This window comes from Microbacterium invictum, assembly GCF_014197265.1.
GTDB lineage: Bacteria > Actinomycetota > Actinomycetes > Actinomycetales > Microbacteriaceae > Microbacterium > Microbacterium invictum.
Map to the genome: position 1 here is coordinate 3,251,605 of NZ_JACIFH010000001.1, position 57,671 is coordinate 3,309,275.

The following is a 57,671-nucleotide window of genomic DNA, read 5'->3' on the forward strand; positions in this document are numbered from 1 at the left end:
GTCACGCCGGCGCCGCCCGCGACATGGGGCAGACTGATACCGGTAACAGGTCACGATCCGGAAAAGTCGGAAAGCGTTTGCCTTGGATGCTTGCATAACGTTTCAACGCGTAGTACCGTAACCGGCAAGCGCTTTCCCGATGATCCCACCTCCGGCTCATGGAATCGCGCCCACACACGCACCACACGGACAATGAACGTTCGCCGAGCATGAGAACGCGGATGTTCGCAGAGAGGACAAGGATGTTCAGCAAGAAGCGGTCACTGGCCGTCGCCGCCGTCGCGGCGGTCGCCGCTCTTACCCTCGCCGGTTGCACCGGTGGCGGTGACGAGCCCGCGGGCACGTACGACCCCGAGGAAGAGGTCACTCTCGACCTCGCGTTCTGGGGCAACGACGTGCGCGCCGATCTGTACAACCAGGTCATCGAGGCCTTCAACGAGGAGTACCCCAACATCACGGTGAACTCGTCGTTCCTGGACTTCCCCGCGTTCTGGGAGAAGCGCCAGACCGAGGCGGCCGGCAAGAACCTGCCCGACGTCATGCAGTTCGACTACTCCTACCTGCGCCAGTACGCCGAGAACGGCCTGCTGCTCGACCTCGATCCGTTCCTGGGCGGCATCATCGAGACCGAGCCGCTCGCCGACAACATCCTGTCGATCGGCGTCGTGGCAGACACCACCTACGCGATCCCGACCTCGACCAACGCCTGGGGCCTGTTCACCAACCCGACGCTACTCGAGCGCGTGGGCGTCGAGGACTTCGCGGGCGGTTCGTGGGACGACTACACGGACTGGATGGAAGAGGTCACCGATGCGGGAGCGGGAGAGATCTGGGGCGGTGGCGACTACACCGGCCGCATCCAGAACTTCGAGCTGCAGCTGCGCTCGGAGGGTTCGTACCTGTTCAGCGATGACGCCGAGCCCGGCTTCGACGAGGCGCGTCTGACCGCGTTCTGGGACGAGGGCCAGCGCATCCGCGACGGCATCTCCATCCCCCAGCAGACCGTGGAGGAGCTGCTGCCTCTCGGCGGGTTCGACTCGGCCCTGACGGCGAGCGAGCTCACGTGGGACAACTTCGGCGCGGGCTACCTCGGCAACCTCGGCGAGGACTACCCCGAGCTGAGCCTGCTCGCTCCGCCGGTCACGGTCGAAGGCACCAAGGACATGTACCTCAAGCCCTCGATGCTGCACGCGATCGCTGCGAACACCGAGCACCCCGAGGCTGCCGCCACGCTGGTGAACTTCCTCATCAACTCGCCGCAGTCCGGTGAGATCTTCGGCACCAACCGTGGCCTGCCCGCCTCGTCGACCGCCCTTGAAGCCGCTGACCTCGACCCGCTGAGCGAGCAGATCCGCGCCCACGAAGAGGCCGTCGCCGACCGTCTCGGCGACGCCCCGCCCGTGCCGATCGTCGGTTACGGCACGCTCGAGGAGAAGTTCCGTCAGCTCGGCGTCGAACTCAACTTCGGCACGATCACCGTTGACGAAGCCGTCTCGCAGTTCTTCACGGAGATGGACGTCGTCCTGAACGGATGACAGATTCCGGGGGCTCGGGCCGCACGGTCCGGGCCCCCGGATCCACACACTCCCCTCATCACATCAGGAGTATTCGTGAGCACTACCGCGACGAGAGTCATCGTCACCGGCGACGACCGGCGACGGCCGCTGCTGCGCCGCCGCCGCCCCGAAGACGTGGACCGGCCCGGGCAGCGCGCCCGTCAGCGCAAGGAGACCTTCGCCGGGTACGGGTTCCTCGTGCCGTGGCTGATCGGGTTCTTCGGTCTGACGATCATCCCCATGTTCTACTCGCTGTACCTGTCGTTCACGCGGTACAACATCTTCCAGCCGCCCAAGTGGATCGGCTTCGACAACTACGTGCGGCTGTTCACGAACGACCCGCAGTTCATCCAGTCCGCGCAGATCACGCTGATCTACGTGCTGGTGGGCACCCCGATCACCCTGCTGGCCGCGCTGCTGGTGGCGATGCTCCTGAACTACCGCGACAAGGGTGCCGGCTTCTTCCGGTCGGCGTTCTATGCCCCGAGCCTCATCGGCGGATCGGTGTCGGTCGCCATCGTCTGGCGCGCGATGTTCGCCACCGACGGCCCCGTCGACAACTCCCTGAACTTCTTCGGCATCGATCTCGGCGGATGGATCGGCAACCCGGCCCTCGTGCTGCCGGCGATGATCGTCCTGTCGGTGTGGCAGTTCGGTGCCACGATGGTGATCTTCCTCGCCGGCCTCAAGCAGATCCCGAAGGAGCTGTACGAGGCGGCCGAGATGGACGGCGCGAACGCCTGGCACCGGTTCCGCGCGGTGACCGTCCCGATGCTGTCGCCGGTCATCTTCTTCAACCTGCTGCTGGGCCTGATCGGCGCGTTCCAGGTGTTCGCGTCCGCGTACATCATCTCCAACGGCTCCGGCGGTCCGGCCGGCATGACCAACTTCATCACCCTGTACCTCTACAAGCGCGGCTTCGCCGACGGGCAGATGGGCTACGCCGCCGCAATCGCCTGGGTGCTGCTGGTGGTCGTCGCCATCATCGCCTTCGTCCTCTTCCGCACTCAACGGTCCTGGGTGCACTACTCGGGAGACAACCGATGAGCACTTCCAACGCCGCCACGACCTCGGGCGCCGCCTCGACGCCGGTCTTCGCCCTCCAGCAGGCCACTGCGGCCGGCCCGCCGGCCCGTCGCCGACCCGTCAAGCGCAAGACCTGGCAGACCATCATCTGGTTCGTCGCCCTGCTCGCGCTGACTGCGATCGTGCTGTACCCGTTGATCTGGCTGCTCTTCTCGACGTTCAAGCCGAACAGCGAGTTCGGGCAGAACCCCGGCCTGGTGCCCGATGCCCCCACGTTCGACAACTACGTCAAGGTGATGGAGGGCATCGCCGGCGTGCCGATGTGGCGGTTCTTCGGGAACTCGCTCGTGCTGGCCGTCCTCGCCGTCATCGGCACCGTGTTCTCCAGCGCGCTGGCCGCTTATGCGTTCGCGCGGGTGCAGTTCAAGGGTCTCGGGATCCTGTTCGCCGCGATGATCGGGACGCTGCTGCTCCCGTTCCACGTCGTGATCATCCCGCAGTACATCATCTTCAACAACCTGGGACTGGTCGACACGTTCTGGCCGCTCGTGCTGCCGAAATTCCTCGCCACCGAGGCGTTCTTCGTGTTCCTGCTCGTCCAGTTCATGCGGCAGATGCCCCGCGACATGGACGAAGCGGCCCGCATCGACGGCGCCGGGCACGTCCGCATCTTCTGGGCGATCATCCTCCCGCTGATCAAGCCGGCGCTGATCACCTGCGCGATCTTCAGCTTCATCTGGTCGTGGAACGACTTCCTCGGGCCCCTGCTCTACCTCACGAGCCCCGAGAACTACCCGCTGCCGATCGCGCTGCGCCTCTACAACGACCAGACCTCCTCGAGCGACTACGGCGCCACCGTCACGGCGAGCTTCATCGCCCTGCTCCCGGTGCTGCTGTTCTTCCTCGTCTTCCAGCGGTTCCTCGTCGACGGGGTGGCGACGCAGGGACTGAAGGGCTGACCATGTCGCTGATGATGGATGCCGCCGCCTCCACCGGCCGCTCGGGTCGCACCCGTCGCGCGGAGCGCGCAGCCCGCCGAGCCGAGCTGTCGGGCAGCGGACCGACGCGCGAGGAGGTCGCGCCCGCACGCTTCCCCGGTGCCCGCGCGAAGTTCGCGCTGTTCGGCGAGGTGCTGCTGACCGGCCTTCTGGTCACCCTCGCCGGCATCCTCGTGATCACCCTGCCCGCGGCGCTGGCCGCCGGCATCCGTCACCTGCGCCGGTTCATCGCTGCGGAGGACTCGCGGGTCGGTCTGTTCTGGACCGATGTGGCGCGCGCCGTGCTGCCGGGCCTCGCGGTCGGCGCCGGCGCGGTCGTGCTCGCGCTGATCCTGCTGCTCGACATCGACGTGGCCCGCTCGGGGTTCCTCCCCGGAGGTGCCGTGATCGAGGTCGTCGGCTGGGCGGGTCTGGGCGCGCTCGCGCTTGCCCTGCTGATCGCGGCGGGCGCGTGGACGCCCGAGGCCGGCTGGCGCGGCGCGCTGCGCGCGGTGCCCGGCCTCGTCCGCGCTGACCTCCCCGGTGCCCTCTATGTCGTGGCGACCGCGGTGTTCGTGGGCGTCGTGACCTGGGCGCTGCCGCCGCTGTTCATCCCGGCGATCGGGTGCGCCGCCCTCGCGGTCGTCGCCATCCCGGAGCGTCGCCGCGGCCGCTGACCGGCGAGGCCGCCCCGCGCCCCACGCACGCCGCCCACCGGCATCCCTCATCCACACCGGCATCCACCTCCAGAACGGACGACAATGACCGACGCTTCCGCACGCATCGATCCGCGCAACGAGATCGCCGACATCGACCGGCGCGTGTTCGGCGGCTTCGTCGAGCACCTCGGCCGCCACATCTACGACGGCATCCACGAGCCGGCGCACGAGACGGCCGATGCCGACGGATTCCGCACCGATGTCATCGAACTGGTCAAGGAACTCGGCGTCTCGACGATCCGCTACCCCGGCGGCAACTTCGTGTCGGGTTACCGCTGGGAAGACGGCATCGGACCGGCCGATCGGCGACCCCGTCGCCTCGACCTGGCCTGGCACTCCACGGAGACCAACGAGGTCGGGCTGCACGAGTTCCAGAACTGGCTCGACAAGGTCGGCAGCGACCTCATGCTCGCGGTCAACCTCGGCACCCGCGGCACGCAGGAGGCACTCGACCTGCTCGAGTACGCGAACACGACGGCCGACACCGACTGGACCCGGCAGCGCGCCGTCAACGGGCGCGACGAGCCGTTCGGCGTGAAGATGTGGTGCTTGGGCAACGAGATGGACGGCTGGTGGCAGCTCGGTCACCGCAACGCCGGCGACTACGGCGCGCTCGCCTCTCGCACCGCGAAGGCCATGCGTATGCTCGACCCGGGCGTCGAGCTCGTCGTCTGCGGGTCGTCCGGGAGCGGCATGCCCACCTTCGGCGCGTGGGAGCGCACGGTGCTGGAGCACACGTTCGACGACGTCGAGTTCATCTCGTGCCACTCCTATTACCAGGAGCAGGGCAGCGACGCGCAGGAGTTCCTCGCCTCGGGCGTCGACATGGCGCGCTTCATCGAGTCGGTCGTGGCGATCGCCGACGCCGTCGCGGCGACGAAGAAGAGCGACAAGCGCATCATGATCTCGTTCGACGAGTGGAACGTCTGGTACCTCCACAACGAGGACGGCACGCAGTCGGGCGAAGAGCTCAAGGACAAGGGGTGGCCTGTCGCGCCGCGCCTGCTCGAAGACCAGTACCATGCGCTCGATGCGGTCGTGTTCGGCGATCTGCTGATCACCCTGCTGCAACACGCCGACCGGGTGCGATCGGCGTCGCTCGCGCAACTGGTCAACGTCATCGCGCCGATCATGACCGAGCCCGGCGGGCCGGCGTGGAAGCAGACCACGTTCTTCCCGTTCTCGCTCACCTCTCGCCTGGCGGGGGAGCGCGCCGTGCGCGTGCCCGTCGATTGCGGCACGTTCACCAGCTCTCGGTTCGGCGAGGTGGCGGCTGTGAACGCGGTTGCGACCCTCGACGATGACGGGCTCTCGCTGTTCGTCGTGAACCGATCGACAGTGGATGCCGCGGATCTGCGCCTCGACCTGTCTCAGGTCGCCGGGGCGTTCGGCCGCGATCTGACGGTCGTCGAGTCGCACCTGCTGCACGACGACGACCTGTACGCCGCGAACACGCTCGAGGACCCGGAGCGCGTGGGCGTGCGCCCGGCGGGCGCCACCGCGGTCGACGGGACGCTGACGCTCACGCTGCCGGCCGTCTCGTGGGCCGCCGTCCGGCTGGCGTGACGGAGATGTGGGGAAGCGCTTGCGGAAAGCGTCTTCCGGTGTCATGATGAATCAATTGGAAAGCGCTTACCGCTAGTGATGGCGACGAGAGAAGGTAGCACCGTGTCAGAGACGACCACCCTGGCCGCGCCCGCGGCATCCACTCGCCCCGACATCCGCGAGATCGGCATCATCATGAACGGCGTGTCGGGTCGCATGGGCTACCGGCAGCACCTCGTGCGCTCGATCCTCGCGATCCGCGAGCAGGGCGGCATCGAGCTGTCCGACGGCACGAAGGTCACCGTGAAGCCGCTGCTCGTCGGGCGCTCCGAGGGCAAGCTCGCCGAGATCGCGGCCCAGCACGGCATCGAGGACTACACCACCGACCTCGACGCGGCGCTCGCCGACCCGCGCTGGGAGATCTATGCCGACTTCCTGGTCACCAAGGCGCGTGCCTCGGCGCTGCGCAAGGCGATCGCCGCCGGCAAGACCATCTACACCGAGAAGCCGACCGCCGAGTCGGTGGAAGAGGCGCTCGAACTCGCCAACCTCGCCGCCGCCGCCGGTGTGAAGACCGGCGTCGTGCACGACAAGCTCTACCTGCCCGGCCTGCTCAAGCTCCGCCGCCTGATCGATTCCGGCTTCTTCGGTCGCATCCTCTCGGTGCGCGGCGAGTTCGGCTACTGGGTGTTCGAGGGGGACTGGCAGCCTGCCCAGCGCCCCAGCTGGAACTACCGCACCGAAGACGGCGGCGGCATCATCGTCGACATGTTCCCGCACTGGAACTACATCCTCGAGAACCTGTTCGGCGGGGTGAAGTCGGTCTACGCGCAGGCCGCCGTGCACATCGCCGACCGCTGGGACGAGAAGGGCGAGCACTACGACGCCACCGCCGAAGACGCCGCCTACGGCGTGTTCGAACTCGACGGCGGCGTGATCGCGCAGATCAACTCCTCGTGGACCACGCGCGTCGACCGTGACGAACTCGTCGAATTCCACGTCGACGGCACGCACGGCTCGGCAGTGGTGGGCCTGTTCGGCGCGAAGATCCAGCACCGCAACGCCACCCCGAAGCCGGTGTGGAACCCCGACCTGGCCGACGAACACGACTACGACGCCGACTGGGCGGCGGTGCCGACCAACGAGGTGTTCCAGAACGGCTTCCGCCAGCAGTGGGAGGAGTTCCTGGAGTCGTACGTGCTCGAGACCCCGTACGAGTACGATCTGCTCGCCGGCGCGCGCGGTGTGCTGCTCGCCGAAGCCGGCCTCGCCTCGAGCCGCGAGGGCCGCAAGGTCGAACTGCCGACGCTCTCGCTGGGCTGATCCGCATGACCGAGCTGACCCTCCTGGGCGCAGACGGCGCACTCACCCGCACCGCCCTCGTCGACACGTCCGGCTATACCAGACCGGGCGGCCCGCTGCGCAGCCGCGTCGCCTACGCCGCCGCGCACGTCGTGCCGGTCGTGCACGGCGACAACACTCCCGGGCAGCCGGCGCAGATCGACTGGGACGCCACCCTCGCGTTCCGCCGCAACGTGTACTCGTGGGGGCTCGGCGTCGCCGACGCGATGGACACCGCGCAGCGCAATATGGGGCTGGATGCCGCGGCGACGCGCGAGCTGATCGCCCGGTCGGCCGAGGTCGCGCGCCAGGAGTCGGGCTCGGTCGTCGTCGGGGTGAACACGGACCACGTCGACGACGACCGGATCTCGCTCGACGAGATCATCGCCGCGTACACGCAGCAGCTCCACTTCACCGAGGAGCAGGGTGCAGGTCCCGTCCTCATGGCCTCGCGCCACCTCGCCCGGGCCGCCGAGTCCGCGGACGACTATCGCCGCGTGTACCGCGAGGTGCTCGCCGCGGCATCCGTCCCCGTGGTCCTCCACTGGCTCGGCACCGCGTTCGACCCGCAGCTGGAGGGCTACTTCGGCAGCACCGACTGGCGCGCGGCGTCGGACGTGCTGCTCGAGATCATCGGAGAGAACGCCGACAAGGTCGCCGGCGTGAAGATGAGCCTGCTCGACGCCGAGTCTGAAGTGTCGGTGCGCCAGAGACTGCCGCAGGGCGTGCGCATGTTCACCGGCGACGACTTCAACTACGTCGGCCTGATCGGCGGCGCCGATGTGCCGGATGCGCCGCAGCCGCTGCGCGACCCCGCCTCGCCGCGCCAGCACTCCGATGCGCTGCTGGGCGCGTTCGCCGCGCTCGCCCCGGTGGCGTCGGCGGCCATCCAGGCGCTGGATGCCGGTGACCCGGGCCGCTACCTCGAGATCCTCGGCCCGACCGAAGCGCTCAGCCGCCAGGTGTTCGCCGCGCCCACGTTCTACTACAAGACCGGCGTGGCGTTCCTGTCATGGCTCAACGGTCACCAGCCCGCGTTCCAGATGGTGGGCGGCCTGCACTCCGCCCGCAGCCTGCCGCACCTGTCGCGCATCGTCGAGCTCGCGAACGCTTCGAAGGCGTTCGAGCTCCCGGCGCTCGCTGCCGATCGCTGGCACAGCCTGCTGCGCCTGAACGGTCTCGACGCATGAGCGCCTTCCCCCGACTGAATGGAGTCGACGCATGACCACCCCCGACCCTCGCCTGTCGATCAACCAGGCCACCGTCAAGCACGCCGACCTCGCGACCGCGCTGCGGGTGACTGCCACCGCCGGAGTGCAGGCGATCGGCACGTGGCGCGAGCCGGTGCAGGAGGTCGGACTCGCGACTGCCGCGCAGATGCTCACCGAATCGGGCCTGCGTCTGTCGACCCACTGCCGCGGCGGGTTCTTCACGCTGCCCGCCGGGCCGGCGCGCCGGGCTGCACTCGACGACAACCGCGTCGCGATCGAGGAGACGGCGACGCTCGCCGCCGCCGGAGCCGAGGGTTCGACGGCCGTGCTCGTGCTCGTCGCGGGCGGGCTGCCGGAGGGTTCGCGCGACCTCCTGGGTGCGCGGGAGCGGGTGCGGGATGCCATCGGCGAGCTCGCCCCGGATGCCGCGGCCGCCGGGGTGACGCTGTCGATCGAGCCGCTGCACCCGATGTACGCGTCCGACCGCTGCGTCGTCTCGACTCTGAACGAGGCACTCGACATCGCTGCGGACTTCGATCCCGCCGTCGTGGGCGTCACCGTCGACACGTTCCACATTTGGTGGGATCCCGACGTGCTGTCCGCGATCGAGCGTGCCGGGCGCGAGGGGCGCATCGCCACCTACCAGGTCTGCGACTGGAAGACCCCGCTGCCGGCGGACGTGCTGCTGGGCCGTCACTATCCCGGCGACGGGGTCATCGACTTCGAGCCGATGACCCGGGCGGTGCTTGCGACGGGGTACGACCGCGATATCGAGGTCGAGCTGTTCAATGAGGACATCTGGGCCACCGACCCCCTCGAAGCCGTGAAGCGGACCGCCGCGGGCTTCGCCTCCGCCGTGTCCCCCTATCTCACCGTTTAGACTCACGATCGTGACCGACGTTTCCGCTCGCAGCCGCTCCGCAACGCTCCACGACGTGGCGCGGGAAGCCGGAGTGTCGCTGGCGACCGCGTCGCGGGTGCTGAACGGATCGACCCGTCAGGTCGCGCAGTCGTATCGCGACCGGGTCGAGGCCGCGGCCGAGATGCTCGGGTACACCGCCAACCTGTCGGCGCAGGCGACGGCACGAGGCACGTCGGCGGTCATCGCACTGCTGGTGGCCGATATCGCCGACCCGTACTTCGGCATCCTGGCGTCCGGTGTCGCCCGCGGCGCCGGCGAAGCGGGGCTCGTCGTGACCATCGCCATCACCGAGCGTGACCCCGAGCGTGAAGTGCAGGTGGTGCGGGCCCTGCGCGGCCAGCGCCCGCGCGGAGTGATCCTCGCGGCATCCCGAGCCGCACACGAGATCGAACCCGTCCTTGCGAAAGAACTCGACCTCGTCGCCGCCACCGGTGGCCGCGTCGTCGCGCTCGGCACCGGGTCGGACACCGTCCGCGCCATCACGATCGACAACCGCGGCGGCGCCGAGGCGCTCGGTGCCGCGATCGCCGAACGCGGCTACCGCGACGCTGTCGTGCTCGCGGCAGCCGACGGCGTCGTCACCAGCGATGCGCGGCTCGAGGGATTCACAGCGGGTTTCACCGCCGCCGGCGGCAGCACGCCGCGCGTCTACCGCGGCGCCTTCACCCGCGAGTCCGGCGCCGAGCTCATGGCCCAGGCCATCGCCGACGGCGTCGAGCCCGGCACCGTCGTGTTCGGCATCAGCGACGTCGTCGCGATCGGCGCGCTCACCGCGGTGCGCGACGCCGGCCGACAGCCGGGCGCCGACATCGCGCTGTGCGGATTCGACGACATCCCCACCGGCCGCGATGTGACGCCGGCGCTCACGACCGTGCGTGTGCCGCTCGAAGAGGTCGGATACCAGGCCCTCCGCGCCGCCGTGGATGCCGATTGGCAGCCGGACACCACGCCGCTGCCGCTCGAAGTCCTGCTGCGCGACAGCACACCGCCGCGCGCGTAGTCCGTGGGCGACCCTCGTTCTGGGGTCGCGTGTTGTGGCCTCCTGCTGGGTGAGGCGACCACGAGCGACCCTGGTTCTGTGGGCGTGGGGCGTGTGCCGGTCTTGGGGTCGCGTGTGGTGGCCTTCTGCTGGGTGAGGCGGCCACGAGTGACCCTGGTTCTGTGGGCGTGGGGCGTGTGCCGGTCAGTTCGTCCCACATCGCGAGGCCGCCGGGGACGCCGCCGAGGTATCCGCCCGTCCGCGCCTGGCATTCGCGCAGGCCCCGCACGAGGATGTCGATGCGGTCGGCCGCTCCGCGCGATCCGGCCGCCTCGTGGAAGGCGAGGCCGGACAGCACGTGGCCGAGGATGTGGCCGTCGAGTCCGTCGGACTCCCATCCACCGTAGGCGTCGCCGTGGTCGAGACCGGCCTCACGACGGTACGGGGCGAGCAGCAGGTCGCGGTCGGAGGGCCAGGATCGTCTGCAGTCCGCGCTGCTGCGCGTCGCGCAGCGGGCCGGGGCGCAGCCGGACTTCGGCCAGAGGAAAGGGAGTGGGCATGTGATCCGGGTCTCGAGATACTGCAGGAAAACGCTTCCCACTCTAGAATCGGGGAAGGTGTCGTTACGCATCGTACGCACCGCCGAGTCCCATTCGACCAAAGGAGCCCGTGTGCCCCGAGTCGTCTTCGCGCTCGACAGCTTCAAAGGCTCGATCGGCGCCGCCGATGCAGCGGCCGCCGTCGCCGACGGGTGGCAGGCGGTAGGCGCGGCGCTCGACGCCGTGGCCCGGCCGATGGCCGACGGCGGGGAGGGAACCGTCTCTGCCTTCGCTGCGGCCGTGGACGATGTCCGCCGCATGCCCGTCACCGTCCGCGGCCCGAACGGTCGCGACGTCGACGCCGAGTGGCTGCTGCTGCCGGACGGCACCGGCGTCGTCGAACTCGCCTCGACCAGCGGCATCGAGTTGCTCGGCGACCAGCGCCTGCCGTGGGACGCCGACACCTTCGGCTTCGGCCAGGCCGTCGCCGCGGCCCTCGACCACGGCGTGACCCGGCTGGTGCTCGGCATCGGATCGAGCGCCTCCACCGACGGCGGCGTCGGCATGCTGACCGCGCTCGGCGCGCGGGTGCTCGACAGCGCCGGTTCACCCGTAGCGCCCGGTGCGCGCGGACTCGCCGACATCGTGAGCGTGGAGATGGGTGGATGCCGGGGCCTCCCGGCATCCGGAGCACTCGTGCTCACCGACGTCACCAACCCCCTGCTCGGGCCGCAGGGCGCGGCGGCGGTCTTCGGCCCGCAGAAGGGCTTCGACGCCGACGGCGTCACGCGCGCGGACGCGGGGCTTGCGCGCCTCGCCGGAGTGTTCGCAGTCGCCGCGCGGTCGGCGTCGAAGTCGGGAGGCAGTGCCGCGTTCGACGACCCCGGTGGATCCGGTGCAGGCAGTGCCGCGTCGTCGGTCGACGCCGGTGGATCCGGCACGGCCGCTGCGTTCGTCGACCCCGCTGAACCCGGCACCGGGGCGGCGGGTGGCACAGGGTTCGCGCTGCGGGCCTGGGGAGCGCAACTGGTGCCGGGCGCGGGCGAGGTCGCCGAACTCATCGGGCTGCGCGCGGCTATCGAGCACGCCGACCTCGTCGTCACCGGCGAGGGATCCTTCGACGGCCAGTCTGCGGCTGGCAAGGTGCCGACCTTCGTGGCCGAACTGGCCGCCGACGCGGGTGTGGCGGTGGCGCTGGTCGCCGGCCGGATCGCCGAAGATGCCGACGTGTCAGCCTTCGCGGCATCCCTTTCCCTCAGCGAGCTCGCCGGGAGCCCGGCCGCATCGCTGGCCGATCCGGCGCGCTGGCTGCGCGACGCCGGTGGCACCCTCGCCGACCGCTTCGCGCGCGGCGCATGACCACAGTTGGCGCTCGCGCGGGGTATTCCTGCGGATAGCCGGCCTCAGCGCCAAGTGGAGCCAGGCGCTCTGGTCTAGGTTGGCGCTCGCGCGGGGTATTCCTGCAGATAACCGGCCTCGGCGCCAAGTGAGGCCACGCGGCTGGAGCTCAGGCCTCGCCGAGCGCTGCCGACACCACCGCGCGAGCCTCGTCCTGCACCTGGGCGAGATGCTCGGGGCCGCGCAGCGACTCGGCGTACAGCTTGTAGACGTCTTCGGTGCCCGACGGGCGCGCGGCGAACCAGGCGTGCGCGGTCTGCACCTTCACGCCGCCGATCGCCGCTCCGTTGCCGGGCGCGTGCGAGAGCTTCGCGGTGATGGGCTCGCCGGCCAGGGTGTCGGCCGTGACGGCATCGGGTGACAGCTTGCCCAGCACCGCCTTCTGGGCGGGGGATGCCGGAGCATCGACCCGCTGGTACGTGGAAGCGCCGTACTGGGCCTCGAGCTCGGCATAGCGCTCGGATGGGGTCTTGCCGGTGACCGCGAGGATCTCGGCGGCCAGCAGGCACAGCAGGATCCCGTCCTTGTCGGTGGTCCACACCGTGCCGTCGGTGCGCAGGAACGAGGCTCCGGCCGACTCCTCGCCGCCGAACGCGACCGACCCGTCGAGCAGGCCCGGCACGAACCACTTGAAGCCCACCGGCACTTCGAGCAGCGTGCGGCCGAGCGACAGGGCGACTCGGTCGATGATCATCGACGACACGAGCGTCTTGCCGACGGCGGCATCGGCCGGCCAGCCCGGGCGGTGCGCGTAGAGGTAGTCGATCGCGACGGCCAGGTAGTGATTGGGGTTCATCAATCCGGCATCCGGAGTCACGATGCCGTGCCGATCGGCGTCGGCATCGTTGCCGGTGAGGATGTCGTACTCGTCGCGGCGGGCGACCAGCGACGCCATGGCCGAGGGCGATGACGGATCCATGCGGATCTTCTCGTCCCAGTCGAGGGTCATGAACCGCCAGGTCGGGTCGACGTCGGGGTTCACGACCGTGAGGTCGAGGCCGTAGCGCTCGCCGATGAGCGCCCAGTACTCCACCGAGGCGCCGCCGAGCGGGTCGACGCCGATGCGCACCCCGGCGCGACGGATCGCCTCCACGTCGATGATGTTCGGCAGGTCGGCGACATACGCCTCGCGGAAGTCGTAGCTGCCGAGCGTGTGCGCGTCGAGGTCGGCGAACCGCGTGCGCTTCACGCCGTCGAGCCGCGCCGCGATGAGCGCGTTGGCGCGGTCGGCGATCCAGCCGGTCGCGTCCGTGTCGGCCGGGCCGCCGTGTGGCGGGTTGTACTTGAAGCCGCCGTCGCGCGGCGGGTTGTGCGACGGGGTCACCACGATGCCGTCGGCGCGGCCGGGGTCGTCGGCCGTGAGGTTCCGGTTGTACGTGAGGATCGCCAGCGACAGCGCGGGCGTGGGCACCCAGGCGTCGCGCGAGTCGACCCGCACGTCGATGCCGTTCGCGACGAGCACCTCGATGGCCGACCGCTCGGCGGGCCGGGACAGGCCGTGGGTGTCGCGCCCGAGGAACAGCGGCCCGGTGATGCCCTGCGCCGCGCGGTAGTCGACGATCGCCTGGGTCGTGGCCAGGATGTGGTCTTCGTTGAAGCTCGTGGTCAGGGATGACCCGCGGTGCCCGCTGGTGCCGAACGAGACCCGCTGCTCGGCCACCCCGGCATCCGGCTTTCGGTCGTAATACGCGTCGATCAACTCGTCGATGTCGATCAGGTCGGATGCTTCTGCGGGCTGTCCTGCGCGGCTCATGCGTTCAGTCTGCCCTCTTCGGGCCGTGGTGTCATGGCCGGACTAGGCTTGACCCCCGTGAGCATCGATCCCGGGTCGCCCGTCCGTCGCACCTACAGCTACCTCGGCCCCACGGGAACGTTCACCGAAGCGGCGCTCGCGCAGGTGCCCGAGGCCCGCGAGCAGATCTGGCGGCCCGTCCGCAACGTGGGCGAAGCACTCGCCGACGTCGTCGTGGGGCGATCGGATGCCGCGATGATCGCCATCGAGAACTCCGTCGACGGCGGGGTCTCGACCGCGCAGGACGCCCTGGCCACCATGCCGGGGCTGCGGATCGTGGGCGAGTACCTCGTGCCGGTCAACTTCGTGCTGGTCAGCCGGCCGGGCCAGCGGCTCGAAGACGTCGCACTGGTCGCCGCGCACCCGGTCGCCTACGCGCAGTGCCTGAACTGGCTGAGCGAGAACCTGCCCGAGCACGCGCACGTCCCTGCGGCGAGCAACGTCGCGTCGGCCGTCGGGATCGTCGACGGCGTGAGTGAAGCGGATGCCGCGATCGCGCCCCCCGGCATCCTCGAGCACTACGACCTCGAGCTGCTCGCCGAGGACATCGGCGACAACACCAGTGCCGTGACCCGCTTCGTCCTGGTCAGCCGCACGGTCGCCGCCCCCGCGCCGACCGGGGCCGACAAGACCTCGCTCATCGTCGAGCTGCCCGAAGACCACCCGGGCGCGCTGCTCGAACTGCTCGAGCAGTTCGCGACCCGCGGCATCAACCTGTCACTGCTCGCGTCGCGGCCGATCGGCGACGCCCTGGGCCGCTACCGGTTCGTCATCGACGCCGACGGCCATATCCAGGACGAGCGCATGGCCGACGCCCTGCTGGGCCTGCGGCGCTTCTCGCCCAAGGTGATCTTCCTGGGGTCCTACCCGCGCGCGGACCGCGCGATCGTCCGCTACCCGGAGCGGTATTCCGACGACGTCTTCGTCGAGGCGCGCGACTGGCTGCGCGGCCTCATCTCGGGCGAGCCCGAGGAGTAGCCCGTTCGCGAGCCCGAAGCCCAGCTCGTTCGCGAGCCCGGTCGCGAGCCCGTTCGGCAGTCGCTTGGGGCCAGTGTGCGGTCGCCGGACTGTGCCGAACCGACTGCGGAGCGGGTCGACGCGTCAGGCGACGGCGATGTCGAGGGTCTGCAGGCGCCCGGTCGCGGCATCCATCGGCTCGGCGTCGTACGCCCCGGCGACGGGCGAGATCATGACCTCGTCGACGCCGTGCTGCGCGGCGAACGCGGCGATGCGGCCGGGCACGTCGTCGCCGGTGCCGATGAACCAGCGGCTCCGGATGGCGTCGATGACCGGGGCGGCCAGTCCGTCCGCGGCCTCGGCTGCGGCGGCCTGCTCGACGGTCTCGAGCGCGACGAGCGGGCGGTTGCCGCGCAGCCGCGCCATCATCCGGATCTGCGGCAGGGCGCGCGCCTCGGCCTCTTCGGCGGTGGGGGAGGCGACGACGTTCACCGTCAGGAACGTGCGCGGAGCGGCGAGCGTGGCCGACGGCTGGAAGCCCGACCGGTACAGGTCGAGGGCCCGCTCGAGCCCCTCGCCGGAGAAGTGGTTCGCGAACACGTACGGCAGGCCGAGCGCGGCGGCGAGCTGCGCCGAGTAGTCGCTCGATCCGAGCAGCCACACCTCGGGCGAGGACGTGGCCGCCGGGGTCGCATGCACGTCGTACGTGCCGCCGGAGGTGAACCGCACGGTGGCGCCGTCCGCGGACAGCAGCGAGGTGATGTCGCGGATGTGATCGGGGAACCGGTCGACGTCGCTCGTGGTGCCCGACTGGCGCAGCAGCTGGGTGATCACCGGGTCGCTGCCGGGCGCCCGGCCGATGCCGAGGTCGATGCGCCCCGGCGCGAGGGCCTCGAGCGCGGCGAACTGCTCGGCGACCACGAGCGGGGAATGATTGGGCAGCATGACACCGCCCGAGCCCACGCGCAGCCGGGTGGTCCGGGCGGCGGCCGCCGCGGCCAGGACGGGCGGTGTCGTCGAGGCGACGGCCGGCATGTTGTGGTGCTCGGCGAACCAGTAGCGCAGGTAGCCGAGCTCCTCGGCGCGTTGCGCGAGGGTGAGGGATGCCGCGACCGCCTCCGCGCTGGTCTGCCCGGTGCGCACGGGGACGAGGTCGAGAACGGACAGGGCGGGGCGGGTGGGGGTAGTCATCCTCAGGTCCAACCTGCGCCGGCATCCGCGCATTCCACCTCCCCGATCCTCCGCGGGCGATGAAGGTCGATGCAAGATACTTGCGTCATCACGCAACTTCTTGCGTAAGATAACGGCATGTCGAAGAGGCTGGCTGAGGTCGCGCGCAAGGTCGGAGTGAGCGAGGCGACGGTCAGTCGCGTGCTCAATGACAAGCCCGGGGTGTCGGATGCCACGCGGCAGGCGGTCCTCACCGCGCTCGACGTGCTGGGCTACGAGCGCCCCACCAAGCTGCGCGGCGAGCGCGCGCGGCTGGTGGGCCTGGTGCTGCCCGAGCTGACGAACCCGATCTTCCCGGCGCTCGCCGAGATCGTGGGCGGCGGCCTGACCCAGAGCGGGTACACCCCGCTGCTGTGCACCGGCAACGCCGGGGGCATCACCGAGTCGGACTACGTCGACCTGCTGCTGGCTCAGCAGGTGTCGGGCGTCATCTTCCTCGGGGGCAACTACAGCCAGATCGACGCCGCGCACGACCATTACGCCCGGCTGCAGCAGGTCAAGCTGCCCACGGTGCTCGTCAACGCACGCATGGATGGGCTGGAGTTCGCGACCGTCTCGACCGACGATGCCGCAGCCGCCGAGCAGGCCGTCACCCACCTGCACCAGCTCGGACACCGCCGCATCGGCATGCTGCTGGGCCCGGCCGACCATGTGCCGTCGCAGCGCAAACTCGGCGCGGCGCGGCGCACCCTCGATGCGCTGGGCGCGCCCGTCGCGGACGACCTCATCGTGCGGGGTCTGTACTCGCTCGAGTCCGGCCAGTCCGGGGCGGCGCGTCTGCTCGCCGCCGGGGCCACGGCGATCGTGTGCGCGAGTGACCTGCTGGCCCTCGGCGCGATCCGTGCGGTGCGCCGGGCGGGGAAGGCCGTGCCGCGCGACATCAGTGTCGTCGGCTACGACGATTCGGCTCTGATGAGCTGCACCGAGCCCCCGTTGACGACCATGCGGCAGCCGATCGAGTCGATGGGGCGCACGGTGATCGAGCTGCTGCTCACCCAGATCCAGGGCGGTGCGCACTCGCCCGAGGAACTCCTGTTCGAGCCCGAGCTCGTGCTGCGCGGTTCTACCGCCCCCCTGTCCGCCTGACCTTCGGTACCGGCCGCGAGAGCGATTCCGGGGATGGCTGGCGCGGGCCCCACCGCCGCTCTCCGGCCCGCGACCTCCCCGCGGCGCGCTGCGGGCCCGAGCCCGTGGCATCCGACGTGCAAGGACTTGCGTTCGCTTGCGTAGTCAGAAAATTACAAAACTCAATCAACTTCTTGCGAATACGCGTAGGAATCGCTACATTCATCTCACCGACCCGCCGATGAGATCAAGAGGAGCCCCGTGGACACTGACGTCCAGCACCGCCGCGAGGCGGCTGTGAGCCTGCCGACGAACGACCCGAACTGGTGGCGCGATGCCGTCATCTACCAGGTCTACGTGCGCAGCTTCGCGGACGGTGACGGCGACGGCACCGGCGACCTCGCCGGGGTGCGGGCGCACCTGCCGTACCTCAAGGACCTCGGCGTCGACGCGATCTGGTTCAACCCCTGGTATCCGAGCCCGCTCGCCGACGGAGGCTACGACGTGGCCGACTACCGCGACATCCACCCGCAGTTCGGCACGCTGCGCGAAGCCGAGCTTCTCATCGCCGAGGCGCTGGCCCTCGGCATCCGGACCATCATCGACGTCGTCCCCAACCACATCAGTGACCAGCACCCCTGGTTCCAGGAGGCGCTCGCCGCCGCCCCCGGCAGCCCCGCCCGCGAGCGGTTCTGGTTCCGGCCCGGCAAGGGCGAGCACGGCGACCAGATGCCCACCCGCTGGGAGTCGAGCTTCCAAGGCGACACCTGGACGCGCACCACGAACCCCGACGGCACGCCGGGCGAGTGGTACCTGCACCTGTTCACGCCCGAGCAGCCCGACCTCAACTGGAACCACCCCGATGTGCGGCGCGAGCATGAAGACATCCTGCGATTCTGGTTCGACCGCGGCGTCGCCGGCGTCCGCATCGACTCGGCGGCGCTGCCGGTGAAGGATCCCGATCTCCCCGAACTGCCCGCCGGGCCGGCCGCCCCTGGCACCCATCCCCATCTCGACCGCGACGAGCTGCACGACATCTACCGCTCGTGGCGCGCGGTCGCAGACGAGTACGACGGCACCCGCATCCTCGTGGGCGAGGTCTGGCTCGACGACGCCGAGCGCTTCGCGCGCTACCTGCGCCCCGACGAGATGCACACCGCGTTCAACTTCGACTTCATGACGCAGCCGTTCTCGGCCGGCCCGCTGCGGGCATCGATCCAGCGCACCCTCGCCGAGCACGCCCCCGTCGGGGCCCCTGCCACCTGGGTGCTGTCCAACCACGACGTCACCCGGCCGGTCACCCGCTACGGCCGCGCCGACTCGGGCTTCGCGTTCGCGCGCAAGCGGTTCGGCACCCCGACCGACCTCGCCCGCGGCACTCGCCGCGCCCGCGCTGCCGCCCTGCTCGTGGCCGCACTGCCGGGCAGCATGTACATCTACCAGGGCGACGAACTCGGCCTCCCCGAGGCCGATGTGCCGCGCGACCGCATCGAAGACCCCATGCACTTCCGCTCGGGCGGAGTCGACCCGGGACGGGATGGATGCCGCGTACCGCTGCCCTGGTCCGGACAGCACCCGCCCTACGGCTTCGGCGAAGGCGCCGGCACGTGGCTGCCGCAGCCCGACGGCTGGGGGCCCTTCACCGTTGCAGCGCAAGATGCCCGGCCGGACTCGATGCTCCGCCTCTATCGCGACGCCCTCGCGCTGCGCCGTGCGAACACCGACCTGCGCACCGAGCACCTCGAGTGGCTCGAACTCGGCGCCGACGTGCTCGCATTCCGGCGCGGTGAGCACGTGGCATCCCTCACCAACCTCGGCCCCGTGCCGATCCACCTGCCCGCCCACCGCGGGGTGCTGCTGACCAGCGCGCCCCTGACGGATGACACCCTCCCGCCCGACGCCACTGTCTGGCTCGAGGTCTGACCGCACGATCCGCACCCACCACCACAGCACGAAAGGCACAGACAATGTCGTCGAACATCACCCGAAGCGCGCTCGCGAGCGTCGCCTTCGTCAGCAGCGCCGTCCTGCTGGCCGGTTGCGCCGGAGCCGCCGAACCCGAAGCGGCCGAGGACGGACCGGTCACCATCACCGTGTCGATCGACGCCGGACTCGAACAGGAGGCGCGCGACAACTTCGACGCCCGTGTCGCCCTGTTCGAGGACGCGAACGAAGACATCACGATCGAGGCGCAGGAGTACACCTGGACGGCTCCGACTTTCACCACCGACCTCGCCGGCGGCACGCTGCCGGACGTCTTCACCATCCCGTTCACCGATGGCCGCGGCCTGATCGCGAACCAGCAGATCGCCGACATCTCGCAGTATGTCGCCGACCTGCCCTACGCCGATCAGTTCAACCCGAACGTCGCGCAGGCCGGGCAGGCCGACGACGGCACCCAATGGGCGATCCCGATCGCCGCATACGGCCAGGGCCTGCACTACAACCGCACTCTGTTCGAGGCGGCCGGTCTCGATCCCGACAACCCGCCCACCACGTGGGACGAGGTGCGCGAGGCGGCGAAGAAGATCTCGGATGCCACGGGCGAGGCCGGCTACGCCACCATGACCAGTGGCAACACCGGGGGCTGGATCCTGACGACCCTCGTCAACGCGTTCGGCGGGCGTACCGAGAACGCGGAAGCCACGGCATCCACCCTCACGAGCGACCCCGCCGTCGCGGAAGTGCTCCAGTACCTGCACGACCTGCGCTGGGAAGACGACGCGATGGGCGCGAACTTCCTGTACGACTGGGGCACGATCAACCAGGACTTCGCATCCGGCCGGATCGGAATGTACGTCTCGGGCGGGGGCAACTACGGCAACCTCGTCACACAGAATGCGCTGAACCCGGACGACTACGGCCTGACGGTCCTGCCGCTGCAGGGCGCCGACCCGGGTCTGCTCGGCGGCGGCACCCTCGCGGCGGTCAGCCCGAAGGCGAGCGCGGCGGAGCAGGAGGCGGCGGTGAAGTGGATCGACTTCTACTACATGGCCAAGCTCGCCGATGAGGACACCGCCGTCGAGACGGCCGAACTCGCGGCGTCGCTCGACCAGCCGGTCGGCGCACCCGAGCTGCCCGTGTTCGATCAGGAGCAGTTCGCGACCTACCAGAGCTGGATCGCGCCGTTCGTGAACGTCCCCGTCGACCAGATGGCGCCTTACACCGACGCGATCTTCGACCAGCCGCTCATCCCCGAGCCGCGCGTCGCGACGCAGGATGTCTATGCGCTGCTGGACACCGTGGTGCAGGCTGTCCTCACCGACGAGAACGCCGACATCGACGCGCTGCTCGCCGACGTCCAGACCCAGGCCGACGCCCTGTACGCCAAGGCCGGATAGTCCCCGGGTCTCCCGGGGTCGCCCCGGCCCCGGGAGACCGCACCCTCACCTGGAGCATCCGAGATGACGCAGCTGACCCCGACGACGGCGCCACCCCCTCTGCCCGCCACCGCCGAGACGATCGAGCGCACCGTGGCGGCCACCCGCCGTCGCCGCGGCGTCGCCGGCTGGTTCCGCGGCGACGGACCCCACATCCTGGTGTTCCTGCTGCCGCTGCTGTTCAGCTTCATCCTGTTCTCCTGGAAGCCGATCGTGGATGCCGCGGTCATGGCGTTCCAGCACACGAACCTCATCGCGCCGGCGGAGTGGGTCGGGTGGGAGAACTTCGCGACCGTGCTCAGCGACCCACTGCTGGGCAAGGCGGTCGTGAACACCCTGTGGTTCGCCGCGCTCGCCCTGCTGCTCGGCTACCCGATTCCGCTCGTGGTCGCGGTGCTCATGAGCGAGGTGCGCCGGGCGCGCGGGCTGTACAGCGCCCTCGCGTACCTCCCGGTGATCGTGCCTCCGGTCGTCGGGGCACTGCTGTGGAAGTTCTTCTACGACGCCTCGCCCAACGGGGTGTTCAACACCATCGCCGCCTGGTTCGGCGCCGGTCCCTTCCCCTGGCTGCAGGACCAGGCCACCGCGATGCCGTCGATCGTGCTGTTCGCGACCTGGTCGGCCGCCGGCGGCACGATCATCATCTACCTCGCCGCGCTGGTCGGCGTCGCACCCGAGCTGTACGACGCGGCCGAAGTCGACGGCGCGGGAGTGTGGCGCAAGGTCTGGCACGTCACCATCCCGCAGCTGCGCGGGGTGCTGCTGATCACGTTCATCCTGCAGATCATCGGGACTGCGCAGGTGTTCCTCGAACCGTTCCTGCTCACCGCCGGCGGACCGGCGAATTCGACCACCACGGTGCTGATGCTCATCTACAAGTACGCGTTCCAGAACAGCCTCGGCGGCGACTACGGGGCCGCGACCGCGCTGAGCCTCATGCTCGCCGTGGTCCTCGCGATCTTCTCGGCCATCTACTTCCGCCTGACCCGCAGCTGGAGCACCTCATGAGCGGCGTGATCGGCGCGGACGCACCCGCCGAGCCTCAGGCCGCGCCCGCGCAGCGCCGGGAGCGGCCGCAGGCCGAAGACCGCGGCATCCTGTCGGTCGCCGACTGGCGTCGCGGACGGGTGCGGCTCACGACCAGACTCACCCACCTGATCCTGCTGCTGTCGCTCGTGGTCGTGGGGCTCGGCCCGATCCTGTGGCTGGCCAAGTCGGCGGTCACCCCGACACAGGACACGCTGCGCCAGCCGCTCGCGCTGTGGCCCAACGGCATCGACTGGGCGAATCTCGCCGAGGCGTGGACGCGGGTCGAGATCGACAAATACTTCCTCAACACGGTCATCATCGCGCTGGGCGTGTGGCTCGTGCAGGTCGTGGTGGCGACCACCGCCGGGTACGCGCTCTCGGTGCTGCGCCCGCGCTACGGCAAGATCATCGTCGGGCTCGTGCTGGCCACGCTCTTCGTGCCGTCCATCGTGCTGCTCGTGCCGCTGTATCTGACGATCGTGCAGCCGCCGCTGCTGGGCCAGTCGCTCATCAACACGTTCTGGGCCGTATGGCTTCCGGCCGGCGCGAACGCGTTCAACGTGCTGCTGGTCATGCGGTTCTTCGACTCGCTGCCGCGCGAGGTCTTCGAGGCGGCCCGTATGGACGGCGCCGGCCCGTACCGCCTGTTCTGGTCGATCGTGGTGCCCATGTCGCGACCGATCATCGGAGTCGTGTCGGTGTTCGCGGTCATCGCGGCGTGGAAGGACTTCCTCTGGCCGATGCTCGTGCTGAAGGACCCGGCCATGCAGCCGCTGTCGGTGCGGCTGCCGCAGCTGCAGCAGTTCATCGAACTCGACGTGTTCCTCGCCGCCCTCGCGATCGCGACCGTGATCCCGATCGCGCTGTTCCTCGTGTTCCAGCGACTGTTCCTGAACGGCGCGAGCCTGGGCGGTGCCGTCAAGGGGTGATGGATGCCGGGGTGCGCGCGGTCAGTCCGCGGCGAGCGCCCGTGAGCGTCAGTCCGCGGCGAGCGCGGCGCGCACCGCCGCCAGCGCCGGCGACGTGTGGCCCTCGGGGACCGCGACCAGCAGCGACCCTGCGGCGATGCGCACCGCCATGTGGGTGGCCTCTCCGAACTCGTCGCCGTCGAGCTGCACCGGCTGCGGCGCGCTGGCAGCCACGTCGATGCCGGTGCCCTTGGTGTAGCGGATGGAGTTGTCGCGCGTGCGCAGCGCGAGGATCTCGCGGCCCGCGCGGAACCGCCGCAGCACGCTGTTGTCCCACGCGACGCGCCGCCACACCAGCAGCCAGCCGAGCGGGTTCTTGGGCTGGAAGATCGCGATGTCGAGCTCGCCGTCGGCGATCGACGCCTCGGGGATCAGCTCGAGTCCGGCCGGCAGCGACCCGCAATTGGCGATCAGCACGCTCTGCACGTTCGCGCGATGCATGCGGTGACCGGGCACCTGGTACATCACCGGGAACGGTCTGGCCTTCACCAGCGAACGGGCGGCCCCGTCGACGTACGCGACCCAGCCGACCTTCTTCTTGAGGTCACCGCTCGTGTTCGCGATCATCGCCGCGTCGAGCCCCATGCCGCCCATCACCACGAACGCGTGCTCGACGGTCTCGCCGTCGCCGCGCCGCAGCCGCGCGAACCCGACGTCGATGGGCTGCGTCTCACCCTCGAACGTCGCCCGCACCATGGTGTCGGAGTCGTCCAGCGGCAGGCGCAGATTGCGGGCCAGGAGGTTGCCGGTGCCGCTGGGCACGATCGTCAGCGGCACGCCCGACCCGCTCATCGCCTCGGACACCGCCCGCACCGTTCCGTCGCCGCCGGCGACCAGCACGGCGTCGACCCCGGCATCCAGTGCCTCACGCGCGACCTCGTCGCCGAGGTCTTCGACCGTCGTCTCGAAGAACAGCGGCTCAGCCCAGCCGGCGTCCTGCGCGTGGCGGGTGGTCGAGGCGCGCAGCGCGTCGGCGTCGACCTTGATCGGGTTGTAGACCAGCGCAGCGCGTTTCGCGGTGCGGGAGGCTTCGGTCATGAGGTCACGATAGCGTCACGTCCCCGATGTGTGGCGCTGCGGCACGTCGGTAGACTTGCCGGATGATCGATCTCGCCGTTCTCCGCGCCAATCCTGACCTGGTCAAGCGCTCGCAGGAGGCGCGCGGCGAGTCGCCCGAGACGGTGGATGCCGCGGTCGCGGCCGACCGGGACCGCCGGGCGGCGCTGACCCTCTTCGAAGAGCTGCGTGCCACCCAGAATGCGCACGGCAAGAAGGTCGCGCAGGCGCCGAAGGACGAGAAGGCGGCACTGGTCGCGCAGGCGAAGGAGCTGAGCGACCAGGTCAAGCAGGCCCAGCACGCCGTGACCGAGGCCGAGCAGGCCGCAGCCGAGGCGCTCGCCCGCATCGAGAACATCGTGATCGACGGGGTTCCGGCCGGGGGAGAGGACGCGTTCGTCACGCTCCGGACGCACGGCGAACCGGCATCCTTCCCCTTCGATCCCCTCGACCACCTGACCATCGGCGAGAAGCTCGGCGCGATCGACATGGAGCGCGGCGCCAAGGTGTCCGGCGCGCGGTTCACGTTCCTCACCGGCATCGGCGCCCGGCTCGAACTCGCCCTCATGAACCTGGGGCTCGAGCGCGCGGTGGCGGCGGGCTTCATCCCCATGATCCCGCCGACGCTCGTGCGGCCCGAGGTGATGCGCGGCACCGGATTCCTCGGCCAGCACGCCGACGAGGTCTACCATCTCGACGGCGAAGACCTGTACCTCGTCGGCACCAGCGAGGTGCCGCTGGCCGGGTACCACATGGACGAGATCCTCGACCTGACCGCCGGTGCGAAGCGCTACGCGGGCTGGTCGACGTGCTACCGCCGCGAGGCGGGGGCGGCCGGCAAGGACACCCGCGGCATCATCCGCATGCACCAGTTCAACAAGCTGGAGATGTTCGTCTACACGACACCCGAGGATGCCGAGGCCGAGCATCTGCGCCTGGTCGACATGCAGGAGCGCATGCTGCAGGACCTGGGCCTGGCGTACCGCGTCATCGACGTCGCCGCCGGCGACCTCGGCTCGTCGGCGGCGCGCAAGTACGACATCGAGGCGTGGGTGCCCACCCAGGGTGCCTACCGCGAGCTGACCTCGACGTCGAACTGCACCACGTACCAGGCGCGGCGCCTGGACATCCGCCACCGGCCGCTCGTAGACGGCCAGCCCGGCAAGACCCAGTTCGTCGCGACGCTCAACGGCACCCTCGCCACCACCCGCTGGATCGTCGCGCTGCTGGAGACCCACCAGCAGGAGGACGGCTCGGTCGTCATCCCCGAGGCGCTGCGGCCCTACCTCGGAGGGCTCGAGGTCGCGGAGCCGATCGCGTGAGTGAAGCGCACCTGCCGCCGACCGGCTCGGTCAAGATCGTCCGGCCCGATGCCGCCGCCGAGCTCGTCGAGGAGATCGCCGAGGACGCCGAGAATCCCGCCGTCATTTCGACGCGTCTGCTCATCGCGCTCGACGTCGACGGCACAGTGCTGCTCGAAGACGAGACGCTGAGTCCGGGAGTGGTGGATGCCGTGGCGCACGCGCACCGCGCCGGGCACGAGGTCATGCTCGCGACCGGGCGATCCTGGGAGGGCACCCGCGGCATCCTGCGGGTCCTCGAGGTGCAGCCCGAGTACGTCGTGTGCTCCAACGGTGCCGTCATCCTGAAGCGCGTCGACGGTGAGTTCGGCGAAGAGCTGCACTACGACCGGGTGCACGTGGAGACGTTCGACCCGGCCGAGGTGCTGCACCTGCTGCGCGAGCACCTGCCCGACGCGCGGTACCTCGTCGAGCTGCCGGACGGACGGCGCCGGTACACCGAGTTCATGGACGACTGGAATCTTCAGAACGCCCGGCGCGTGCCGTTCGAAGAGCTCGCGTCGCAGCCGGTGTGCCGCGTCGTGGTCGTCTCGCCGGAAGACACCGACCAGGACTTCGTCGAGCTGGTCTCGCGCATCGGGCTGAATGAGGTGTCGTACGCCGTGGGCTGGTCGGCCTGGCTCGACATCGCCCCCCAGGGGGTCGACAAGTCGACGGCACTCGAGAAGGTCCGGGTCTGGCTCGGGGTGGAACCCGAGAACGTGCTGGTCATGGGCGACGGGCGCAACGACGTCGGCATGCTGCGGTGGGCACGCGATCACGGCGGAAGGGCGATCGCGATGGCCCAAGGACCCGAAGAGGTGCGGCGTGAGGCGAGTGAGACCACGGCATCCGTCCAGGCCGGCGGCGTAGCCGACATTCTTCGGCGACTCTAGGCGTCGTTCAGCGCCTCCACAGGCGGCTGCGCGAGAATTGGACGTCGGTCCTCGACTAGACTCGACCCCTGTTCGATGGATGCCGCGTGCATCATCGGGAGGGTTGTCCGAGCGGCCGAAGGATCCGGTCTTGAAAACCGGTGGGCAGCAATGTCCCGTGGGTTCGAATCCCACACCCTCCGCAGTGTGAAAGGACGCCAGTGAGCGAGAGTTCCGAGGCGAAGGCGTCGCGGCGCCGGCAGCCCGTTGCCCGTCACGGCATCCTGACATCCCCCAACCCGTTCGTGCAGGTGCTGCAGGTGCTGGTCGCGATCGTCGCGGTCGTCGTCGTCAGCGCCACGGCCGTCGGCGCGTTCGCCGTATGGGACTCCGCACGCGCTCTCGACGAGCGCGGCGTGTCGATCGGCGACGACGACGAGACGCTGCCGCCGACCCTCGGCGAGATCGAGGGTGGCGTGAACCTGCTGGTCGTCGGCACCGACTCGTGTGAGGGCCAGGATGTCACGCTGTTCCCGCGCTGCAAGCACGATGACGGGGGCGAGCGCAACGACGTCACGATGCTCGTGCACATCAGCGACGACCCGCGCCGGGTGACGGTCGTCTCGTTCCCGCGCGACATGATCGTGCCGATCCCCTCCTGCCCCGACGGCGAGGGTGGCAACTATTCGGCGATGAGCGCGCAGATGATCAACTCGTCGTACATGTACGGCGGGCTGGCGTGCTCCGTGCTGACCGTGGAAGAGCTCACCGGCGTCGACATCCAGTACGCCGCGGCCGTCCGCTGGACCGGCGTGATCAACATGTCCGACGCCATCGGCGGCGTCGACGTGTGCGTGCAGTCCGATATCAGTGACAAGCACACCGGGCTGGACCTGACCGCAGGCCCGCACACACTGGTCGGAAACGAGGCGCTGCAGTTCCTGCGCATCCGCCACGGCATCGGTGACGGGTCGGACCTCGGCCGCATCTCGAATCAGCAGCAGTTCATGAGCTCGATGGTGCGCAAGCTGCAGTCCGGCGGCGTGCTCGGCAACCCGGGAACGCTGCTGAACCTCGCGACCACCGCGGTGCGCCAGGTCAACGAGGGTCAGCTCGTGCTGAGCAGTTCGATGACCAACCCTCAGCGCATGGTGCAGATCGCCATGGCGGTGCGCAACGTCAAGTACGAGGACATCGTGTTCGTGCAGTACCCGACCGCGTACGCCACCGGCGGCTCGCGCGTGGTGCCGGTGTCTGACGCGGCCGATGTGCTGTTCACCGCGCTCGCCGAGAACAAGGCGATCAAGCTCACCGGCGAGGCCAGTGGCGGCTACGGTGTCGAGGTGGTCGGCGAGGCCGACGAGGTCGGTGGCGGCGCGACGGCCACGCCCGATCCCGGCGAGACTCCGGATGCCGCAGCGACGCCGGGCCCGGATGATTCGGTTGAGCTTCCGAGCACCATCCCCGGACAGACCGCGGCTCAGGTCACCTGCACGCGCGCGGAGCGCTGAGTTCTCGGTCTACGTAGCCCGCGGCGCACCAGGTTCGTCACCGTGGCGCTGGAGGTGTCCAGCATGACCATGAGGTCTTTGGGGCTGATGTCTAGTTCGTGCCCCAGCTGATCGACGAGGAGGACGACTTCGAAGACGCTCTCGAGCGAGAGTGGCGCCGGACATACGGGACTCCCGGCGAGGAGCGCCTGGCCGGCTGACGGCAAAGTGCGACGGTTCACATCGGTTATGATTGCTGAGCGTGTCTGTCCGCTGTGGCGGTCGGATGCCTGGAGACGTCGCATAGTCCGGCCTAGTGCACCACCCTGCTAAGGTGGAGTTCCCGTAAGGGAACCGAGGGTTCAAATCCCTCCGTCTCCGCCACGAATAGCCCCGATCAGGGACTATTTCTGTTTCGGCGTGAGAAGGATTTGGGAAGAGTTTGCGCGCGTTTCGTGTGCCCGCGCCTGACATTGTCCGGTTGAGCAGCGTTCGTTTAGCTCCGCGAGCCGCGGAATCACGCGATTCTCGACGTCATCGCTTCGGCATCTAGTGCGGCTTTCGAGGGGACGCGGGGATCGATTCCCTCCGTCTCCGGCGCGCACCTTCGTGACGTGATCGTCGAGCTGAGCTCGGGTGGCGCTGGTGAGTTAGGGTGGCGCTCCGGTGGGTTCTATTCCCACCGGCACCGCCACGTCGAAGCCCCGCGAACCCTTGGAAACAGGGGGATCGCGGGGCATTCTTCTTGCCCCAAAACGACTTTCCCAGCGCCCGCAGGGGCGACCAGGAGCGCCAACGGCCCGCCGAGCGCTGCATCCAACTTCGCGCGCAGCCCCGGGAGACCCACGGTATAGCGCGGCACCCTCGGGGTCCTACTCACTCCCGCGCCCCCATCGGTGCAAGTCCCGTCTGTGAGGGAATCTATCCCATGAGTCAGCGCGACGTCGACCGATGGTGCTGAAGGGCCACGTGAGGTTTGTAGAGCCGGGCGCGTCGCGAAACTCGACACTCGTCACCCGGTGCGGGTGACGCCCTGCCCGCACCTCACCGGGAGCATGGGGCAATGTACGCGCGTCCACGACGGGACAGGGGCGTGATGGGAAATGCGCGGGATGAACTTGGCTGAGCTGGGAACGGTGGACGACTTCGTCATCGAGTCACCCGCGGACGTTCGCCCGGCACCCTCTGCCCTCGACAGGGAGGTCGTCGTGGGCGCGGCCGTCGGGCCAGGACCGCCAGTCGCTCCGGCGACGGTCGTCGGCGCCGTCGTCACGCCCGGCCGACCCCGCATCTGACCCCAGACCACCGCACACCGCACTGAGGAGACCTATGTCAAGCGCGGCAACGCCGAACTTCAACACACCCATCCCCGCGAAGATCATGACGCCCGATCGGGTGTCGACTCGGATCGGCACGCTCGAGTTCTTCGACGGAATGCCCAGTGACGCGACCGCGGCGCTGGTCCAGGATCATCTGATCTTCCTCCGAGCGGTCGAGGTGTTCCTCAGCACGATCCCGGCGGCGTCGCTCGAGGCGGTGCGCGCCGGGCTTGCCGAGTTCGGCGCGACCTTGTCGAGCCAGGTCGTCATCTTCGACGAGCTCATGGATTCGAACTCGCTGTTCCTGACGGGCAACACCGACACCGTGTACGCGCTCGCGGTGCTCAATCTCGAACACGATGGACCGACGGTGGTGGAGATTCCGCCGGGATGCGGGCCAGGCACGGTGGATGACGCCTGGTTCCGGTTCGTGATCGACATGGGTGCCCCGGGGCCGGACCGCGGGCAGGGAGGCAAGTACCTCATCCTTCCGCCCGGATACGACGGCGAGGTCCCCGAGGGATACTTCACCGCGACCTCGACGAGTTACATCAACGTCATGGTGCTGCGCGGGTTCCTGGTGGAGGGGAAGCCGGATGCGGCGTCCCGGATGTTCCGCGATGGCGTGAAGGTCTATCCGCTGAGCGCGTCGCAGGATCCGCCGGCCATGGAGTTCCTCAACGCGTCAGGCAGGGTGTTCAACACCATCCACGCCAACAATGTCGAGTTCTACGATGAATTGCACACCGTGATCGACCGGGAGCCGGTCGAGATGATCGACCCGGAAGTTCGGGGGCTGTTGGCGGCCATCGGCATCCGCAAGGGCTATCCATTCAATCCCGACTCCGCCCTGAAGGCGACGCTCATCGATGCAGCGGCAGTGGCCAACGCCACCGCACGAGCTGCTTTCTTCCAGACCCCTGTCGCCGACAACTACCTTTACGAGGGAAGCCAGTGGAAGCGCGGCTTCTTCGGCGGGGATTACCGGTTCCTGATGCAGGGCGGTGGCGGTGAGCGCAATCTCGATGCCCGCACCGCCTTCTTCTACATGGCCACCGTAAACACGCCCGCCATGGCCATGAAGATGGTCGGCCGCGGATCCCAATACGCCATTGCAGACCGGGACAGCAGCGGCGTCTACCTGGACGGCGCCAAGGACTACCGCTTGCACGTGCCCGCCGACGCGCCGGCCAAAGACTTCTGGTCCGTGGTCGTGTACGACCCGCAGACGCGTTCCGAGCTGCAGACCGGTCAACCGTTCCCTAGCAAGAACAATTCGAAGCCGGGTCTGGCGGTGAACCCGGACGGATCGGTGGACCTCTTCTTTGGCCCGAATCCGCCCGAGGCGGGAGAAGCGAACTGGATCCAGACCGTCCCCGGCAAGGGGTGGTTCACCATCCTGCGCCTCTATGGTCCGCTCGACCCATGGTTCGACCAGACGTGGCGGCCGGGAGAAGTGGTGCATATCGAAGCGTCCTGACCGCCCGCACCCGCTCGGCCTGCCTTGGGCGGGAGCGCACACAATCGATCCAAGGATGGTGACATGGAGCGCACGGCTTCCTGGCGGGCTACGATGGCGGTCTTGCTCGCCATCGGGCTCGGTGCGTCGGTAGCGCCCGCGTCGGCGCACACTTCGGTTGTCCATGCCACCGCACCGGCCGACGCCGCGCCGACGGTAATCGCGGCGGCCGCTGCGGCAGGTTGCAGCTATGCAACGGCGGGACCGCAAGCGCCAGCGATCTGCTGGCTCGACTTCACCGGATTCAACGCTGCGCAGGCGATGACTGCCGCCGGTCAGCACTTTCGTCTCTCGCTTCCTAGGTGTCGAAAGTCTCGGCGATGTCCTCGTATGGGTGAGGCTGGCAGTTGCGAGACCGCGCAGGAGGGAGTAGGCGCGAGACGGCGGGGCGGCTGCGAGTTTGCGTCGTCGATAATCGTCGGTCGCCCCTCCCGCGATCGTGTGTGGCCATACCGATTCGGTCGAGCTTCGGAGCGATGAACAGCGCCATTGCCTTATTGACGCGCCATGGCGATGCGGAGGCGTTCGTCGGGGTCGATCAGGTGGTTGTGGTCGTCCTCGCCGACGTCGATCTGAACCCAGTTGATCTTGCCCGTGAACTTGCTGGTCTGTGGGGTGTAGTCGGGGCTGACCGCGGTGCCCGATTCGTAGCCGACATCCGTGGTCTCGTCGGCGGAGAACACCATCGGCTGCGTCAACCCGACGCGGCCGGTGCCGACCGCTTCACCGTCGTAGTAGATCGTGACGTCGCCGCCTTTGGCCAGACCGCCGCCGTCGTAGACGAACTCCATCCGGACCTGGTGTCTACCAGGCGGGACCGCAATGGTGGCCTCCGCTGCGAACTCGTGGATGCCGAGGACGTTGTAGACGAACTTCGCCCTCCCGCCGGTGAGGTAGATGCTCCAGCCACCGAACCGCCCGCCCTGTGTGATGATTACGCCATCCGCGCCGCTGTCGGGGATCTCGACCTCGGCGGTCACTGAGAACGACTTGTTCTTGATGCTGACCACACTGTTCTCGGACAAGCGGCCCATTCCGGAGAACAGCAGCTGACTGTTCCCGTGGATCAACGTGGGCCGGCCGGCGATCTCGGGGTTGAGCCGATCGGCGGTGCGGTCATCGAGAGGCAGCACGTTGTACTTGACCGCCTCGATGAGCCACAGCCGCTGCAGCTCGTGCAGCTTCTCGGGATGCTCGGCGGCGAGATTGCGGCTCTGGCTGAAGTCGGTGCTGCCGTCGTAGAGCTCCCACACGTCGTCGTCGAACGCCGCGAGATCTCCGCCGACCATCACCCACGGAGTGCGGTGCTTGGTGACCGCGCTCCACCCCTTGTAGTAGATGCCGCGGTTGCCGAACATCTCGAAGTACTGCAAGTCGTGCTTCTCGGGGGTGTCGGGTTCGTCGAAGGTGTAGAGCATGCTCGTACCCTCCATCGGCGACTGCTGCACACCATTGACCATGGTCGGCTCAGGCAGGCCTGCAGCTTCGAGGATGGTGGGGGCGATGTCGATCACGTGGGTGAACTGACTGCGCTGCCCGCCTTTCTCCGCGATCCCCTTCGGCCAGTGCACGATCGTGCCGTTTCGAGTGCCGCCCCAGTGCGATGCGACCTGCTTCGTCCACTGCAGTGGCGAGTTCATCGCCCACGCCCAGCCGACCGCGTAGTGGTTGTACGAGGCAGGGCTGCCGAACTCGTCCATCTTCGACAGCATGAACTCCGGCGTCTCCAGCGCGGCCATCCCGTTGAAGTTCGCCATCTCGTTGAATGCCCCATTCACGGTGCCTTCGGCTGAGGCGCCGTTGTCGCCGATGATGTAGTAGATGATCGTGTTCTCCAGTACGCCCAGGTCCTCGATCGCGTCGATCACCCGGCCGACGTGGAAGTCGGTGTGCTCCAGGAAGCCGGCATAGACCTCCATCTCCCGCTCCAGCACTGGCTTGAGTTCGACGGGCATGTCATCCCACGCCGGAATCTCGGAATGACGCGGAGTCAGTTCCGCGTCGGCCGGGATGACGCCCAGCTCCTTCTGCCGGGCGAAGGTCTTCTCGCGCTGGGCATCCCACCCGTCGGCGAACTGGCCCTTGTACTTGTCGGCCCATTCCTTCGGCACGTGGTGCGGTGCGTGCGTCGCCCCCGGCGCGAAGTAGACGAAGAACGGCTTGTCCGGCATCAACGCTTTCTGCGTGCGGATCCAGCTCACCGCACGGTCGGCGAGATCCTCGGTCAGGTGGTAGCCCTCCTCGGGCGTCGCGGGCGGTTCGATCGGGGTGGTTCCGTCGTACAACGCCGGCTCCCATTGGTTGTTCTCGCCGCCGATGAACCCATAGAACTTCTCGAAACCCCCGCCCGCGGACGGCCACGCATCGAACGGGCCCATCGGCGACGACTGCCACACCGGCACCTCGTGGCACTTGCCGAACTGTGCGGTCGAGTAGCCGTTCAGCTTCAGCGTCATCGCGAGCGGCGCCTTGGTGTTCGGCTTCAGCGAGCTGTTGCCCGGAGCCGACGTCGCCGTTTCGGTGATGCTGCCCATGCCCACCGAATGGTGGTTTCGACCGCTCAACATCGCTGCCCGCGTGGGCGCGCACAGCGCGGTCGTGTGGAAGCGGTTGTACTTCAGCCCGCCAGCGGCGAGCTTCTCCGCGTTCGGAGTGGCGCAGGGCCCACCGAACGCGCTGGACGCGCCGAAGCCGGTGTCATCGATGAGCACGATCAGGACATTGGGGGCGCCTTGTGGCGGGAGGAGCGGCTCGATCGGCGGATAAGTCGTATCGGGGTCCTTCGCGTCGTAGGTCGTCAATCCGTAAGCGGGCCGATCGGGAATTGGGAGCATCGTGCGTGCGTGGCGGTCAGGGGTCATCGGCGTTCCTTCCACATCCGGATGTCGGCAGGATCAGCTAACTCCGATCGGACTGGCGACGCATCACCACATGGGGATGATGTCCGGGTTCAAAGTTCCGCGGTAGGTTTCGGGCCACGAAGCTCTGGCCTCCAAGCCGAGACCGTCCGGTGCGGACGTGGGAAGAGACTGGGAAGAGTCCTCGATGGTCGGTCAGTCCTCGATGGTCGGCACATCGAGGATGACCGACGAAGGCTCGTCCCCGTGTGTGGGACAGCAGCGGAACAGACGTACTGCCTCCATATGACTCGATGCAGCGTTGGAGAACTCGAAACGCCGATTTCACCGTCGTGGATTCGAGCGAGCTTGCCGGTTCAGCGAGGTCGCCAACCCGTCTGTGCCACGATGACCACGTGGAGAGTCCGCGAGGATCGGAGCGACGTGCTCATACTCGTGGAACGGCGGCGAGGTGAGCTCCCACAGCAGTTGCAGCGCCCCCGGATTTGACGTGAGTGTTCCGAGTTCACGAGCCCGGGCGAGCAGGGCAGGGTCGGCGACCACGGCATCCCGTGCGCGTGCGAAGGCATCGAACGCGCGATTCCAGCGCGCCGACCCGAACCCCAGTGGCGACCCGAGGGCCTCACGCGCGTCGAACGCTGCGACGAGGGCCTTCCATCTGGCGTCCTCGTTGAGGTCGAGAACCATCTGCGTGTAATCCCTTCGAAGCCGTCAGAGCAGAACGCCGCAGGCCTGTAGCAGTTTGATCCCAAAGTCATACTGCCTCTGGTGCGCCCGCTGCGAAAGAGACGTTGTCCGTGGCGGATCCACTGTTCCGCCGGCGACTGAGTCGGCTAATCAGTCCGGCCTTTTGCCGTTCCTGCGAAGGTTCTCTTCGACAAACCACGGCTGCGGCCCAAGTCTCGGCGCCGTGCCGGGGGCTGGCTGAGGTACCTCCCTGCCTGCCGAGGCTCCTCCTCTTGCGTGTGCTTCCATTCGGTCATGCAGTCTCAGCGCGCCGGCCGCGCGTTCTGCGCCGCGATTGCTGGTGCAGCGCAGCGATCTTGCAGGGCGTCGTTCGCCAGGCCAGATCACAAGTTCGATGCGCTGCGTTGCGTCCATGACCACTAGGTCGTAGTCGTTGTCTGCCCCGACGGAGGAGATGCGCAACGTAGCTCTCGCCCATCGAGGGATCTCAGCAGGAACAGCCCCAGCAATCGAAACCCTTCCGACTACCTCCACTGGCACCTCCACAACGTCCTCCCACACCGCCGCAGGTGGAGGTTCGGCATCTCGCGTAACGAGTGACAGTTGAACGGGCCCTCGATTCGGGGCTGCAGCGAGCGCTATTGAAGCGTCAGTGGATAGTTGCAGCAGACAGCCGACGCCCGCTCGGTAGGCATCAATGACTTCACCAAGTAGTCGGAGGCCACCGATCGCGACTAGATGATTGTCGACTTGGCCAATGCCGGACCATTCGTTCATCAGAAGATGACCTCGACGTAGAAGGGGTCCCATTCGAGGACGCGCTTTGGCCGGTAGAGCACCGCTTCGAGCAGGCTTCCCGCGTAGGAGTTCTCAAGCGCGTCGATCATGCAAACGCTGTAGTTTCTGGGATGCGGGGGCGCTACCGCAGGAAGTTCGATCTGACACCACGAGTACGTCTGAGGTTCTTGTGCGAACAATGCACCTTCCCACGTCGATGCGAACGGATACTCGTCGCACGACTTGCCGGAGGGTCTGGGGTAGCTGGCGGGGCAAGCTTCCGCTCGGTTGAGGTCTCGGAGGGTCTCATCGGTTAGGCGCGTGAGGGGGCCGGTGTCGAGTGTCCGCGAGCCGGCGAGCCCGGAGAGTTGTGCCTGGTACACATGTGCGGCGAACTCAGGCAGTGTGGCGGCGTCATACTCGATCGACGGCGTGACCCAGGGAACGACGCATCCCGGCTGCATGTGGCTGAACATGTCGTCGCACCGCATCCCTGGCGCGTACGCGCCAGTCGCTGCGGTGTTGGGGCCGATCTGAGCTCGAAACGAGATGTCCCAGAACACGGTGGGAACATACGCTGACTCGCCAGGTACTGGGTCCCACTCTGCGTACGCCTCGCCTTCTGCACGTGCGTGTAGCGCCGGCACCTGCACCGGGAAACTGGCGCTCATCAAGTCACACGGGCTCCAGCACGTTGCGGTCGCGGAGATCTCTGTGCCGACGGCGGCGCCCCATGCGTAGGACGGTGAGACAGACAGCTTGTTATAGAAGACCGTCATGTCGCTTAGAAGCTGGACGTAGTGATAGATGTTGAAGTTCATCGATCCGATGATCGCGCCAGGCCCTCCGCTCGAGCTCGTCTCTTCGACTACGAACTCACCGGACAAGATTCCGCAGATAGAGGAGCGGTCGGCGTAGTAGGTCTCGGTCACGCCCAGGTCAAGACACCACTCCGGAACGGGGAGATCGGCGATCTGCTCGGACGGTGCGATAATCCCGGCCCGACCTTTCAGGTCGACGGCGTGACCGATGGTGATGCAGCCCCTCAGTCCTCCACCAAGCGGTGAGAATTGTTCCCCGCTACCGCCTCGTAGCAGTTGCGGGTCAGCTGGAGCGGGGGTGACTTCGCTGTGTGCCGTCGCACCGGGCTCCGTGTCCGCCGGCGCCGCGACGCGGCTGTTGAACTCTTCGATCTGGCTTGGATCCTCGGGGCCGGCGAACGCAGCTTGTGGCAGCCCGAGGACGGCTCCAATCAACGCCGCGATGGCAACCGCGCCAATCCGCGAGGAGGCTGCCCTCAATCCTCTGCTCGGGCGCCTGCCCGCCCCACCCGAACGTTTGATCACGTTGGCCCCTCTCGTCGCCACCCCGGTGTGGCCTTCTGAGGCTGAGGATATGGGTGTGATCGATCTTCCATCTGTCCCCTCTTCGGCGGACAGCCTTGTCCGGCAGGGGAGTGCTACAGAAGGGTGGCAGTACCAACGGGCGCTTGGTGACCGACCAATAGGTCCGCCCAAGTGTCGACGGCGAGAACGAAGATCTCGAACGCCGTCCACTCGGTCCGTCTGAAAGGCGCCATCAAAGTCCGGCGTTGTCCGGTCTGAACGTGAGAACGGTTTGGGAAGGGTGGAAATCGCCCAGACACACTGAGGGTCGTCGCCGAAACCTCGAAACTGGCGGAATGGTTCGCCCGCACAGTCAGTGTCGCCCACGAAATGTCCCGGAGCCTGAGTTCAAATCCCTCCGTCTCCGCCATAAGAAGTCCTGGTCAAACTATATTTTCCAAGTGCGTCTGCCCACTTTTTGCCCACATCTAATCGCGTGCCGCGTGGCGGATGTCCCTGTGATGTCTCAGGACATGGGTGACAGTTCTGCATCAGGACATTGGTGACACTTTCTGCATCAGGACATCGGTGGCAGTTCCTTCGGTTTCGGTCCGCGTGGTTGGCCGTTGCCGACGTAGCGGATGCCCGGCGGAGGCCAGAGGTGCTCGACGATGAGGGTGCCGCGCTCGTCGAAGACCATGATCCCGGCGGCTTCGTAGAGGACGAACACATCCTGTCCGCGCATCGGGTAGCTGATGTTGAAGATGCAACCGCGGACTTTGATCGAACCGTTCGGGTGGACCGTCGCGACACGGATTCCGTCGAGCACCCGACCGTTCGGTGATGGTGCTGGCGGCAACGGGGCGTTCGGCTTCCGTGTCGGCAATGATCGTGGTCGGGGCGGTGTGGCCTTCGGTGTCGCTTCCCACGCCTGCAGCGGCGTGATCCTTCCCGGCAGCGCCTGGTGCCCTCGCTCGGTGTTATAGATGTGGTCGAACCGGTCGATCTGCGCTTGCAGTTCTCGGAGGCCGCCGGCGATGGGCTGCTTGTCGAGGTAGCGGAACAAGGTCTGGTGGAACCGCTCGTTCTTGCCTTGCGTGGTCGGCTTGTAGGGCTTCCCGGTGATCGGCTCGACACCGAGCCGGGATACGTACTCTACGAGCTGGCCGACGATCCCGCGGCGCGACGGGTTCAGCGCGACGCCGTTGTCCGACAGCAGTCGCTGCGGGACCCCGTGGCGTTTGATCGCTTTGCGGACCACACGGATCGCGTCCCTCGAGGTCTCTCCGACGGCGGCGTGGGAGGCGACGGCGTAGCGGGAGTGGTCGTCGATGAGCTGGAAGATCACGCATCTGCGGCCACCGGCGAGGATGTACTCGGTCGCGTCGAGTTGCCAGCATGCGTTCGGCGCCGGGTAGACGAATCGCCGATACGCGGCCCGCGGCTTCTTCCTCGGCTCCGCTCGGGCGACGCCGGTCTGCCGGAAGATCCGCGCCAGACGGCGATAGAGGGGACCGGTGTCACCCAAGAGCGACCATCTTGTCGTGCACGCTGATCGGCCCATGATCCAGCCCGGACTCCTCCAGCGCGCGCCGCACCCCGACTGCCTGGACCTTGACGTCGTTGGCGATGGTCGTGGGGCTGGACTTTGGTCGTCGGCTGCGCGGCTCGAGCGCCGCAGCCTGCCCCTCCACGAGGGCGCGATGTCGGATCGCGTAGAACGTCTTCCGCGAAATGGAATGCTCCGCGCAGAACGTCGTCACCGCCCCACGCGGCGCATCGGGCGGCCATTGCGCGATCGCGAGACGGACGCGGGGATCAACAGGCTCAACACGACTCATCCCTCACAGATAGACGGGGAGAAGTGTCACCCCCAACACTGCGGAAGTGTCACCGATGTCCTGATGCACTTTCGCCACCGATGTCCTGAGAGATGACAGTGGCGGATGTCCCTGGACGTCCTCAGGCGGGCGGCGGCGGCGACGCCCGCGTCAGATCGTCTCGCCCTCAATCAAGTGGAGAACAGCCGGCGCGGCGGCGGGTTGCGGCGCGCCGGCGCCGAGGGCCTGCAGCAAGCTCGCCGTGCCGGCCTCTGACGCCGCCACGATGTCGTACTCGATCGTGGTCAGGCGTGGCACGGCGATGCGCGACAGGTCGGTGCGGTCCATCCCGATCACCGCGAGGTCGCGCGGCACCTCGAGTTCGCGTAGCCGGGCTGCCGACAGTAGTGCCATCGCCACGTCATCGTTGTAAGCGGCGACCGCAACTCCGGGTGCTGAGAGCCCGTCAAGCGCTCTGACCGCCGAGTCGAGGTCGAGCGCCACGTTCGTGACGTCGATCTCGTCAAGCCCGTGCTGGCGTGCAACCTCACGCACCCCGTCCTCGCGTGCAAATCCAAAAGGGTCATGGCGCTCATCCTGCAGGTGGGCAAAGGCCAGTCGCCGATACCCGTGCTCGATGAGTGTGCGCGCCTGCAGCTGCCCGATGGCGCGGTTGTGGTCGACCTGGGTCACGCTCGGCGGGTCGATCGCGAGCACCCCGCGTCGATCGAGAACCGCTCGCTCGTCATCCGTGAATGGCGCGAACGACCAGACCGCCGCGGGCTTCATCCCCGCGACCAATCGGTCCAAGGTCGCCGTCGCTGCTCCCGCGATGCGCAGCACGAGCGTGTAACCGTGATCGGCGAGCGCGACGCTCATCTGCTCGAACAAATCCTGTAGGTGGCCGCCGAACGTCGTGTGGGGCAGAAGCGCGACGACGAAGTCGCTGGAACCGCGACGAAGCGTCCGCCCCGCGGCGGACGGCTCGTACCCGAGCTCTTCCGCGGACGCGTACACCTTCGCTGCTGTCTCCGGGGCGAAGCGATCGGCATAGCCGTTGAGCACCTGGCTGACCGTCGCGCGCGAGACGCCCGCGTGTCGCGCCACGTCCGCACTTGTTGCGTTCACTTCGCTCCCTTCACCATCCCACTTTACCGAGACAGCCGGAATTCCGCGTCTTGACACGTGATAATCGGATGTGGTCCAATGGGCATTGACACGTGATAACGCCGTCACCACCCGACTCAACGGAGAGACCATCCATGTCCGATCTCACGCCCGACACCGCGTCGCCACAGTCCGCCGCGGTCGAAGATCCGCAGACCGCGCTGCCGCGCGACACGAAGCTGCCGCCGTTCTTCTCGCTGCGCTTCTCCACCCGAGGGTTCGCGCTTGCCGTGAACGTGGTGGTGCTGCTGCAGCTCACCTTCTATGCGACCGACGTGCTCGGTCTTCCGGCGGCACTCGTGGGCGGGCTCTTCCTCGCTGCGAAACTGTTCGACGGTGTGACGGATCTGCTCGCCGGCTTCTTCATCGACCGCACGAAGACGCGGTGGGGCAAGGCGCGCCCGTACGAGCTGTTCCTCATTCCGTTGTGGCTGCTGACGATCGCGATCTTCTCGACGCCCGAGATGAGTACGTTCTGGCAGGCCACCTACCTGTTCGTGCTGTTCACGCTCATCAACTCGGTGTGCGCCACGTTCCTCAATGCCTCGGAAGCGGTCTATCTCAAGCGTTCGCTCCGTGGTGAGGTGCAGTACGCGAAGGTGCTGTCGCGGCAGGGTGTGTTCATCATCCTGGTCGCCGCGATCGCGAGCATCATGCTCCCGCAGCTCATGGCGAGCTGGGGCACCGAGCCCGGCGGCTGGACCCGCATCGCGCTGGTCTACGGCATTCCGCTCATGCTCATCGGACTGGTCCGCTTCTTCACGATCAAGGAACTGCCCGAGGATGAGACCGACCACGTCACCGAGGAGCGGCTGGGCGTCGCGGCGACGCTGCGGGCACTGTTCGCCAACAAATACGTGTTCATCCTCGCGCTGATCATCCTGCTGGCGAACATCGTCATCAGCGCGAACGCCGTCGTGGGGGCCTACTTCTTCAAGTACATCCTCGGCGATCTCGGGCTCCTCTCCCTGATCTCGCTCGCCGGAATCGTCGTCCCGCTGGCCTACCTGCTGTTCCCCCTCGCGGTGCGCACGATCGGTGCGCTCAACTTCGTGCGGATCGGCCTCGGCGTCGCGATCGTCGGCTACGCCATGGTGCTGATCGCCCCGAACTCCCTCGCCATGGTCGTGGGCGGGCAGCTCCTCGGCTCGTTCACCACCGTCATCACGATGCTCGTCGGCTTCTTCATGATCCAGGCGATGGCCTACGGCGAGTGGAAATCGGGCAAGCGCATCGATGCCGTCACCAACTCGATTCAGGGCTTCGCCAGCAAAGTCGGCCAGGGCATCGCCGCTGCCGGCGTGGGCGTGATCATGGGCGCGGTCGGCTACGACGGCCTCGCCGCTTCTCAGACGCCCGCGGCGGAGTCGGCGATCGTCAGCCTGTACTCTCTGATGCCGCTCGTCATCACGGCGGTCATGTTCGGCCTGACCTACCTCTACCGGGTCGACAAGCACATGGGTGCGATCCAGGCCGACCTGGCGGCCGGCGTGCATTCCGACACCAGCACGATCAAGATCTGACCACCGCCGGGGCGGCGCGGTGTCACGCCCGTCGCCCCGGCATCCGATCTCCCGAATCTCGAAGGACTGGACCCAATGACCGAGTTCCCGGACGACTTCCTCTGGGGCGCATCGACCGCGCCGCACCAGATCGAAGGCAACAACGTCAACAGCGACTGGTGGGCGCGCGAAGGCCAGATGCCCGGGATGGAGTTCAGCGGGGATGCCGACGACAGCTACCACCGGTACGTCGAAGACATCGCGCTGCTGGCGGATGCCGGGCTGACGGCCTACCGGTTCGGCATCGAGTGGGCACGGATCGAGCCGCGGCAGGGGCAGTTCTCGCGCGCCGAACTCGCCCACTACCGGCGCATGATCGCCGCCTGCCTGGAGGCCGGAGTGATCCCGGTCGTCACCCTGAATCACTTCAGCCTGCCGCTGTGGTTCGCCACGGAAGGCGGATGGCGTTCGCCCGACGCCGTGGAGCGCTTTTCGGCCTATGTCGAGAAGGTGACCGAGATCCTCGACCGGGTCGAATGGGTCGTCACGATCAACGAGCCGAACATGATGGCGATGATCACGATGATGACCGAGGCGATGCGCTCTGGTGACGCCGCGCAGTGGCAGAGCCCCACGGTGGAAGGAGAGTCCGATCGGGAGCGCATCGCGGCGGCACTGCCCGTGCCGACCCTCGACTACGCGCAGCCGATGATCGCCGCCCACCATGCAGCCCGCGACATCATCCGCGCCCGCACGAGCGCAAAGGTCGGCTGGTCGATCGCCAACGGCGCCTTCTACGCGAACCCCGAGCACGCCGCCAAGCTCGCCGAGGTGCGATACGCGTACGAGGACGTCTACCTCGAAGCATCGCGCGGCGACGACTTCGTCGGCGTCCAGTCCTACTCCACCCAGCGTGTCGACGAAAATGGCCTCGTGCCGCACCCCGAGCACCCCGACAACACCATGGTCGGCACCGCGTACCGGCCCGACTCGCTGGCCATCGCCGTCGGACACGCTGCCGCCGTGTCGGGGCTTCCGATCCTGGTCACCGAGAACGGCATCGCGACCGCAGACGACACCCGTCGCATCGCCTTCACCTCCGAAGCCCTCGCGCATCTCGCGGGCGCCCTCGAGGACGGCGTCGAGGTGCGCGGCTACCTGCACTGGTCACTCCTCGACAACTACGAGTGGGGGCACTGGGGTCCCACTTTCGGGCTGATCGCCGTCGATCGCGAGACGTTCGTTCGCACCCCCAAGCCGTCGCTGGCCTGGCTCGGCGACGTCGCCCGCAGCAACGGCGCGGCCATCACCCGCACCACCACAGAAGTACAGGTCTGACATGAGCACCACCCAATTCCACGAGGGCTGGACCTTCCGCCGCGCCGCCGAGTCCGAACCCGTTCCCGTCACACTGCCGCACGACGCCATGATCGGCGAACAGCGGTCGGCCGACGCCGAAACCGGCAACCACGGCGGGTACTTCCCCGGCGGCGTCTACCGCTACGAGAACGAATGGACCGTGCCGACGGATGCCGCGGGGGCAGAGTTTCGGCTCTTCTTCGAGGGCGTGTATGGCACCACGACGGTGTCGCTCGACGGGGCGGTCGTCGCCCAAAACGAGAGCGGTTACCGCGAGTTCTCCGCCCCGCTGGGCGCACTCGAGCGCGGTTCGACGCACTGCATCATCGTCGAAGTCGACAACAGCCGGACGCCGAACAGCCGGTGGTACACCGGTTCGGGCATCTACCGTCCGGTGTGGCTCGAGCAGGTCGGCGCGACCCGCATCGCCGACGACGGCATCCGACTCGACACACGCACGATCACCCCGGCCGCCGCCGTCGACGCAGCGATCGCGGTCGACGGCGAGACCGACGGCATGAGCGTGCAGGTCGAGTTCGCCACCGATGATGCCGTTGTCGCGGTGGCGACCGCCGACGTGATCGCCGGGGTCGCGCGCCTCGAGCTGACCGTGCCCGATGCGCGGCTGTGGTCGGCGGAGACGCCGTACCTGTACGAGGTCAGCGTCACGGTTCGACGGGGCGAGAGCGTCGTCGACGAGCGCAGGCTGCGATTTGGCATCCGCACCCTCGCCGTTGACGCGCGGCACGGTGTGCGCATCAACGGGACCGCCGTGTTGCTACGCGGCGCATGCATCCACCACGACAACGGCATCCTCGGAGCCGCCACCTTCGATGCGGCCGAGCGCCGTCGTGCCCGGATGCTGAAGGAAGCCGGCTACAACGCGATCCGCAGCTCGCACAACCCGCTCTCGCGATCGTTCCTCGACGCCTGCGACGAACTCGGACTCTACGTCATGGATGAGCTCACCGACGTGTGGCTGCAGCACAAGACGCCCCACGACCTCGCTGATGACTTTGAGGCTGTCTGGCCGGACGACGCGAGGTCAATGATCGCCAAGGACCGCAACCGGGCCTCGGTGATCATGTACTCGATCGGCAACGAGATCGCCGAAACCGCCACGGATGCCGGGCAGGACGCCGCCCGCCGCATCAGCGCATTCGTGCGAGAGCTCGACCCCACCCGGCCCACGACCACGGCCGTCAACCTGCTGCTGAACGTCATGGCGTCGCGCGGCACGAACGTCCACCGGGAGAAGCCCAAGGGCGCCGGCGAGAAGAAGAAGGCCACCAGCACCGCGGCCAACCTGCTCACAGCGAAGCTCGGACGCGTCATGGAGCTGGTGTCGCGGCTGCCGGCGGCCGACAAAGCCAGTAAGCACGCGTTCGCGGCCGTCGACGTGGCCGGCTACAACTACGCCTATGGGCGCTACGCGGCCGACCGCAAGCGCTACCCGGATCGCGTCATCGTCGGCAGCGAATCGATGCCCGGCGACCTACCCCAGATCTGGCGGCGCGTCGAGAAGGTCCCCGGCGTGATCGGCGACTTCATGTGGACCGGCTGGGACTACCTCGGCGAAGCCGGCATCGGCGTGTGGAGCTACGGCGACGACGCCGGCGGGCTCAACAAGCCCTACCCGGCGCTGCTCGCCGGCCCCGGCGCCTTCGACATCCTGGGCAGGCCGGGCGCTCCCGTCTTCCTCGCGCGGGCCGTGTGGGGACTTCTCGACGCCCCCGCCATCGCGGTGCGGCCCATGGACCGTGTCGGCCACCGCGCCAACCGCACCCCGTGGCGCACCTCCGACGCCGTGCCCAGCTGGTCATGGCGCGGTGCCGCGGGCGCCGCGCACATCGAGGTCTACTCCGACGCGGATCAGGTGAAGCTGATCCTGAACGGCCGGTCGCTTGGCCGCAAGCGTGCGGGCAGGCGCGCTGGCTTCGTCACGCGCTTCCGCACCGTGTATGAGCCGGGCGAGCTGGTGGCCGTCGCCTACCGCGGCGGAGTGGAGGCCGGTCGCTCCTCGTTGCGCACCGCCGACAGGTGCACGCTCACGCTCCGCGTCGAACAGCCGAAGGGTGGCGACGACATCGCCTTCGTGTGGGCCGAACTTGCCGATCAGAGCGGCGTGGTCGATTTCGCGGCATCCGATGAGATCACCCTCACGATCGACGGGCCCGGTGAGCTCGTGGGATTCGGCAGCGCGGCGCCCGCCACCGAGGAATCGTTCACCTCTGCCACCCACACCACCCACCAGGGCTCCGCGCTCGCCGGTATCCGCCGCACCGCGACCGAGGGTGAGATCGTGGTGACTGCCCGCAGCCGACGGCACGGCGACGCGACGATCGGTCTGATGCCCGCCGACCGCGTGCCTGCGCTGAGCACACAGCACCCTCGGAGGTGGAAGATGACTGCGACCGACCTCGAGACTCAGGCCGCCCTCGGCAGTGGCGCCTCGTTCTGGAAGACGGAAGAACTGCCCGGTCTTCGGGCGGTCGTCATGTCCGACGGTCCGCACGGGGTGCGGGCACAGGATGCCGACGTCGACCACCTCGGCATCGCGCCCAGCATGCCGGCCACCTGCTTTCCGCCGGCGGCCGGGCTGTCGCAGTCGTGGGACCCCGCTCTCGTCGAGCGGGTCGGTCGGGCGCTCGCGGCGGAGTCACGCCATTACGGGGTGGGGGTGCTGCTCGGACCCGGGATCAACATCAAGCGCGATCCGCGCGCCGGGCGCAACTTCGAGTATCTGTCCGAGGACCCGCACCTCACCGGCGTACTCGGCACGGCGTGGGTGGGCGGGGTCCAGTCCGGTGGCGTCGGCGCGTCGGTGAAGCACTTCGCGGCCAACAACTGCGAGACCGACCGGATGCGCTCGGACTCCCGGGTCGACGAGCGCACGCTGCGCGAGATCTACCTCCGCGGGTTCGAGAAGGTCGTGCGCACGGCGAAGCCCTGGACGGTGATGGCCGCGTACAACCGGGTCAACGGCGTCTATGCCTGCGAGAACCGCTGGCTGCTGACCGACGTGCTCCGCACCGAGTGGGGCTACGAGGGTGTCGTCGTCAGCGACTGGGGGGCCGTCGACGACCGCGTCGCATCGGTGGCGGCGGGCCTCGATCTGGAGATGCCGGGCGGTCATGGGGTTTCGGATCGGGCCGTGGTCGAAGCCGTCGGCGCTGGGACTTTGGACGCGGGGAGCGTCGAGCTCGCCGCGGGCCGTGTGACCGGCCTCCTCACGCGCGCGCGAGTCGCGGCCGGCCAGGCGGCAGAACCGGTCGACTTCGACGCGCACCATGCCCTCGCGCGCGAGGCGGCGGCGCACAGCATCGTGCTGCTGAAGAACGATGACGCGCTGCTTCCGCTCGCCCCGGGCGGAACGATCGCCGTCATCGGCCCCTTCGCGACCGTTCCCCGGTTTCAGGGCGGCGGCAGCTCACACGTCAACGCGGCACGCATCGACATTCCGCTCGATGAGATCAGGGCACTCGCCGGCGCGGCAGAGGTCACCTATTCGGCCGGCTTCGGCGATGCCGGCGACGCCGCCGCCTTGCGGGCTGAGGCCGTGGCCGCCGCGACGGCCGCGGACACCGCCGTCGTCTTCCTCGGGCTCGACGACCACGATGAGTCGGAAGGGTTCGACCGTTCGCACATCGACCTGCCCGCCGAGCAGGTCGAACTGCTCCGCGCAGTTCGCACGGCACAGCCCCGCACGGTCGTCGTGCTCAGTCACGGTGGCGTGGTGCGGCTCGCAGAAGTCGACGAGCTGGCGGCCGCGATCATCGACGGCGCCCTGCTCGGGCAGGCAGCGGGCGGTGGTATCGCCGACGTGCTCTTCGGCGTGGTGAACCCGTCGGCGCGGACGAGCGAGACCGTCCCACGCCGGCTGGCGGACGTTCCCGCGTTCCTCTCGTTCCCAGGGGCCGGATCGGTAGTGCGCTACGACGAAGGCGTGTTTGTCGGGTATCGCTGGTACGACGCCCGCGACCTCGGTGTCACCTACCCGTTCGGGCACGGACTGTCCTACACCTCGTTCGCCTACCGCGACCTCGACGTCCAGTCGGACACGGAAGGGCTGCGTGTCTCGGTGGTCGTCGCGAACACTGGCGCTCGTGACGGTCGCGAAGTGGTGCAGGTGTACGTCGGTGCGCCAGGCAGCGGGGTGCCCCGGGCGGTGCGCGAGCTGAAGGGGTTCGCGACCGTCGAGCTCGCCGCCGGCGCCGCGCAGCGAGTCACCATCGACATCGCCCGCGCCGACCTCGCGTACTGGGATGAGGCCGTCGCGCGCTGGGTCGTAGAGGGAGGCACGTACGAGGTTTCGGCCGCGGCATCCAGTCGCGACATCCGTGCCGCCGTGCACGTGAGTGTCGACGGCGATGCCGTTCGGCTACCGCTGACCGAGCACTCGACGCTCGGTGAGCTGATGGCGCACCCGGTCGCAGGCCCCATGGTCGCTGCGCTGAGCGCACGGCAGTCGGAGCACACCAACGACAACGATGCCGCAATGGGCGTCGACACCGCGGTCATGATGGCGCAGATCCCCGTGAACCGCTTGGTTGCGTTCAGCGGCGGCGAGCTCGGGCCCGAGCAGCTCGCCGGCATGCTTGCGCTCGCCAACAGCGCGGACGCCGACGCGTCAGAGCAGCCCCTATGAGAGCGGTCCGACTTCGCACCGAGTATCTCGACGAGCCGCTCGGCCTCGGCATCGTCGCGCCCCGCTTCTCGTGGCACGTCGAGGGCGGCACACGTCAGAGCGCCTACCGAATCGTCGCTACGCGCGCCGGCGAGGTCTTGTGGGACAGCGGTCGCGTCGCGTCGCCGCGCATGACGAACATCGCGTATGAGGGTGCGCGGCTCACCAGCCGTGACCGCATCGAGTGGACACTCACGCTGTGGGACGAACAGGACCTCGCGGGTCAGGACGCGTCTTCGTCGTTCGAGCTGGGCCTGCTCGAGCCAGGGGACTGGGCAGGAACGTGGATCGCCGGCGACTACACCCCCAAGAAGAACACCCGGTACCCAGTCGACCACTTCCGCACCTCGTTCGCCACGACAGCCAAGGTCGCCCACGCGCGCCTGTACGCCACCGCCCGCGGCGTCTACCAGGGGCACCTCAACGGGCATCGCATCGGCGCGTTCGAACTCGCGCCCGGCAGCACCGACTACCGCTCGCGCATTCAGTACCAGACCTACGATGTCACCGCCCTGCTCGGTGCGCAGAACACGCTCGATCTGCAGCTGGCCGACGGCTGGTTCCGGGGATCCTTGGCCGCCTACGGCCAGACCAACGTCTTCGGCCGGCAGACCTCCGTGCTCGCCCAGCTTGAGATCACCTACGCCGATGGACGCCGCCAGACGATCGGCACCGACGGGTCGTGGTCTTGGAGCAACGACGGACCGGTCCGCTTCACAGACCTCAAGGACGGTGAGACCATCGACGCCCGCCGGTCGCCGGGCTACGCCGAACGCGCGCGGGTCGTCCCTGCGCCGAAGGTCGAGCCGACGGCATCCGACAACGTCCCGGTGCTCGCGTACGAGGTTCTCACGCCCACCCTGGTGACCACTGCCAGCGGCGCGCGGGTGCTGGACTTCGGTCAGAACATCGCCGGTTTCGTCGGGTTCACCGTCTCGGCCCGCGACGGGCAGCGGATCCGCCTGCGGATGGGTGAGACCCTCGATGAGCACGGCGAGTTCACCCAGCAGAACTTCCAGCTGCGCAAGCCGGTCCGTGAGTTCGGGCGCATCAGCGAGGTTCTGCTGATGACCGACAACGCCGACCGCATCCGCGGCGAGCTGCAACCGACTCCGAAACAGGAGGTCGACTACACGTGCGCCGAGGGGGTGAACGAGTACCGCACGGCGTTCGCGGTGTTCGGATTCCGCTACGCACTCCTCGAGACCGAGATCGACGTGGACCCCGCCGACTTCCGGGCGATCGCGGTGTACTCGGCCATGGAGCAGACGGGCACTTTCGAGTGCTCGCACCCCGGTATCAACCAGCTCGTCGCGAACACGCGGTGGAGCATGAAGGGCAACTTCCTCGACGTGCCCACCGACTGCCCCACCCGGGAGCGGCTCGGCTGGACCGGCGACGCGCAGATCTTCTTCGACACCGCCGCCTACCTGATGGACGTCGCTGCCTTCTACCGCAAGTGGCTGCGCGACCTGCGCGATGCGCAGAAGAAGTCGGGTGTCGCGCCGGCTGTCGTTCCCTACAACGGGGTCGCGATGATGTACGACGCAACGGGCGGATCCGTCGGGTGGGCGGACGCGCTTGTCCTTGTGCCGTATCGCTTCTGGAAGCGCTACGGCGACGCCGACCTGCTGCGCGAGTTCTATCCGATGATGCGTGCGTACGGCGAGTACATGATCGGCCGGACCGGTCACAAGCAGCGCTCGGCCGCGGCATCCAATCCGTACAACCGCTACGTCTACGAGAAGGGCATGCACCTGGGGGAGTGGCTCGAACCCGAGGAGTTCCGCGACTCGGTGCGTGGCCGCGTCCCGCGCACTGAAGAGGCAACGGCGTACCTGCATTACACGATGGCGCACCTCGCCGAGATCGCCGAGCAGCTCGGCGATCAGGCGGATGCCGCGCGATACACCGAGTATGCCGACGGCGCAATGCAGGCGTACAACCACCTGTTCGTCGCGGGCGGAACCATCGACACCGATCGCCAGGCCAAGCTCGTGCGCCCCCTCGCGCTGGGACTGCTCGACGGGGAGGTGAAGTCGAGGGTCGCCGCACGACTCGTCGAAGCGGTCGAGCGGCGGGACTATCGGGTCGGCACCGGCTTCCTCTCGACGCCTTTCGTCCTGCCGACGCTCACGGAAGCGGGGCGGGCGGATGTCGCGTACCGCATGCTCGAGAACACGCAGTCGCCCAGTTGGCTCGCCGAGGTCGAAGCCGGCGCCACCACGATCTGGGAGGACTGGGAAGGCAAGGAGAGCCACAACCACTACTCGCCAGGCGCGGTGTGCCAGTGGCTGTTCGACACCGTCGCCGGCATCCGCGTCAACGGCGAGAACCGGTTTACGATCGCGCCCACCCCCGGGGGCTCGCTGAGCCATGCGAGTGCGCGCTACACGAGCCCCTACGGCACCGTGGCCAGCGAGTGGCGCATCACCGGTGAGACGCTGGCGGTCGAGGTGGAGGTGCCGGCCAACACGACAGCGGATGTCGTCCTGCCAGATGGCTCGAAACGCGTCGTCGAGGCCGGCGCGCACTCGTGGGAGTTGCCGACCGTTGCGGCGTGACCCACCGCGGTCGAGGCGTTCGACACTGAAGTCGTGCATCCCGACGACCTTCTGCTCGACCATCTTGACCTTCATCGTGCCGATGGCCTAGCGCGAGATCGCTCCCGGGTGCCGAGATGTCGTGCCCACACGGTGCCCACAGCTGAGTGAGGTCGGCATTGATCGAGAAGGATCCAGGGCAGGGTGCACGGCCCACGAACACCGAAGTTTTCGCGGACAACGGACCGAGGACGAACGGACCGGAACGGCGCTGATCTCGCCCGACGGGGTTCAAATCCCTCCGTCTCCGCCGAAAAATCCCCGGTAAATCGGGGTTTTTCTCGTCTGTGCCTTCGGCTCGAATGTCGCTTAAATGGGCGGCTCTCAGCGTCCAGGGGTCCCCAACGGGACCCTCGGGGGACCTCTGGAGCATCTCCTTCCCTCAACTGGGGCCACTCCACGCGCCGACTCCCGCGTGATTCCGCGGCGAAACGGAGATCGATGGTGTGGAGTACGCCACCCCGCACAGGTGGAGCCCCCCCAGGTGGAGCCCACTCGTCGACTGCCGCCCGTATGAGGGACGGCCAGGGCGCAATCGTGCGCGCCAGCTATGCGAGCCCCTTCATCCACGCGCGCGTGCGACTTGCGCGCATTCGACGATACGGCGGGCCCGCTAGCGCTGGGGCGGCAGGCCGAATACCGGCGTGTGGGAGTAGGAGGAGCCATTCTGACTCCCCACCGACGTGATCGTGTGCGGGCTCAGGTTGAGCACGTCACTTTCATACAAGACGGAGTCGCCGAAGTCCGCGTAAAGGCCGTTCCGTCGGACAGCGTTGAGCGCTTCCAAACCGTAGTAGCCAACGCAGACGCGTTCCGCGACTGCCCCGAACGAATCTCCCGACGCGACGACGTACGACGCAAGCGACCCGTCGTCAGCGTAAACCACATCGCCAGTCGCACCATTCCGCGCCCCCAGGTCCGTCATGGCGGCGAAGAGCCCGACGTCGAGCAGCGCACCGTTCGCCGGCCCGGGGCTAGTGGAATTGCAAGGATCAGCGCTCGTCGACGACTCGACCGCGTCTGGACTGACGGAAGAGGGTGAGGAGGCTGGTACGGGCGCGACATCGGCGTCGCCCACCACCGGTGAACACGCGGTCAGCGCGCTCACGACGAGCAGCAAACTCGTCACGCGAACGATCAGCCTGGACTGCTCACGACGCATAAGAGCGATCCTAGCGAGCACGAAATCCCCACAACTCATTCGGAGTTTCGATCCACATGCACGGTGGGTGCCACTATCGCGCGGCGCCCGTATAGGGATCCTCATCCGGGCTACGCCCGCAAGTGACGTCGCGCGTGGCACCACGCGCTTTGCGTCCGCTGGGCGGTCGGCTGACCTCTCGTCGTCGTGATCGCAGGCCGGACTACTTGTGCGGAGGCGAGATGGAAAGTCGCCGGATCTCTTCAGTAGACCAGGCGACGGGGGAGGATGCGTCCGGTGTGGTCACAATCTTGTCGAACATTGTGGCCAAGGGTCCGAGATCTTGCTGGTCGGAGCCGATGCGGGCTGCGGTGTGGTTCTCTTCGCCGTGCACGGGACGCCAGTCGAGCTGCCAGCCGGCGGCGAGGGCTACTCGGTTCCAGTAGATGCGTTGCACGCGCCCGTTGCCTTCGCGGAACGGGTGAATGTAGTTGATCTTCTCGTAGTGGCATGCGAGCTTGTCGACGAACGCGGCGCGGGGAAGGTTAGCGAGGTGATTGTCTTCCGCGAGTTCGGCGAAGCAGATGGCGGCAGCGTGGCCGATGTATCCGTGGGGAAGGAAGAACTGCGCGCCCGGCACATCCTTCCGCACGTCGATCGTGCGGATCTGTCCTGCCCAGTCGTATACATCCTGGAAGAGGTGGAAGTGGATGCGTTGCAACTCCTCCAGATCGTTCGTTGCTGCAACCGGTGCCTCGAGAAGCTGGAGTGCGCGAGCGAAAGACAGGTCAGCCTCCGCCGCGGAGAGTTCGTCGGTTGAGACAATCCCCAGACGATTTCGGAGAACGTCGGTCCCGGGGATGAGGTATGGGTCGACCGGGTCAGGTGAGGCCATATCGAGAGCGAACTCGATCGAGGAGCTCCGCTGAATCGATGGTGCCCGCAACGTAGGAGTCTGCGTCCGCGCGAGTCGCACTCGTTACTGTCAGACCCTCGATCTCAGCGCTGTGGATCGCGGCTTCGACCTGCTTCGCTCGCTGTTCTGTGATCGTCACAACGACTCCCCGTCTCCCACTCCAGTTTACCAATGCCATGCGACTCTCGTTGCCTTCGCGCCGTGGCTCCACCAAGCTCGGGTGTGGAGGCTCGTTCTTACGGGCCAGCTGTGTCCGTGATGCGTCAGGGGTCCCCCAGAGGCCCCCGAGCATGCCGATGGTGGTGATTCTCCCGGGCGTGCGAGTGAATAGGGTGCGTAGCGAGCGGATCAACGCGCACTCGAATATGGCAGATGAGAGGGAGAATCCGCGCGACCAAGTGGAGAAGTGGCTCGATCGGAGACGCCGACCGATTCGGCTCCGTCCACCCCGCTAAGGTGGAGTTCCCGTAAGGGAACCGAGCGTTCAAATCCCTCCGTCTCCGCCAAAAATCCCTGATCAAAAGGATCTTTCAGGCCTTTCTGGCTTCTGATCAGAAGTGCGCTGGTCCTGCTTCCTCCGGCCCGAAGGCTGCCAGTGGTCCGCCAGGGGTCCCCGAACTTCCTGGGTTCTGCGTGCGCGAGTCGTCGCGCGTGTTCGCGGCGCTGGCCCTCGCTGAGGAGGTGGGCGTAGACGGCAAGGACGGTGTGCGGGTCGTCGCCGAGGTATTCGGCCACGCCGTTGACAGGGTGCCGAGCCGTGGCCAGGTTGATGCCGCGAAATGGCGAAGGTTGGCTCGAACCGTGCTGATACACGGACCGCTCTCGCGATCCGCCTTGGCCGTCCGTCTCGGAGTGTCTCCGGCGAGCCTGACCCGAGTGACAAAGCCTTTCGTCGATCGTGGGATCCTCATCGGACTCGCCGACGTCGTCGACGGCGTGGGTCGCCCCTCACACCCGCTGGACGTCTCGCCGAAGGTCGGCACATTCCTGGGGGTTCAAGCTCACCGGGAAACCGGCGCACGTCTTTCTGACGGACGTGCGGGCGCAACTCCTCGGCGAGGCCGTCGTGGCGCTGACCGACCATGAGCCCGCCACGATCGTCGAAGCGGTCGTCGACGCCAAGGGTCGACACGCCGACAGCGGCGCTGCACCCACGGGGATCGGAATTAGCCTCGGCGGAATGACGGACGGAAGCAACGTCGCCTGGGCGCCGTTCTTGAAGCGGGATGCCGTGCCGCTGGGCGCCCTGGTGGACGCGACAGGGCTATCGACCCGCGTCGAGAACGACATCATCGCGCTGGCGGAGGCCGATCGCTGGTTCGGCGTCGGACGCGGCCTGGAGGGATTCGCGGTGATCACCATTGGCGACGGCGTCGGTTACGGTGTGGTCGCGGGCGGCGAGGTCGTCCGCACCCCGGATGCGGGGATAGGCCTCGCGGGAACGTTCATCGCTCTCGCTGCGAACCTTAGGCTCTACTCTGACGTCGTCCTCGCGGGGAGGCATACGGCTGTTCGCCGTGGCCGAGTAGACGGTGCGGGACACCGTGGCCGAAGATCGTGATCCGCGCGCGTCCGATGTCCGCCTGCATGCGGACGACACCGGGTTCACTGGGGCGCGTGCCGCCGCCGCCATCTCGATCCAGAGCGCGTTCGAACGACTCGGGTGACACAATTCCCGCGTCCGTACCCGCGTCGTCCGTCTGTCAGGGTGTTCGCGCGCGGACGCCGACTTCTGGGCGCGCAAGGATCGCGCCCTCCCTGGTGCAGGTCAGCGTCGCACTCGCCCGGATATCGAAGCTCGAGAAGCCGACACTGAGACGGTAGTCGCCTGGCTCGATCGACCAGCCGTCGGCCCAATGCGCCAGCTCTCGTCGCGAGATCGCGATTCGTGCCAGCACCTCCTCACCGGCATCGCCGGTGAGGGCGGCGAACCCGGCCAGCCATCGCTGGGGGTAGTCCACGATCGACGGGGAGAGTCGCTCGAGGTAGACCTGCACCACCGTGCTCCCCGCGCGTGAGCCGGAGTTGTGAACCGTCACGTCGGCGATCACGTCGCCCTCCGTCATGACCTCGTCGACGATGGCAAGAGAGTCGAGTTCCCAGACCGTATAGCCGAGTCCGTATCCGAACGGGAAGGCGGGATCGGCTCCCGCTCGGAGCCAGGCGCGGTATCCGACGTGGACGCCCTCGTCGTAGCGGAGCACGCCTCGATCCGGTGCGACGGTGGTGACCGGAATCGCCGACTCTTCGGCGGGCCATGTCATCGGAAGACGGCCGCGTGGCTCCTCGGCGCCGTTCAGGATGCTGCCGAGAGCATGCCCGAATTCCTGACCGGGGAACCACACTGCCAGGACAGCTGCGGCATCCTCGACCCAGGGCAGCCCGACGGGCGCCCCGGCGTTCACGACGACGACGGTGCGAGGGTTGGCGTCGACAACGGCTCGGACCAGATCGTCCTGTGCTCCCGGCAGGACCAGCGAGCTGCGATCGAAGCCCTCGGACTCCACTTCGGCCGATGTGGATACCACGACCACGGCGACGTCCGCGGACCGGGCAATGGCGACCGCCTCGTCGATGAGCTCATCCCGAGGTCGTGCTGTCGCAGGAACCCCGATGCGGAACGACATGGCGTCCCCCATCTCGCCCAACCGTGGTGCGAATCGTGCACGCAGCTCCACCCGCCCGTCGGTGACGGGGACCTCGAAGGTGGTCGACGGCGGGTGCAGAACGGCGGCCGCGGGGTCGTCTTCCGGCCGAAGCTGCACCTCGCCCTGCGCGACGACTTCGTCGCCGACCAGGATCTCGTAGGCGCAGAGACCGGCGATGCTCATCGGGATTCGCGGTGTCGTGTCCGCGGGCATGTACGTGAGCTGCATCTCGATGAGGTCGGACCGGGCGGCGAGTGCCGCGCCGTCGAAGGAGACGATTCCGGAGGCGCGACGGTGCTCCTCAGCCAGAAGCCGTCCATCCGAGAAATAGCGGACCGTCATGCCGGGCGTGCCGTCCGGCGTGGTGAACATGTCCGGCGTGAGATCTGCGAGGTCGCGATGGACCGCCGCGCCCTGCGCCCAGGTCACCGTCGCGTCCGGGAATGCGGTTTCGATGCCCTCCAATGGAGTGACGACGGCCGCGGGCATCACCGTTGCGCTGCCCCCGCCCTGCGTGCGTGCGATGACCGCGCCCTCGCCGATGACGGCGATGCCGGCGGGTTCGCGCAACGGCAGGATGCCCGCATTCTTCAGGAGCACGGTTCCGGCCACCGCTGTATCGCGGGCGATCGACAGAAGGTGGGAGTCGGGCAGCGGGGCGGGCCGGTCGCGCACCGGTGACGCGGCGAGCGCCCCCACCCGGGAGGCGAGTCGCAGCAGACGCAGGATCTTGCGGTCGATCGCGCTCTCATCGACCTCGCCGTTGCGCACCGCGGTCACGAGAGCGTCGCTCCACGCGCTCCGCGGGCCGGGCATGGCGAGATCCTGTGGCATCCGCGCGCTCTGAACGGATCGAACGGCGGTCCAGTCGCTGACGACCACCCCGTCGAAGCCCCACTCCGCGATGAGCGGTGTCTCCAGCAGCGGATTCTCCGACGCAGTGACGCCGTTGATGGCGTTATAGGCGCTCATCACGAGCCAGGAGCGCCCTTCGACGATCGGGGTTTCGAAGGCCCGCAGATACACCTCCCGCAGCGTTCGGTCGTCGATGCGGACATCGACCGTGAAACGGTCGGTCTCCGAGTCGTTGGCGACATAGTGCTTGACCGTCGCGCCGACGCCGAACGACTGCACGCCCTTGACATATTCGCTCGCCAACTCCGCAGTCAAGAACGGATCCTCGCTGAACGCCTCAAAATGGCGACCGCCGTAAGGAGTGCGTTGAATGTTGATCGTGGGTCCCAGCACCACGTCGACGGACTTGCGGACCGCTTCGCTGCCGAGCGCCTCGCCGTAGTGGCGCATGATGCCGCGATCCCATGAAGCGGCGGCGGCCGTCGGGGAGGGGAGGTTCAGCGAGGGTGACCGCTCATCCCAGGTGTCGCCGCGGACTCCGGCGGGCCCGTCCGACAGCACGATCGAACGGAGGCCGATCTTCGTTAGCGGCCATGTCGACCAGGAGTCGCGCCCGGTCAGGAGCAGTACCTTCTCTTCCAGACTGAGTCGTTCGGCCAGCGCGCGGAGCTCATCGTCGTGGTATGCGTCCATCAGCCCTTGATCGCTCCCGATGTCATGCCCGCGACGATCTGACGGTTGAAGAAGATGTACATCACAAGGGGTGGGATCGTGATGAGCAGGATGTCGGTGAACAGCAGGTTCCAGGTCGTCTGGAATTGGCTCTGGAAGTTGAACAGAGTCAGCTGTACCGTCGCGTTCTCCTCGCCGGGCAGGAAGTACAGCGGGTTCGCGAAGTCGTTGAAGACCGCGACAGACTGCACGACGATCGCCGTGACGATGACGCTCCGCAGCAGCGGGAACCCGATTCGGAAGAACAGACGGAGAGGCCCCGCTCCGTCGATGGCGGCGGCCTCGTCGAGTTCTCGGGGGATGTTCGACACGAACGCACGGAACAGCAGGACGCAGAACGACATGCCGTACGCGACCTCTATGAGCGCGAGCCCGAAGATCGTGTTGAAGATGCCGAGGGATTGCATGACCCAGGCGGTGGGCACGATCGCCGGCGGCACGATCAGGCCGGCCAGGATGAAGAAGGTGATGAGCGGGTTCCATCGTGAGGAACGCCGCGCCAGCACCCAGCCGATCATCGCCGAGAGCACGACCATGATCGTCACCGAGAGCACGGTGAGGATGGTGCTGTTGACGAAGGCGGTGATCAGCATGTAGTCGCGCGTCTGGAAGACGCTGACGATGTTCTGCCAGAGGACGAAGTCGATCGGCCAGTTGAATTCCAGGCTCGCTGAATCCGGGCCCGTCTTGAACGACTGCATGACGATGAACGCGAAGGGCACAAGGAAGACGGCGGCCGAGACGAGGATCGCGACCACCCCGGTGACATGGCGCGTGACGGTGCGGCTCACAGCTCGGTCTGCTTCCGGTTGAGCCACCAGAACAGCGGCAGGATGATGGCACTGACGACGACGAACAGCACGACGTTGCCCGCCGTGGACAGTCCGAAGAAGCCGTACGCGTACTGCTTGTAGATGACGGATGCCAGAACGTCGCTGGCAAATCCTGGGCCACCGCCGGTCATCACCCAGATCAGCTGGAACTCGCGGAGCCCGCCAATGAGCGACAGGATGACGACGGTCGTCGTCGCCGGCCGCACAAGCGGTAGCGTGATGTTCCAGAAGCGATGCCATCCGCTCGCACCGTCGACCTTGGCCGCCTCGTAGTACTCCTGCGGGATCGCGACGAGCCCGGCCATATAGATGAGCGCAGCCAGGCCGACACCGCGCCACACATCGACCCCGATGATGGAATAGAGCGCGAGGTTCGGGTCGGTCAGCCACCCCGGCCCGTCGATCCCGAAAACCGCGAGGGTCTGATTGATCACGCCGTCGAACGGGTCGAGCAGCGCCTGGAAGGTGATGCCCACGCCGACCGTGCTCACCAGCACCGGGAAGAAGACGACCGCGCGCAGGTAGCCGCGCGCCCAGATTTCGGATGTGAGGAGGACGCCGATGAGCAGGCCCAGCACGACCTTCAGCCCGGCCGTGAGCGCCCCGAAGATGAGCGTATTGGTGAACCCCTTGCTCAGCTGGGGGTCGGTGAAGAAGGTGACGAAGTTGTCGAAGCCGATGAACTCGACGTCGAACAGCGTCCATCGGGTGAACGCATAGTAGAACGACGCGAACGTGGGCACGATGAACAGCACGATGAAGATCGCGGCACCCGGAAGCAGGAACCAGAGGGGATACATCCGGTGCGCATACTTGCGGCGCGGCGGGCGCCGGCCGGGCGCTGTGACCAACGTCTCCGTCGTGTCGGGGGGTGCGAGAGTCGCCATGTGAGACCTTCGGTGTTGCGAGGGCCGCCAGCGCACTGGCGACCCTCACGGCGGACGGTGCGGATCCTTACCAGCCGGGCAGGCCCAGCTGCTGCGCCTGCTTCGCGGCATCCGCGTCGTAGAGCTCGGCGCCGCTCTGGCCGTCACGGACACCCGAGCCGACCTCGACGTTGATCTGCATCAGGTTCGGCCCCTTGACCGGCGAGAGGAATTCGAGCGCGGGCGCGACGTGGCCGGATTCGAAGTACGGGGCCCAGTCAGCGACGATGCGCGGGGCCTCGTCCGGTACCGTGCAGCCCTCGACGAGGTACTGGCCTGTCGCGCCGAGCGCCTCGGTGACCGCGTCGCAGCCCGCGGGGCTGGCGACGAAGGCCATGAACTCCTTCACCGCGCCGGGGTGCTCGGTGTTCGCCGGAGCGTAGAGCGCCGGCGGCATCCAGACCGTCATGCCGGCCTCTTCGGCGTTGTCTCCGGGTATACCGAAGAAGCCCACGTCATCGAGGTTCTCAGGCCAGTTCGTCGCGATCGTCGCCTGCGCAAAGCCGAGCATCGGGTAATGACCGGCCGCGCCCGTCGTGACGGCCTCGAGCCCGTCGTTGAGCAGCGCCGAGGCGAAGTCCTCGTTGAGGTAGCCGCCGTCG

Annotated in this window: 41 protein-coding genes, 3 tRNA genes and 2 pseudogenes (1 of these 46 running past the window's edge); 29 read left to right on the forward strand and 17 right to left on the reverse strand. The window is 67.9% G+C overall.

Translation table 11 applies throughout. The features are described from left to right. Window positions 1-242: 242 nt before the first annotated feature. The 9 genes from BKA10_RS15030 (at window position 243) to BKA10_RS15070 (ending at window position 10,297) form a co-directional block, all read left to right on the forward strand. Window positions 243-1,535, forward strand: coding sequence for an ABC transporter substrate-binding protein (locus BKA10_RS15030; RefSeq protein WP_183500710.1), 1,293 nt, complete (start codon window positions 243-245; stop codon window positions 1,533-1,535). A 75-nt stretch (window positions 1,536-1,610) separates the two neighbouring features. Then, complete coding sequence (locus tag BKA10_RS15035; RefSeq protein ID WP_183500711.1) at window positions 1,611-2,603, forward strand: ABC transporter permease subunit; 993 nt, start codon at window positions 1,611-1,613, stop codon at window positions 2,601-2,603. Beyond that, window positions 2,600-3,541 (forward strand): carbohydrate ABC transporter permease, encoded by a 942-nt coding sequence (locus tag BKA10_RS15040; protein ID WP_183500712.1) that lies wholly within the window; start codon window positions 2,600-2,602, stop codon window positions 3,539-3,541. The genes BKA10_RS15035 and BKA10_RS15040 overlap by 4 nt, the downstream gene beginning before the upstream one ends. Window positions 3,542-3,543: 2 nt before the next feature. Further along, a complete protein-coding gene (locus BKA10_RS15045; protein ID WP_241740013.1) occupies window positions 3,544-4,236 on the forward strand; it encodes a hypothetical protein in 693 nt (230 codons plus the stop codon). A gap of 84 nt (window positions 4,237-4,320) precedes the next feature. Then, window positions 4,321-5,844: an arabinosylfuranosidase ArfA gene (gene arfA, locus BKA10_RS15050; RefSeq protein WP_183500713.1), complete on the forward strand. Its 1,524-nt coding sequence runs from the start codon at window positions 4,321-4,323 to the stop codon at window positions 5,842-5,844. A 174-nt stretch (window positions 5,845-6,018) separates the two neighbouring features. After that, window positions 6,019-7,146 carry a Gfo/Idh/MocA family protein gene (locus BKA10_RS15055; protein ID WP_206686754.1) on the forward strand — a complete coding sequence of 376 codons (1,128 nt, stop codon included), beginning with the start codon at window positions 6,019-6,021 and terminating at the stop codon, window positions 7,144-7,146. A 5-nt stretch (window positions 7,147-7,151) separates the two neighbouring features. Beyond that, window positions 7,152-8,354, forward strand: a complete 1,203-nt coding sequence (locus BKA10_RS15060; RefSeq protein ID WP_183500714.1) for a DUF993 family protein — start codon at window positions 7,152-7,154, stop codon at window positions 8,352-8,354. A 31-nt stretch (window positions 8,355-8,385) separates the two neighbouring features. Beyond that, the gene (locus BKA10_RS15065) at window positions 8,386-9,255 is read left to right on the forward strand and encodes a sugar phosphate isomerase/epimerase family protein (RefSeq protein WP_183500715.1); all 870 of its coding nucleotides are present in this window, start codon (window positions 8,386-8,388) and stop codon (window positions 9,253-9,255) included. A 10-nt stretch (window positions 9,256-9,265) separates the two neighbouring features. Further along, complete coding sequence (locus BKA10_RS15070) at window positions 9,266-10,297, forward strand: LacI family DNA-binding transcriptional regulator (protein WP_183500716.1); 1,032 nt, start codon at window positions 9,266-9,268, stop codon at window positions 10,295-10,297. 262 nt (window positions 10,298-10,559) lie between these two features. Here BKA10_RS15070 and BKA10_RS16990 read toward each other — a convergent pair. Together BKA10_RS16990 and BKA10_RS16805 are read right to left on the reverse strand one after the other, a co-directional pair. Continuing rightward, window positions 10,560-10,733: pseudogene (locus BKA10_RS16990) on the reverse strand (hypothetical protein); the annotation flags it as partial. Further along, window positions 10,708-10,836, reverse strand: a complete 129-nt coding sequence (locus BKA10_RS16805; protein ID WP_301549511.1) for a hypothetical protein — start codon at window positions 10,834-10,836, stop codon at window positions 10,708-10,710. The gene BKA10_RS16805 and the pseudogene BKA10_RS16990, both read right to left, overlap by 26 nt. A 111-nt stretch (window positions 10,837-10,947) precedes the next feature. Here BKA10_RS16805 and BKA10_RS15075 point away from each other — a divergent pair, with 111 nt between their 5' ends. Then, window positions 10,948-12,174 carry a glycerate kinase gene (locus tag BKA10_RS15075; protein WP_183500717.1) on the forward strand — a complete coding sequence of 409 codons (1,227 nt, stop codon included), beginning with the start codon at window positions 10,948-10,950 and terminating at the stop codon, window positions 12,172-12,174. Between the two features lie 148 nt (window positions 12,175-12,322). Here the strand turns inward: BKA10_RS15075 and pgm are convergent, their stop codons facing one another. Further along, complete coding sequence (gene pgm / locus BKA10_RS15080) at window positions 12,323-13,966, reverse strand: phosphoglucomutase (alpha-D-glucose-1,6-bisphosphate-dependent) (RefSeq protein WP_183500718.1); 1,644 nt, start codon at window positions 13,964-13,966, stop codon at window positions 12,323-12,325. A 33-nt stretch (window positions 13,967-13,999) separates the two neighbouring features. Here pgm and pheA point away from each other — a divergent pair, with 33 nt between their 5' ends. Then, complete coding sequence (gene pheA, locus BKA10_RS15085; protein ID WP_183500719.1) at window positions 14,000-14,983, forward strand: prephenate dehydratase; 984 nt, start codon at window positions 14,000-14,002, stop codon at window positions 14,981-14,983. Window positions 14,984-15,106: 123 nt separating this feature from the next. Here the strand turns inward: pheA and BKA10_RS15090 are convergent, their stop codons facing one another. After that, a complete protein-coding gene (locus tag BKA10_RS15090) occupies window positions 15,107-16,153 on the reverse strand; it encodes an LLM class flavin-dependent oxidoreductase (protein WP_183500720.1) in 1,047 nt (348 codons plus the stop codon). Window positions 16,154-16,270: 117 nt separating this feature from the next. On the opposite strand from BKA10_RS15090, the gene BKA10_RS15095 reads away from it, so the two are divergent. The 5 genes from BKA10_RS15095 to BKA10_RS15115 all read left to right on the forward strand — a co-directional run bounded on the left by BKA10_RS15095 (window position 16,271) and on the right by BKA10_RS15115 (window position 22,595). Further along, window positions 16,271-17,278 (forward strand): LacI family DNA-binding transcriptional regulator, encoded by a 1,008-nt coding sequence (locus BKA10_RS15095; protein WP_183500721.1) that lies wholly within the window; start codon window positions 16,271-16,273, stop codon window positions 17,276-17,278. 240 nt (window positions 17,279-17,518) lie between these two features. Then, window positions 17,519-19,180, forward strand: a complete 1,662-nt coding sequence (locus tag BKA10_RS15100) for a glycoside hydrolase family 13 protein (protein WP_183500722.1) — start codon at window positions 17,519-17,521, stop codon at window positions 19,178-19,180. 44 nt (window positions 19,181-19,224) lie between these two features. Further along, window positions 19,225-20,598, forward strand: coding sequence for an ABC transporter substrate-binding protein (locus BKA10_RS15105; protein ID WP_183500723.1), 1,374 nt, complete (start codon window positions 19,225-19,227; stop codon window positions 20,596-20,598). A 63-nt stretch (window positions 20,599-20,661) separates the two neighbouring features. Next, on the forward strand, window positions 20,662-21,645 hold the full coding sequence (locus BKA10_RS15110; RefSeq protein WP_183500724.1) for a carbohydrate ABC transporter permease: 984 nt from the start codon (window positions 20,662-20,664) through the stop codon (window positions 21,643-21,645). Then, window positions 21,642-22,595, forward strand: a complete 954-nt coding sequence (locus tag BKA10_RS15115) for a carbohydrate ABC transporter permease (RefSeq protein WP_183500725.1) — start codon at window positions 21,642-21,644, stop codon at window positions 22,593-22,595. Before BKA10_RS15110 ends, BKA10_RS15115 begins: the two co-directional genes overlap by 4 nt. A 48-nt stretch (window positions 22,596-22,643) precedes the next feature. Here the strand turns inward: BKA10_RS15115 and BKA10_RS15120 are convergent, their stop codons facing one another. After that, complete coding sequence (locus BKA10_RS15120) at window positions 22,644-23,672, reverse strand: diacylglycerol/lipid kinase family protein (RefSeq protein WP_183500726.1); 1,029 nt, start codon at window positions 23,670-23,672, stop codon at window positions 22,644-22,646. 62 nt (window positions 23,673-23,734) lie between these two features. Between BKA10_RS15120 and serS the strand changes: the two genes are divergently transcribed. The 7 genes from serS (at window position 23,735) to BKA10_RS15155 (ending at window position 30,194) form a co-directional block, all read left to right on the forward strand. Then, window positions 23,735-25,012, forward strand: coding sequence for a serine--tRNA ligase (serS, locus tag BKA10_RS15125; protein ID WP_183500727.1), 1,278 nt, complete (start codon window positions 23,735-23,737; stop codon window positions 25,010-25,012). Next, the gene (locus BKA10_RS15130) at window positions 25,009-25,926 is read left to right on the forward strand and encodes an HAD-IIB family hydrolase (protein WP_183500728.1); all 918 of its coding nucleotides are present in this window, start codon (window positions 25,009-25,011) and stop codon (window positions 25,924-25,926) included. Before serS ends, BKA10_RS15130 begins: the two co-directional genes overlap by 4 nt. Window positions 25,927-26,023: 97 nt before the next feature. After that, a tRNA-Ser gene (locus tag BKA10_RS15135) sits at window positions 26,024-26,108 on the forward strand. Between the two features lie 18 nt (window positions 26,109-26,126). Then, window positions 26,127-27,416 carry an LCP family glycopolymer transferase gene (locus tag BKA10_RS15140; protein ID WP_183500729.1) on the forward strand — a complete coding sequence of 430 codons (1,290 nt, stop codon included), beginning with the start codon at window positions 26,127-26,129 and terminating at the stop codon, window positions 27,414-27,416. A gap of 271 nt (window positions 27,417-27,687) precedes the next feature. Then, a tRNA-Ser gene (locus BKA10_RS15145) sits at window positions 27,688-27,779 on the forward strand. Window positions 27,780-28,507: 728 nt separating this feature from the next. After that, window positions 28,508-28,690 carry a hypothetical protein gene (locus BKA10_RS15150; protein WP_183500730.1) on the forward strand — a complete coding sequence of 61 codons (183 nt, stop codon included), beginning with the start codon at window positions 28,508-28,510 and terminating at the stop codon, window positions 28,688-28,690. Window positions 28,691-28,724: 34 nt separating this feature from the next. After that, complete coding sequence (locus BKA10_RS15155) at window positions 28,725-30,194, forward strand: DUF1254 domain-containing protein (RefSeq protein WP_183500731.1); 1,470 nt, start codon at window positions 28,725-28,727, stop codon at window positions 30,192-30,194. A gap of 533 nt (window positions 30,195-30,727) precedes the next feature. Here the strand turns inward: BKA10_RS15155 and BKA10_RS15160 are convergent. From BKA10_RS15160 to BKA10_RS15180, 5 genes and pseudogenes are all read right to left on the reverse strand, one after another. Further along, a complete protein-coding gene (locus BKA10_RS15160; RefSeq protein ID WP_183500732.1) occupies window positions 30,728-33,094 on the reverse strand; it encodes an arylsulfatase in 2,367 nt (788 codons plus the stop codon). 321 nt (window positions 33,095-33,415) lie between these two features. Continuing rightward, entirely contained in the window at window positions 33,416-33,778 is a 363-nt protein-coding gene (locus BKA10_RS15165) for a hypothetical protein (RefSeq protein ID WP_183500733.1), read from the reverse strand. 776 nt (window positions 33,779-34,554) lie between these two features. Further along, window positions 34,555-35,901, reverse strand: coding sequence for a NucA/NucB deoxyribonuclease domain-containing protein (locus BKA10_RS15170; RefSeq protein WP_183500734.1), 1,347 nt, complete (start codon window positions 35,899-35,901; stop codon window positions 34,555-34,557). 880 nt (window positions 35,902-36,781) lie between these two features. Further along, window positions 36,782-37,721, reverse strand: a pseudogene (locus tag BKA10_RS15175) (DDE-type integrase/transposase/recombinase); the annotation flags it as partial. A gap of 150 nt (window positions 37,722-37,871) precedes the next feature. Further along, window positions 37,872-38,936 (reverse strand): substrate-binding domain-containing protein, encoded by a 1,065-nt coding sequence (locus BKA10_RS15180; RefSeq protein WP_183500735.1) that lies wholly within the window; start codon window positions 38,934-38,936, stop codon window positions 37,872-37,874. Between the two features lie 26 nt (window positions 38,937-38,962). On the opposite strand from BKA10_RS15180, the gene BKA10_RS15185 reads away from it, so the two are divergent. From BKA10_RS15185 to BKA10_RS15200, 4 genes are all read left to right on the forward strand, one after another. After that, window positions 38,963-40,390: an MFS transporter gene (locus BKA10_RS15185; RefSeq protein ID WP_183500736.1), complete on the forward strand. Its 1,428-nt coding sequence runs from the start codon at window positions 38,963-38,965 to the stop codon at window positions 40,388-40,390. Between the two features lie 75 nt (window positions 40,391-40,465). Beyond that, complete coding sequence (locus BKA10_RS15190) at window positions 40,466-41,707, forward strand: glycoside hydrolase family 1 protein (RefSeq protein WP_183500737.1); 1,242 nt, start codon at window positions 40,466-40,468, stop codon at window positions 41,705-41,707. A gap of 1 nt (window position 41,708) precedes the next feature. Continuing rightward, a complete protein-coding gene (locus BKA10_RS16995) occupies window positions 41,709-46,376 on the forward strand; it encodes a glycoside hydrolase family 3 C-terminal domain-containing protein (protein WP_183500738.1) in 4,668 nt (1,555 codons plus the stop codon). After that, the gene (locus BKA10_RS15200; RefSeq protein ID WP_183500739.1) at window positions 46,373-48,979 is read left to right on the forward strand and encodes a family 78 glycoside hydrolase catalytic domain; all 2,607 of its coding nucleotides are present in this window, start codon (window positions 46,373-46,375) and stop codon (window positions 48,977-48,979) included. Before BKA10_RS16995 ends, BKA10_RS15200 begins: the two co-directional genes overlap by 4 nt. Window positions 48,980-49,631: 652 nt before the next feature. Here the strand turns inward: BKA10_RS15200 and BKA10_RS15205 are convergent. From BKA10_RS15205 to BKA10_RS15215, 3 genes are all read right to left on the reverse strand, one after another. After that, window positions 49,632-50,180, reverse strand: coding sequence for a hypothetical protein (locus BKA10_RS15205; RefSeq protein ID WP_183500740.1), 549 nt, complete (start codon window positions 50,178-50,180; stop codon window positions 49,632-49,634). 202 nt (window positions 50,181-50,382) lie between these two features. Next, window positions 50,383-51,054, reverse strand: a complete 672-nt coding sequence (locus tag BKA10_RS15210; protein WP_183500741.1) for a Fic/DOC family protein — start codon at window positions 51,052-51,054, stop codon at window positions 50,383-50,385. After that, window positions 51,041-51,367 carry an antitoxin VbhA family protein gene (locus tag BKA10_RS15215; protein WP_338402331.1) on the reverse strand — a complete coding sequence of 109 codons (327 nt, stop codon included), beginning with the start codon at window positions 51,365-51,367 and terminating at the stop codon, window positions 51,041-51,043. Before BKA10_RS15215 ends, BKA10_RS15210 begins: the two co-directional genes overlap by 14 nt. Before the next feature lie 125 nt (window positions 51,368-51,492). Here BKA10_RS15215 and BKA10_RS15220 point away from each other — a divergent pair. Further along, window positions 51,493-51,581 (forward strand) — tRNA-Ser (locus tag BKA10_RS15220). A 530-nt stretch (window positions 51,582-52,111) separates the two neighbouring features. Next, window positions 52,112-52,636: an ROK family protein gene (locus BKA10_RS15225; RefSeq protein WP_183500743.1), complete on the forward strand. Its 525-nt coding sequence runs from the start codon at window positions 52,112-52,114 to the stop codon at window positions 52,634-52,636. A 142-nt stretch (window positions 52,637-52,778) separates the two neighbouring features. On the opposite strand, the gene BKA10_RS15230 is transcribed toward BKA10_RS15225, so the two are convergent. From BKA10_RS15230 to BKA10_RS15245, 4 genes are all read right to left on the reverse strand, one after another. After that, the gene (locus tag BKA10_RS15230; RefSeq protein WP_183500744.1) at window positions 52,779-55,271 is read right to left on the reverse strand and encodes a beta-glucosidase; all 2,493 of its coding nucleotides are present in this window, start codon (window positions 55,269-55,271) and stop codon (window positions 52,779-52,781) included. Further along, entirely contained in the window at window positions 55,271-56,101 is an 831-nt protein-coding gene (locus BKA10_RS15235) for a carbohydrate ABC transporter permease (protein WP_248199186.1), read from the reverse strand. The genes BKA10_RS15230 and BKA10_RS15235 overlap by 1 nt, the downstream gene beginning before the upstream one ends. After that, window positions 56,098-56,943, reverse strand: a complete 846-nt coding sequence (locus tag BKA10_RS15240; RefSeq protein ID WP_241740015.1) for a carbohydrate ABC transporter permease — start codon at window positions 56,941-56,943, stop codon at window positions 56,098-56,100. Before BKA10_RS15240 ends, BKA10_RS15235 begins: the two co-directional genes overlap by 4 nt. Before the next feature lie 154 nt (window positions 56,944-57,097). Then, window positions 57,098-57,671, reverse strand: partial view of an ABC transporter substrate-binding protein gene (locus tag BKA10_RS15245; protein WP_241740016.1) — the 3' portion only. 749 nt of this gene lie beyond the right edge of the window; the window shows 574 of its 1,323 coding nt (coding positions 750-1,323); its start codon lies off the right edge, out of view — the gene reads right to left on this strand; its stop codon occupies window positions 57,098-57,100.

Coding starts and splice junctions, on each gene's coding strand:
- BKA10_RS16995 (WP_183500738.1), top strand. CDS start 41,709: ATGAGCACCACCCAATTCCACGAGGGCTGGACCTTCCGCCGCGCCGCC.
- BKA10_RS15150 (WP_183500730.1), top strand. CDS start 28,508: ATGAACTTGGCTGAGCTGGGAACGGTGGACGACTTCGTCATCGAGTCA.
- BKA10_RS15190 (WP_183500737.1), top strand. CDS start 40,466: ATGACCGAGTTCCCGGACGACTTCCTCTGGGGCGCATCGACCGCGCCG.
- BKA10_RS15060 (WP_183500714.1), top strand. CDS start 7,152: ATGACCGAGCTGACCCTCCTGGGCGCAGACGGCGCACTCACCCGCACC.
- BKA10_RS15110 (WP_183500724.1), top strand. CDS start 20,662: ATGACGCAGCTGACCCCGACGACGGCGCCACCCCCTCTGCCCGCCACC.
- BKA10_RS15030 (WP_183500710.1), top strand. CDS start 243: ATGTTCAGCAAGAAGCGGTCACTGGCCGTCGCCGCCGTCGCGGCGGTC.
- BKA10_RS15200 (WP_183500739.1), top strand. CDS start 46,373: ATGAGAGCGGTCCGACTTCGCACCGAGTATCTCGACGAGCCGCTCGGC.
- BKA10_RS16805 (WP_301549511.1), bottom strand. CDS start 10,836: ATGCCCACTCCCTTTCCTCTGGCCGAAGTCCGGCTGCGCCCCGGCCCG.
- BKA10_RS15090 (WP_183500720.1), bottom strand. CDS start 16,153: ATGACTACCCCCACCCGCCCCGCCCTGTCCGTTCTCGACCTCGTCCCC.
- pgm (WP_183500718.1), bottom strand. CDS start 13,966: ATGAGCCGCGCAGGACAGCCCGCAGAAGCATCCGACCTGATCGACATC.
- arfA (WP_183500713.1), top strand. CDS start 4,321: ATGACCGACGCTTCCGCACGCATCGATCCGCGCAACGAGATCGCCGAC.
- BKA10_RS15185 (WP_183500736.1), top strand. CDS start 38,963: ATGTCCGATCTCACGCCCGACACCGCGTCGCCACAGTCCGCCGCGGTC.
- BKA10_RS15210 (WP_183500741.1), bottom strand. CDS start 51,054: ATGGCCTCACCTGACCCGGTCGACCCATACCTCATCCCCGGGACCGAC.
- BKA10_RS15230 (WP_183500744.1), bottom strand. CDS start 55,271: ATGGACGCATACCACGACGATGAGCTCCGCGCGCTGGCCGAACGACTC.
- BKA10_RS15120 (WP_183500726.1), bottom strand. CDS start 23,672: ATGACCGAAGCCTCCCGCACCGCGAAACGCGCTGCGCTGGTCTACAAC.
- BKA10_RS15065 (WP_183500715.1), top strand. CDS start 8,386: ATGACCACCCCCGACCCTCGCCTGTCGATCAACCAGGCCACCGTCAAG.
- BKA10_RS15055 (WP_206686754.1), top strand. CDS start 6,019: ATGAACGGCGTGTCGGGTCGCATGGGCTACCGGCAGCACCTCGTGCGC.
- BKA10_RS15165 (WP_183500733.1), bottom strand. CDS start 33,778: ATGGTTCTCGACCTCAACGAGGACGCCAGATGGAAGGCCCTCGTCGCA.
- pheA (WP_183500719.1), top strand. CDS start 14,000: ATGGCCGGACTAGGCTTGACCCCCGTGAGCATCGATCCCGGGTCGCCC.
- BKA10_RS15105 (WP_183500723.1), top strand. CDS start 19,225: ATGTCGTCGAACATCACCCGAAGCGCGCTCGCGAGCGTCGCCTTCGTC.
- BKA10_RS15040 (WP_183500712.1), top strand. CDS start 2,600: ATGAGCACTTCCAACGCCGCCACGACCTCGGGCGCCGCCTCGACGCCG.
- BKA10_RS15240 (WP_241740015.1), bottom strand. CDS start 56,943: ATGTATCCCCTCTGGTTCCTGCTTCCGGGTGCCGCGATCTTCATCGTG.
- BKA10_RS15205 (WP_183500740.1), bottom strand. CDS start 50,180: ATGCGTCGTGAGCAGTCCAGGCTGATCGTTCGCGTGACGAGTTTGCTG.
- BKA10_RS15115 (WP_183500725.1), top strand. CDS start 21,642: ATGAGCGGCGTGATCGGCGCGGACGCACCCGCCGAGCCTCAGGCCGCG.
- BKA10_RS15215 (WP_338402331.1), bottom strand. CDS start 51,367: ATGCTCGGGGGCCTCTGGGGGACCCCTGACGCATCACGGACACAGCTG.
- BKA10_RS15045 (WP_241740013.1), top strand. CDS start 3,544: ATGTCGCTGATGATGGATGCCGCCGCCTCCACCGGCCGCTCGGGTCGC.
- BKA10_RS15095 (WP_183500721.1), top strand. CDS start 16,271: ATGTCGAAGAGGCTGGCTGAGGTCGCGCGCAAGGTCGGAGTGAGCGAG.
- BKA10_RS15155 (WP_183500731.1), top strand. CDS start 28,725: ATGTCAAGCGCGGCAACGCCGAACTTCAACACACCCATCCCCGCGAAG.
- BKA10_RS15160 (WP_183500732.1), bottom strand. CDS start 33,094: ATGACCCCTGACCGCCACGCACGCACGATGCTCCCAATTCCCGATCGG.
- serS (WP_183500727.1), top strand. CDS start 23,735: ATGATCGATCTCGCCGTTCTCCGCGCCAATCCTGACCTGGTCAAGCGC.